At 66.0% G+C, this 56,974-nt stretch carries 52 protein-coding genes (1 of these 52 cut by a window edge); 15 read left to right on the top strand and 37 right to left on the bottom strand.

Translation table 11 applies throughout. The features are described 5' to 3' along the window. Positions 1 to 870, top strand: the 3' portion of a protein-coding gene (locus DXK93_RS28700; RefSeq protein ID WP_119451887.1) for an acyl-CoA dehydrogenase family protein. It extends 282 nt beyond the left edge of the window; the window shows 870 of its 1,152 coding nt (coding positions 283-1,152); its start codon lies off the left edge, out of view; its stop codon occupies positions 868 to 870. An 18-nt stretch (positions 871 to 888) separates the two neighbouring features. On the opposite strand, the gene DXK93_RS28695 is transcribed toward DXK93_RS28700, so the two are convergent. The 4 genes from DXK93_RS28695 to DXK93_RS28680 form a co-directional block, all read right to left on the bottom strand. Continuing rightward, a complete protein-coding gene (locus DXK93_RS28695; RefSeq protein ID WP_199728348.1) occupies positions 889 to 1,827 on the bottom strand; it encodes a VOC family protein in 939 nt (312 codons plus the stop codon). Positions 1,828 to 1,874: 47 nt separating this feature from the next. Next, entirely contained in the window at positions 1,875 to 2,861 is a 987-nt protein-coding gene (locus DXK93_RS28690; RefSeq protein ID WP_082400792.1) for a tripartite tricarboxylate transporter substrate binding protein, read from the bottom strand. Positions 2,862 to 2,930: 69 nt separating this feature from the next. Beyond that, positions 2,931 to 3,917: a tripartite tricarboxylate transporter substrate binding protein gene (locus tag DXK93_RS28685; RefSeq protein ID WP_158598586.1), complete on the bottom strand. Its 987-nt coding sequence runs from the start codon at positions 3,915 to 3,917 to the stop codon at positions 2,931 to 2,933. 115 nt (positions 3,918 to 4,032) lie between these two features. Continuing rightward, positions 4,033 to 4,887 (bottom strand): fumarylacetoacetate hydrolase family protein, encoded by an 855-nt coding sequence (locus DXK93_RS28680; protein WP_054451848.1) that lies wholly within the window; start codon positions 4,885 to 4,887, stop codon positions 4,033 to 4,035. 114 nt (positions 4,888 to 5,001) lie between these two features. Here DXK93_RS28680 and DXK93_RS28675 point away from each other — a divergent pair, with 114 nt between their 5' ends. The 3 genes from DXK93_RS28675 (at position 5,002) to DXK93_RS28665 (ending at position 7,070) form a co-directional block, all read left to right on the top strand. Beyond that, the gene (locus tag DXK93_RS28675; RefSeq protein WP_054451849.1) at positions 5,002 to 5,709 is read left to right on the top strand and encodes a GntR family transcriptional regulator; all 708 of its coding nucleotides are present in this window, start codon (positions 5,002 to 5,004) and stop codon (positions 5,707 to 5,709) included. Positions 5,710 to 5,838: 129 nt separating this feature from the next. Next, positions 5,839 to 6,462, top strand: a complete 624-nt coding sequence (locus tag DXK93_RS28670; RefSeq protein WP_119451884.1) for an NAD(P)H-dependent oxidoreductase — start codon at positions 5,839 to 5,841, stop codon at positions 6,460 to 6,462. Continuing rightward, the gene (locus tag DXK93_RS28665) at positions 6,459 to 7,070 is read left to right on the top strand and encodes a TetR/AcrR family transcriptional regulator (protein WP_054451851.1); all 612 of its coding nucleotides are present in this window, start codon (positions 6,459 to 6,461) and stop codon (positions 7,068 to 7,070) included. Before DXK93_RS28670 ends, DXK93_RS28665 begins: the two co-directional genes overlap by 4 nt. A gap of 1 nt (position 7,071) precedes the next feature. On the opposite strand, the gene DXK93_RS28660 is transcribed toward DXK93_RS28665, so the two are convergent. From DXK93_RS28660 to DXK93_RS28645, 4 genes are all read right to left on the bottom strand, one after another. Next, entirely contained in the window at positions 7,072 to 8,085 is a 1,014-nt protein-coding gene (locus DXK93_RS28660; RefSeq protein WP_119451883.1) for a cyclase family protein, read from the bottom strand. An 85-nt stretch (positions 8,086 to 8,170) separates the two neighbouring features. Further along, the gene (locus tag DXK93_RS28655; RefSeq protein WP_199728347.1) at positions 8,171 to 8,851 is read right to left on the bottom strand and encodes a DsbA family protein; all 681 of its coding nucleotides are present in this window, start codon (positions 8,849 to 8,851) and stop codon (positions 8,171 to 8,173) included. 80 nt (positions 8,852 to 8,931) lie between these two features. Beyond that, positions 8,932 to 9,840 carry a LysR family transcriptional regulator gene (locus tag DXK93_RS28650; RefSeq protein ID WP_119451882.1) on the bottom strand — a complete coding sequence of 303 codons (909 nt, stop codon included), beginning with the start codon at positions 9,838 to 9,840 and terminating at the stop codon, positions 8,932 to 8,934. 6 nt (positions 9,841 to 9,846) lie between these two features. Next, positions 9,847 to 10,311 carry a MarR family winged helix-turn-helix transcriptional regulator gene (locus tag DXK93_RS28645; RefSeq protein ID WP_054451854.1) on the bottom strand — a complete coding sequence of 155 codons (465 nt, stop codon included), beginning with the start codon at positions 10,309 to 10,311 and terminating at the stop codon, positions 9,847 to 9,849. 189 nt (positions 10,312 to 10,500) lie between these two features. On the opposite strand from DXK93_RS28645, the gene DXK93_RS28640 reads away from it, so the two are divergent. The 3 genes from DXK93_RS28640 to DXK93_RS28635 are packed head-to-tail and all read left to right on the top strand — an operon-like array spanning position 10,501 to position 12,849. Continuing rightward, positions 10,501 to 10,953 carry an Ohr family peroxiredoxin gene (locus tag DXK93_RS28640; RefSeq protein ID WP_054451855.1) on the top strand — a complete coding sequence of 151 codons (453 nt, stop codon included), beginning with the start codon at positions 10,501 to 10,503 and terminating at the stop codon, positions 10,951 to 10,953. 12 nt (positions 10,954 to 10,965) lie between these two features. Further along, positions 10,966 to 11,097 carry a hypothetical protein gene (locus tag DXK93_RS32525; RefSeq protein ID WP_255423697.1) on the top strand — a complete coding sequence of 44 codons (132 nt, stop codon included), beginning with the start codon at positions 10,966 to 10,968 and terminating at the stop codon, positions 11,095 to 11,097. Between the two features lie 39 nt (positions 11,098 to 11,136). Then, complete coding sequence (locus DXK93_RS28635; protein WP_119451881.1) at positions 11,137 to 12,849, top strand: redoxin domain-containing protein; 1,713 nt, start codon at positions 11,137 to 11,139, stop codon at positions 12,847 to 12,849. On the opposite strand, the gene DXK93_RS28630 is transcribed toward DXK93_RS28635, so the two are convergent. Continuing rightward, a complete protein-coding gene (locus DXK93_RS28630; protein ID WP_158598585.1) occupies positions 12,836 to 13,756 on the bottom strand; it encodes a LysR family transcriptional regulator in 921 nt (306 codons plus the stop codon). The genes DXK93_RS28635 and DXK93_RS28630 overlap by 14 nt on opposite strands. A gap of 92 nt (positions 13,757 to 13,848) precedes the next feature. Continuing rightward, positions 13,849 to 14,598, bottom strand: coding sequence for an SDR family oxidoreductase (locus DXK93_RS28625; protein WP_054451858.1), 750 nt, complete (start codon positions 14,596 to 14,598; stop codon positions 13,849 to 13,851). A gap of 179 nt (positions 14,599 to 14,777) precedes the next feature. Between DXK93_RS28625 and DXK93_RS28620 the strand changes: the two genes are divergently transcribed. Beyond that, positions 14,778 to 16,385 (top strand): winged helix-turn-helix domain-containing tetratricopeptide repeat protein, encoded by a 1,608-nt coding sequence (locus DXK93_RS28620; protein ID WP_054451859.1) that lies wholly within the window; start codon positions 14,778 to 14,780, stop codon positions 16,383 to 16,385. 24 nt (positions 16,386 to 16,409) lie between these two features. On the opposite strand, the gene DXK93_RS28615 is transcribed toward DXK93_RS28620, so the two are convergent. From DXK93_RS28615 to DXK93_RS28605, 3 genes are read right to left on the bottom strand one after another with little or no spacing between them, the layout of a single operon-like run. Beyond that, positions 16,410 to 17,444, bottom strand: a complete 1,035-nt coding sequence (locus DXK93_RS28615; protein ID WP_119451879.1) for an HlyD family secretion protein — start codon at positions 17,442 to 17,444, stop codon at positions 16,410 to 16,412. 6 nt (positions 17,445 to 17,450) lie between these two features. Continuing rightward, a complete protein-coding gene (locus DXK93_RS28610; RefSeq protein WP_119451878.1) occupies positions 17,451 to 19,013 on the bottom strand; it encodes an MFS transporter in 1,563 nt (520 codons plus the stop codon). Continuing rightward, positions 19,010 to 20,470, bottom strand: coding sequence for an efflux transporter outer membrane subunit (locus tag DXK93_RS28605; RefSeq protein ID WP_054451862.1), 1,461 nt, complete (start codon positions 20,468 to 20,470; stop codon positions 19,010 to 19,012). The genes DXK93_RS28610 and DXK93_RS28605 overlap by 4 nt, the downstream gene beginning before the upstream one ends. Positions 20,471 to 20,838: 368 nt before the next feature. On the opposite strand from DXK93_RS28605, the gene DXK93_RS28600 reads away from it, so the two are divergent. The 4 genes from DXK93_RS28600 to DXK93_RS28585 are packed head-to-tail and all read left to right on the top strand — an operon-like array spanning position 20,839 to position 25,378. Further along, complete coding sequence (locus DXK93_RS28600) at positions 20,839 to 21,360, top strand: spore coat U domain-containing protein (RefSeq protein ID WP_054451863.1); 522 nt, start codon at positions 20,839 to 20,841, stop codon at positions 21,358 to 21,360. A 12-nt stretch (positions 21,361 to 21,372) separates the two neighbouring features. Beyond that, a complete protein-coding gene (locus DXK93_RS28595) occupies positions 21,373 to 22,101 on the top strand; it encodes a molecular chaperone (protein WP_119451876.1) in 729 nt (242 codons plus the stop codon). Positions 22,102 to 22,133: 32 nt separating this feature from the next. Next, positions 22,134 to 24,413, top strand: coding sequence for a fimbria/pilus outer membrane usher protein (locus DXK93_RS28590; protein WP_119451913.1), 2,280 nt, complete (start codon positions 22,134 to 22,136; stop codon positions 24,411 to 24,413). Next, positions 24,410 to 25,378 (top strand): spore coat U domain-containing protein, encoded by a 969-nt coding sequence (locus DXK93_RS28585; RefSeq protein WP_158598584.1) that lies wholly within the window; start codon positions 24,410 to 24,412, stop codon positions 25,376 to 25,378. The genes DXK93_RS28590 and DXK93_RS28585 overlap by 4 nt, the downstream gene beginning before the upstream one ends. A gap of 3 nt (positions 25,379 to 25,381) precedes the next feature. Here DXK93_RS28585 and DXK93_RS28580 read toward each other — a convergent pair whose 3' ends face one another. After that, positions 25,382 to 25,615, bottom strand: coding sequence for a hypothetical protein (locus DXK93_RS28580; protein WP_119451874.1), 234 nt, complete (start codon positions 25,613 to 25,615; stop codon positions 25,382 to 25,384). Positions 25,616 to 25,846: 231 nt separating this feature from the next. Between DXK93_RS28580 and DXK93_RS28575 the strand changes: the two genes are divergently transcribed. Next, positions 25,847 to 28,210, top strand: a complete 2,364-nt coding sequence (locus tag DXK93_RS28575) for a mechanosensitive ion channel domain-containing protein (RefSeq protein WP_119451873.1) — start codon at positions 25,847 to 25,849, stop codon at positions 28,208 to 28,210. A gap of 209 nt (positions 28,211 to 28,419) precedes the next feature. Next, positions 28,420 to 29,064, top strand: a complete 645-nt coding sequence (locus DXK93_RS28570) for a response regulator transcription factor (RefSeq protein WP_054451868.1) — start codon at positions 28,420 to 28,422, stop codon at positions 29,062 to 29,064. An 8-nt stretch (positions 29,065 to 29,072) separates the two neighbouring features. On the opposite strand, the gene tssA is transcribed toward DXK93_RS28570, so the two are convergent. The 22 genes from tssA to DXK93_RS28460 form a co-directional block, all read right to left on the bottom strand. Then, positions 29,073 to 30,233, bottom strand: coding sequence for a type VI secretion system protein TssA (gene tssA, locus DXK93_RS28565; protein ID WP_233564628.1), 1,161 nt, complete (start codon positions 30,231 to 30,233; stop codon positions 29,073 to 29,075). Continuing rightward, positions 30,230 to 34,360 carry a type VI secretion system protein gene (locus tag DXK93_RS28560; RefSeq protein WP_119451872.1) on the bottom strand — a complete coding sequence of 1,377 codons (4,131 nt, stop codon included), beginning with the start codon at positions 34,358 to 34,360 and terminating at the stop codon, positions 30,230 to 30,232. Before DXK93_RS28560 ends, tssA begins: the two co-directional genes overlap by 4 nt. A 42-nt stretch (positions 34,361 to 34,402) precedes the next feature. Next, positions 34,403 to 35,146 carry a DotU family type IV/VI secretion system protein gene (locus DXK93_RS28555; RefSeq protein WP_054452301.1) on the bottom strand — a complete coding sequence of 248 codons (744 nt, stop codon included), beginning with the start codon at positions 35,144 to 35,146 and terminating at the stop codon, positions 34,403 to 34,405. A 22-nt stretch (positions 35,147 to 35,168) separates the two neighbouring features. After that, the gene (gene tssK, locus DXK93_RS28550; RefSeq protein ID WP_119451871.1) at positions 35,169 to 36,500 is read right to left on the bottom strand and encodes a type VI secretion system baseplate subunit TssK; all 1,332 of its coding nucleotides are present in this window, start codon (positions 36,498 to 36,500) and stop codon (positions 35,169 to 35,171) included. Positions 36,501 to 36,558: 58 nt separating this feature from the next. Then, entirely contained in the window at positions 36,559 to 36,999 is a 441-nt protein-coding gene (locus DXK93_RS28545; protein ID WP_119451870.1) for a hypothetical protein, read from the bottom strand. 47 nt (positions 37,000 to 37,046) lie between these two features. Beyond that, the gene (locus tag DXK93_RS28540; RefSeq protein WP_119451869.1) at positions 37,047 to 38,474 is read right to left on the bottom strand and encodes a dicarboxylate/amino acid:cation symporter; all 1,428 of its coding nucleotides are present in this window, start codon (positions 38,472 to 38,474) and stop codon (positions 37,047 to 37,049) included. Next, complete coding sequence (locus tag DXK93_RS28535) at positions 38,471 to 39,169, bottom strand: aspartate/glutamate racemase family protein (protein ID WP_119451868.1); 699 nt, start codon at positions 39,167 to 39,169, stop codon at positions 38,471 to 38,473. Before DXK93_RS28535 ends, DXK93_RS28540 begins: the two co-directional genes overlap by 4 nt. A gap of 9 nt (positions 39,170 to 39,178) precedes the next feature. Further along, the gene (locus DXK93_RS28530; RefSeq protein WP_054451875.1) at positions 39,179 to 40,453 is read right to left on the bottom strand and encodes a dicarboxylate/amino acid:cation symporter; all 1,275 of its coding nucleotides are present in this window, start codon (positions 40,451 to 40,453) and stop codon (positions 39,179 to 39,181) included. A 22-nt stretch (positions 40,454 to 40,475) separates the two neighbouring features. Then, the gene (locus tag DXK93_RS28525) at positions 40,476 to 41,348 is read right to left on the bottom strand and encodes an ABC transporter substrate-binding protein (RefSeq protein WP_225588892.1); all 873 of its coding nucleotides are present in this window, start codon (positions 41,346 to 41,348) and stop codon (positions 40,476 to 40,478) included. Between the two features lie 45 nt (positions 41,349 to 41,393). After that, on the bottom strand, positions 41,394 to 41,594 hold the full coding sequence (locus DXK93_RS28520) for a hypothetical protein (RefSeq protein WP_119451867.1): 201 nt from the start codon (positions 41,592 to 41,594) through the stop codon (positions 41,394 to 41,396). 12 nt (positions 41,595 to 41,606) lie between these two features. Continuing rightward, complete coding sequence (locus tag DXK93_RS28515) at positions 41,607 to 41,993, bottom strand: DUF4280 domain-containing protein (protein WP_119451866.1); 387 nt, start codon at positions 41,991 to 41,993, stop codon at positions 41,607 to 41,609. 2 nt (positions 41,994 to 41,995) lie between these two features. Then, on the bottom strand, positions 41,996 to 42,685 hold the full coding sequence (locus tag DXK93_RS28510) for a toxin-antitoxin system YwqK family antitoxin (protein WP_119451865.1): 690 nt from the start codon (positions 42,683 to 42,685) through the stop codon (positions 41,996 to 41,998). A gap of 8 nt (positions 42,686 to 42,693) precedes the next feature. Continuing rightward, the gene (locus DXK93_RS28505) at positions 42,694 to 44,568 is read right to left on the bottom strand and encodes a type VI secretion system Vgr family protein (RefSeq protein ID WP_054451878.1); all 1,875 of its coding nucleotides are present in this window, start codon (positions 44,566 to 44,568) and stop codon (positions 42,694 to 42,696) included. Between the two features lie 4 nt (positions 44,569 to 44,572). Then, complete coding sequence (tssH, locus tag DXK93_RS28500; RefSeq protein WP_119451864.1) at positions 44,573 to 47,269, bottom strand: type VI secretion system ATPase TssH; 2,697 nt, start codon at positions 47,267 to 47,269, stop codon at positions 44,573 to 44,575. A gap of 12 nt (positions 47,270 to 47,281) precedes the next feature. Further along, positions 47,282 to 48,307, bottom strand: coding sequence for a type VI secretion system baseplate subunit TssG (gene tssG, locus DXK93_RS28495; RefSeq protein WP_233564627.1), 1,026 nt, complete (start codon positions 48,305 to 48,307; stop codon positions 47,282 to 47,284). Continuing rightward, positions 48,304 to 50,067: a type VI secretion system baseplate subunit TssF gene (gene tssF, locus DXK93_RS28490; RefSeq protein WP_225590381.1), complete on the bottom strand. Its 1,764-nt coding sequence runs from the start codon at positions 50,065 to 50,067 to the stop codon at positions 48,304 to 48,306. The genes tssG and tssF overlap by 4 nt, the downstream gene beginning before the upstream one ends. Continuing rightward, a complete protein-coding gene (tssE, locus tag DXK93_RS28485; protein ID WP_054451881.1) occupies positions 50,064 to 50,507 on the bottom strand; it encodes a type VI secretion system baseplate subunit TssE in 444 nt (147 codons plus the stop codon). Before tssE ends, tssF begins: the two co-directional genes overlap by 4 nt. Positions 50,508 to 50,570: 63 nt before the next feature. Then, a complete protein-coding gene (locus tag DXK93_RS28480; RefSeq protein ID WP_054451882.1) occupies positions 50,571 to 51,065 on the bottom strand; it encodes a type VI secretion system tube protein Hcp in 495 nt (164 codons plus the stop codon). Between the two features lie 67 nt (positions 51,066 to 51,132). Next, complete coding sequence (tssC, locus tag DXK93_RS28475) at positions 51,133 to 52,644, bottom strand: type VI secretion system contractile sheath large subunit (RefSeq protein WP_119451863.1); 1,512 nt, start codon at positions 52,642 to 52,644, stop codon at positions 51,133 to 51,135. Between the two features lie 83 nt (positions 52,645 to 52,727). Beyond that, a complete protein-coding gene (gene tssB / locus DXK93_RS28470) occupies positions 52,728 to 53,270 on the bottom strand; it encodes a type VI secretion system contractile sheath small subunit (protein WP_054451884.1) in 543 nt (180 codons plus the stop codon). A gap of 190 nt (positions 53,271 to 53,460) precedes the next feature. Further along, positions 53,461 to 54,090, bottom strand: coding sequence for a hypothetical protein (locus DXK93_RS28465; RefSeq protein ID WP_119451862.1), 630 nt, complete (start codon positions 54,088 to 54,090; stop codon positions 53,461 to 53,463). Between the two features lie 162 nt (positions 54,091 to 54,252). Further along, positions 54,253 to 54,957, bottom strand: a complete 705-nt coding sequence (locus tag DXK93_RS28460; protein WP_054451886.1) for a glutathione S-transferase family protein — start codon at positions 54,955 to 54,957, stop codon at positions 54,253 to 54,255. 104 nt (positions 54,958 to 55,061) lie between these two features. Between DXK93_RS28460 and DXK93_RS28455 the strand changes: the two genes are divergently transcribed. After that, positions 55,062 to 55,391: a helix-turn-helix domain-containing protein gene (locus tag DXK93_RS28455; protein ID WP_054451887.1), complete on the top strand. Its 330-nt coding sequence runs from the start codon at positions 55,062 to 55,064 to the stop codon at positions 55,389 to 55,391. 27 nt (positions 55,392 to 55,418) lie between these two features. Here DXK93_RS28455 and fes read toward each other — a convergent pair. Beyond that, positions 55,419 to 56,974 (bottom strand): enterochelin esterase (gene fes, locus DXK93_RS28450; RefSeq protein WP_119451861.1); only part of this gene is annotated, 1,556 nt, incomplete at its 5' end.

Here is a 56,974-nt window from a genome sequence, read left to right as displayed (position 1 = left end):
ATCAAGCGCCTGGCCGCCCACGGTTCGCCGGCGCAGAAAGAGAAGTACCTCAAGCCGCTCATGGCCGGCCGCCTCAAGGCCTGCACCGGCCTGACGGAGCCGAACACCGGCTCCAACATCGCCGGCATCCAGACGCGGGCCGACCTGGTTGGCGACGAGTGGGTGCTGAACGGCCGCAAGCTGTGGATCACCAACGGCTGCGACGCGGACTTCGCCATGGTGGTGGCGCGCACCTACAGCCCCACCTGCGAAGGCAAGCTGTCGACCTTCATCGTCGAACGTGCGTTGGCCAACTATGACGTGCGCAAGCTCGACACCATGGTGCTGCGCTGCACCGGCACGGCCGAACTGGGCTTCGCCGACGTGCGCATCCCCAAGGAAAACCTGGTCGGCGTGGAAGGCGCGGCGCTCGCCGGCACGCTCAAGGGCCTGGACGCCGCGCGCCTGAACATAGCCATGGGAGCCGTCGGCGCCGCGCAGGCGGCCCTGGACATGTCCATCGACTACGCGAAACAGCGCGAACAGTTCGGCCGCCCCATCGGCAGCTTCCAGCTGGTGCAGAAGCACATCGTCGACATGACGGTCCGCGTCGAAGCGGCGCGCGCGCTGGGCATGCGCGCGGCCCATGCGCTGGAAGCGGGCAAGGACGTGCGCCAGGCCTGCTCCATCGCCAAGCTCTACGCCACCGAGGCCGCCCACGAAGTGGCCAACATGGCGCTGCAAGTGCATGGCGGGCTGGGCTACTCGGAGGAATATCCGATCGAGCGCATCTTCCGGGATACGCGCGGCGGCATGATTCCCGAAGGCACGACGGAGATCCAGACGCTGATCGCGGGGCGGGAGATCCTGGGGATGAACGCGATAGCCTGACGGGCGGAGCGCCAGCCCTCAGCCATCCCGCTCATGATTGGTGATGAAGTCCGGCGGCAACGCCGGGCCCCACACATACAGCGAATCCTCCGGCGGATAATCCCCCGACGGCCACTTCTGCCCTTCGGCGATAAAGTCGATGTCGTACGAATACTCGGCGTAACTGCCCCAGGGATCGCGCACGTAGCGGAAATAGTTTGAACCCAGCACATGCCGGCCCACGCCCCAGCCGTCCGCATACCCCGCCGCGCCCATCTGCTCCATGCCTTGCCCCACCGCATCGATGGACGGCACGCACCAGCTGCTGTGATGCAGGCCCAGGCCATGCGACTTGGCCAATGCGATCAGGTGATGGTCGCTGCCGTGCGGACTGTGGATGAAGGCGATGGCATCGCCCGAGGTATCCGACACGCGCAGTCCAAGCGCATCCACGTAGAAGCGCGTGGCCCGAACCACGTCGGCGCTGAACAACAGGATGTGCGACAGATACAGCGGCCGCACCTGCCGCACCTGGCTGCGCGCGGGCGCGCGGCCGGCGCCGCCGCTGGCCTGTGGCGGCTCTTGCGGCGCGGGGGCCGACGGTGAAGACTTGGCTGCAATCCGCAATTGCAGAGCCAGCCCGTCGGGCGCCTCAATCCAGAGCCCTGCGGGGTCGGCGTCCTGCGGCGCGTCGCGGCGGGCGATACCCAGGCGGTCCAGATTCACGGCGAACCGTTCCAGGTCGTCCGCGTGGACCCCCATGCTCACCCACAGCAGACGCTTGCGTACGCCCTTCAAGATGCGCGCCCAGCGGTGCGGATGGCCATGGGTGTACAACGCCAGGCAGCCGCCTTCATCCCGCACGTCCAGGCCGAAACTCGAATAAAAGCGCCTGGCCTCTTCGAGATCGGGAACGCTGAACACGAACTCGTCCACCGAGTGCACGGCGAGCGGCGCTGTCTGCGCATTGGATTGCATGTCTGTCTCCAAGAATCTTGTTCTGGTTGCGGCAGGCTGCCCTGCGCTCATTGCTCGACGGCGACCTTCTGCGCCAGACCCTGGTACAGCGCCGTCTCCGTCTGGTAAAAGTCCCGCATGTCCGCCACCGAGTTCTGCGCCACCAGCTCCATACCCGTGGAAACAACATACTCGCGAAACGCGGCGTCTTCCATGGCCTGGACGATCGCGCGGTTCAGGCTGGCAACGGTCGCGTCCGGCGTCTTGGCCGGCACCAGAAAGGCGATCCACGTGCCGTACACGAAATCCCGCAACTTTTCGCTGGATGCGGACAAGGGCGGCACTTGGGGCAGCCTGGGACTAGGTGCGGCGCCGGTCGTTGCGTAGGCCCGTATGCGGCCGGACTCGATCAGGTCCAGCGTCGACCCGCCCAGCGGCAGGAAGCTCAGTTCTATCTGACCGCCCATCAGGTCCTGCGTGACGGGCGGAACGCCCCGGTAGACGACGTGGTTGAGCTTGAACTGGCTTTGCCGCGCCCATTGCTCGCCCAATAGGTGGATCATCGAGCCCGGACCGATATGTCCGAAGTTCAGTCCCTTGTCTCCCTGGGCCTGCGCCAGTTGGGTCAGTTCGCCCAGGTTCTTGGCCGCGACCGCGTTGCCGCCGGTCAGGATGTAGGGCAGCCGCGCCACCACCGCCACCGCGCGCAGGTTCTCCGCCCGGTACTTCACATGCTGCATCGTGGCCGGGGTCAGGATGGGTTCGGTCTGGGACGCGATCAACAGCATGCGTCCGTCCGCTGGCGCATTCAGCACCCGTTGCGTGCCGATGGAACCGCCCGCCCCGGGTTGGTTCTCGACGATGATGGTCCTGCCCAGCGCGGCCTGCAGCAGCGGCTGCAGCTTGCGCGCCACGCCGTCGGTGGGATTGCCCACCGGCTGCGGAACGACGATGGAGACGGGCGGCGCGTCGGCCTGGGCTTGCGCGTTCGCGCACGCCAGGATGCCGATCAGGAACTGCAGACTCGCGGCCACGCCGCTACGCAGTGCTTTCATTGCAGGCCTTTCTGGTTGGACTCGTTGGAAAGCCAAAAATGCCGGGGATCTGGAATCCCCGCCACGGCATCACTCAAGTTGCAGGCGCGACACCATGGGGCCGAACTGGACGAACTGACTTTTCAGCAAAGCGCTCATCTGCTCGGGACTGGAACCGCTGGCCTCGGCGCCCAGTTCGGCTAGGCGCTGGCGGATGGCGGGCTGCTGGACGGCCTTGGACACCGCCTGGCCGATACGCGCCACGACGGCGTCGGGCGTCTGCGCCGGGGCGAGCAAGCCGTTCCAGCCCTCGGTATCGATGCCGGTAAAACCCAGTTCGCTGACAGTGGGCGTGTCCGGCAGGGACGGCGAGCGCTGCGGCGAGGTGACCGCCAGCGCGGTCAAGGATCCGGCCCGGATGTCGCTCAGCGACGAAGACAATTGGTCGCCGCCCATCTGGATGCGGCCCGCCAGCATTTCGCCCTTCAAGGGCGCAGCACCCTTGAAGGGCACGTGCGTCATGGACGCGCCCGTCTGTTCCTGGAACCACATGCCGAACACGTGGATGTACGAACCGGGTCCCGTGGAACCGTAGGCGTAGTGGGTCGAAGGATTCTTTTTGAGCAGTTCCGCGAATTCCTTCAGGTTGCGGGCCGGCACCGAAGGCGTGGAAGTGATGACCAGCGGCACGTTGGCCACCACGCTCACGCTGCGCAGGTCGGCCAAGGGATCGAAGTTCAGCCGCTTCGCGCCCTGCGCCACCAGGGCGGCCAACGGATAGGAGATGTTGGCCATCAATACGGTATAGCCGTCAGGCGCCGCCTTGGCGACGGCATCGGCGCCCAGCAGCCCGCCCACGCCCGGACGGTTCTCGACCACCACCGGCTGCCCCAGCTCTTGCGACATGGGCGTTGCGATCAGCCGCGCGATCAGGTCGGTGGTTCCTCCGGCGGCAAACGGCACCACGATCTTCACCGGCCGCGCCGGCCAATCCGCCGCGCTGGCCACGCCCAGGCTGGACGCCAGGCCTGCGGCCAGCAACAGCCTGGCCCAACGACGCCGGGCGGGATTGCTCACGGACGACTTCACAAAAGCAGTTGCGATTCGCATGTCTGGAGTTCCAAGAGTAGATCGTGGCCGTGCGCCCCGGCGCGCGGATGGCGCCGGGGCCGCTGGATGCGTGGTGAGAAACCTAGGCGGACGGCGCCTCGTCGCGGATGCGGTTGCGCAGCGTACCGATGCGCTCGATGTCTACCTCTACCGTGTCGCCGTCCTTCATGTAGAGCTTGGGCGTGCGCCCGAAGCCCACGCCGGCGGGGGTGCCGGAGAAAATGATGTCGCCGGCCTGCAAGGTGATGGCCTCGCTGACGGTCGAGATCACGGTGGCCACGTCGAACAGCATGTCGCTGGTGTTGGACGATTGCATGGTTTCGCCATTGAGGCGGGTCTCGATCCGCAACCCGCTACCGCCGGCCGGCAGTTCGTCAGCCGTGACCACGTATGGCCCCCAGGTGCCCGTGCCGTCGAAGTTCTTGCCCACGGTCCACTGCGGCGACTTGAACTGGTATTCGCGCACCGAGATTTCGTTGCCCACGGCGTAGCCGAACACGTGGTCCAGCGCCTGTTCCTTGGCGATCCGCCGTCCGCCCTTGCCCAGCACCACGACCATTTCGCCCTCGTAGTCCAGCGTATCGCTAATGGCCGGACGCTCCACCACCGCGTCATGCGCGCCCAGGCTGGTCGACACGCGCAGGAACAGCGTCGGGTAATCGGGCTGGTCGTACGGGCTTTCCTTGGTGTGGTCGGCATAGTTCAGGCCGACGCACAGGATCTTGGGAGGTTCGATCGACGGCGACAGAAAGGTCGCGGCAGCCGGATCGATGAACTGCGTGGCCGCGGCTGCCATGCGCTCCAGATCGGCCAGCGTCTTGCCCTGGCGCAGCAGCGTACCCAGATCGACGCCTGGAGCGGACAGCAGCGCCAGGCGGCCCTGCACGAGTGCGGCGGCGCGAGGCGCGCCGTCGATTTGTAGGGTGGCCAGTTTCACGTGATCTCCTGATGGATGAGGGTTGAACGAAGAATATGTAATTCATAAAAATATATATATTCTGGTTTTCCCTGGATAACTTGAGCTTCATAGATAAAAACCTTATCGTTTCGCATGACCTCCGTTTCCACACCTTTCCGGACTGCGGCATCGGCCCTGGCCAATGACATCCGCGCAGACATCATCACGGGCAGCCTGCCCCCGGGGGCACGCCTGCGCATCAAGGATCTCTGCGAACGCTACGACAGCGGCGCGATCCCGCTGCGTGAGGCGCTTTCGCGCCTGGCCACCAGCGGATTCGTGGTCGCGGAAGACCAGCGCGGCTTCCGCGTGGCGGACGTGTCGGCGGAAGAACTGCTGGACATCACCGAAACCCGGATCCACATCGAATGCGAAGCGCTGCGCCGCGCTATCGCGCTCGGCAGTCTGGACTGGGAAGAGCGGCTGGCCGGCGCGCACTACCGTCTGAGCCGCCTGCCCCTGCACGCTACGGACGGCTCCGGCTTGTCGGCTGAATGGGAACAAGCGCATTCCGCTTTCCATTCGGCGCTGATCAGCGGCAGCGATTCAAAGTCGCTCATCGCCATCGCCGAGCTGCTGCGCGACCAGACCGCGCGCTACCGCTACCTGTCGGTGCAGCTGAATTCCGGGACCAAAGCCGCCTCCGGCTCGAAAAAGGGCAAGGAACGCAACGTCGCCGACGAACACCGCAAGCTGCTGGAAGCCGCGCTTGCCCGCGACGCCGATACCGCCGCCAAGTTGCTGGCCCAGCACCTGCGCCAGACCACGCAGCTGGTGCTGGCCCAAATCCCCAGCCATTAGAAAGCTCCGCGCCTTGCGCCGGGCTGTCGGTCTTCCCAGGGAGCCGCCTCGCTACTCACGTCAAAATCACAACCTACCAAAAGTAAGTTACTATCGGTAGGTTAATTATTTTGATGGAGTGTAGACGCCATGCATGCGCTAATCGTTGTTGCACATCCCGATCCCGCGTCGCTGACCCACGCGGTGGCGCGACAGGTCGCTGAAGGAATTTCCGCTGCCGATGCCGGGCATACGTTCGAAGTCGCAGACCTGGCCGCCGAAGGTTTTGACCCTAGGTTCACCCAGCCGGACGTCGCGCTGGCCATGGGCAAGGGGGAGCCCCTGCCGGAAGTCGCCGCGGAACATGCGCGGCTTGAACGCGCCGATGCTCTGGTGCTGGTCTACCCCGTGTACTGGTGGTCCTTCCCGGGCTTGCTCAAGGGCTGGATCGACCGGGTGTTCACCCAAGGCTGGGCCTACGAAGATGCGGACGGCAAGCTGGTCAAGAAGCTGCAACGCCTCAACGTGCATCTGGTCGCTCTGGGCGGCGCCAACCAGCGCACCTATGCGCGGCACGGCTACTTCGGCGCCATGAAGACGCAGATCGACCACGGCATCTTCGGCTACTGCGGCGCCAACGTCGCCACCTCGGAATTGCTGCTGCCCTCCGACGCGGGCTTTCCCGCCGCCCATCTCGACGCCGCCCGGACGATAGGCCAGAAGATTTTCTCCTCGCGTGCTGTAATCCACGAGGAGGAAGTCCAACAATCATGACCGCAAAGATGCCAAGCCCCGCCAGAGCCAACCCGCAGCGCCGCCTGTCGCGCGACGAGCGCCAACGCCAGTTGCTGGACGTCGCCTGGAAGCTGATCAGCGACGAAGGCACGGACGCCCTGACCCTGGGACGGCTGGCCACGGAAGCCGGCATCACCAAGCCCGTGGCCTATGACCACTTCGGCACGCGCAACGGACTGCTGGTGGCGCTGTACCAGGACTTCGACGTCCGCCAGACCGCGCTCATCGACGCCGCGATCGCCGCCAGCAAGCCGGCCTTGAAGGAAAAGGCCCGGGTCATCGCAGCGGGCTACATCGAATGCGTCATGACGCAGGGCCGCGAGATTCCCGGCGTGCTGGCCGCGCTGGGCGGCTCCCCGGAACTGACTGCAGTAAAGCACCAATACCAGCAGGCCTTCATCAAGAAATGCCAATCCATACTTGCGCCTTACGCCGGACCCACGGGAATATCGCCGGCCAGCATGTGGGCGATGCTGGGCGCGGCTGACGGCCTGGCGCACGCGGCCGTGGCTCAGGACATCAGCGTGGATCAGGCGCGCGACGAGTTGATGGATACCATCATGGCGATGGTCAAACGCAGCAAGTGAATCAGCGCAGCGGCATCGCCACCGGACGCAGCGGCGCCGCATCGCCGCCGCGGATCTTCAGCGGCCCGCCGATGAAGGCGAATTCATAGACCTGGTCGCGCGACAGCTCGTCCAGCGCCGCCAGCTCGATGATGGGCACGCCCTTCTGCGCCAGCAGATAGGTATGCAACGGCACATAGTCGTCGGACACCTCTGAAGGGAAGGTCTCGAAACTGAGGTTGTCCGCCCCCAGAATCATGGCGCCGCCCTCCTCGACCAGATAACGCGCCGCGTCCAGGCCCATGCCCGGCGGCTTGGCCATGTAGGCCGCCGGATCGTTGTACAGCTTCATGCGGCCAGTGCGGATCAGGACGATGTCGCCTTCGCGCAGCTCGGTCTTCTGGCGCGCTAGCGCGGCTTTCAGATCCTGCCGGGTAATGCGGTACTGATCGGGAAGCATCTCCACGCCCTTGAGCGCGGCCACGTCGATCAGCACGCCACGCGCCACCAGCGGCGGGAATTTCTCGATGCCCGTGCGCTTCCAGCCGCGGTCGCCCAGATGCTCGTCGGCCCGGAAGCCGTTCCAGATCTTGCCATGGATGCCGAAGTGGTTGAGCGCATCGATATGCGTGCCGGTGTGGCTGTACATCGAGAACGCCGTGCCGGTATAGCTGCGCATGGCGTTCATGTCGCGGCCCACGCCCATGGGATCGTCGACTTCGGTGCCGCGCGGCGTGTGCGTCATCCAGAACTGGTAGTGCGGATCGCCCGCGTCCTGCCAACTGGGCATGCCCACGTAGTATTCCGTGGCCAGGTCATAGACCTTGCCGCCAGCCACGCGCGACATTACCGCGGCGCGCGATTCGGGCGTGATCAGGTTGAGGCGGCCGATCTCATCGTCCGGTCCCCAGGGGCTGATTCCCACCTCCTGTCCGGAGGCCGGCGCCCGGGCGGGCGCGCCGTGCGCGAGCACGTTGAAGCTGAGGGCGGCGCCCAGCGCCAGGCCGAGCAATTTTTGGGTGTAACGGGTAGTCATGATGCACCTTGTGCGTTTGGCTTCCGTCCCGCGGACGGAAAAATGGAAAGAAGGAAGACGTGGGCGACGCGCCGATACCCGGCGATCAGGCCTCGACCGCGGCGGGCATCAGCGCCCGCAGCCTGTCCCGCAGATCGGCCGTGGACATGGTGTGCAGACGGGCCCGGTGCGGCCCCGCTATCAACGTGGGTATGGAGTCGATGGCCAGCCGCGCGGCGGCGGCGCGATCGGCCTGCACGCGTAGCAGGGCTTCGTCGCCCTGCATGAGGGCGGCGAATTCGGCCCGGTCATGGCCCAGCCCTGCTGCGATGTCCAACAGCACGGCGTGATCGCCGACATTACGATGCTCGCTCAGGTGGGCATGCTGAATCGCGTCGAACATGTCCCAATGGCCCGCGTCGCCGGCCAGCAGATGCGCGGCCTGGCAAGCCAGCGCGCCGGCCATCCCGCTGGGGTAATCGAATGATTCGGCGCGCATGCCCTCGACGTCGATGCGGGGCAGGTCTTCATGGCGGGCGCAGGCTTCCCAATGGCCCAGGATCACCTGCTTGGCGCGCGGCATCGAGCCGAACACCTGGCACATCTGTTCAGGCGATTCCTGCAGCACGAAGCTGCGCTGGCGCACGGCAATGCCCAGTTCGGCCGCGACCTGGCGCAGGCGGGGAGACATGACATAGCACCAGCCGCAAACCACGTCATGGAAGAAGTCCACGGTCAGCGGCGCGGCGGGTGCGTAATTGGAGGTCGAAGTCATGATGGCGTCCATCTCGTTTCAATGGACGCCAGCTTAAGGACGGGCCGGCGCGAGAATAAGGGGTCCGCCGGCAGGACTTTATTCGCTGCGCGTCAACAATCGCCGCGCATGGCCGCCGGCAGATGGTCCGCCATGAAATCCACAAAGGCCTTGACCTTGGGCTGCAAGTGGCGGCTGGTCGGATAGACCGCATAGACATGGCGAGGCGCGGCGGGCTGTTGGGGTAAAACGCGCACCAGCCTGCCGCAGGCGATGGCGGGCGCGGCCAGGAACGACGGCAAGGCGCCTATGCCCAGCCCCTCTTCCAGCAGGTCCCGCAGCATCAGGCTGTTGTTGACCTGCACCAGCGCGGGTCCGGCCAACGGATCCGCCTGCTGGCCTGCATCCTCGTCCGCAACCGCGCCAGGGCTTTCGGCCAAGGTATAGCTGAGGATGTCATGCCCGCGCAGCGCGTCCACGCTTTCCGGAGTGCCGCGGCTGTCGAGGTAGGACGGCGCCGCGCACAGCACCTGCGTCAGCGACGCCAGCCGGCGCGCAATCAGCGAAGAATCGTCCAGTTGCGCGCGCAGCCGTATGGACACGTCAAAGCCCTGTCCCACCGCATCGACCAGCCGGTCTTCCATCGCCAGGTCCAGGCGCAGTTCCGGATATTGGCGCAGAAAGCGCGCCAGCAGCGGCGTCAGCACGCTCAAGGCAAACGAGACCGGCGCGTTCACGCGCAGCCGCCCCGACACCAGGCGGGACTCGCGCCTGACGGATTTTTCCAGGGCGTCCAGTTCGTCCAGCAGCCGGCAGCATTCGGCGTAATAGGCCGCGCCCGTGTCGGTCAGGCTCATCTTGCGGGTGGTCCGCTGGATAAGCACGGCCCCCAGGTGGGCTTCCAGCGCCCGCAACTGCTTGCTGAGCCCGGCGGACGACATATCCAGCGCCTCGGCCGCCTTGGCCAGGCTGCCCAGTTCGACGATGCGCCGGAAGGCGCGCATGTAGTTGAAGGTGTCCACCTGCGTTCAACCGCCGTCCGGCCGCGCCGCCTCGACCAGGTTGTCGCGCAGCGCGACAACCTGCTCCCTCAACGCCGCGAACTGATCGCCCGTGAGACCGCAAGCATCGCTCAGGTTGATGCTTGCGGTCTTCTCGCGCAAGCGCCGCCCTTCGTCGGTCACGCGCACCCGGACCAGCCGCTCGTCCACCGAGTCGCGCACGCGTTCCAGATAGCCCATGCCTTCGAGCTTCTTGAGTATCGGCGTGAGGGTGTTGGATTCAAGAAAGAGCTTTTCGCCCAGGCTGCCGACCGTCTGATCGTCCTCTTCGAAAAGGGCAATCATCGTCACGTACTGCGTGTAGGTGAGCCCGAGCGCGTCGAGGATGGGGCGGTACACGCGGCCGAATGCCAGGTTGGTCGAATAAACCGCGAAACAGAGGAATTCCGCCAGCTTTCTCTGGGATGGATCGTTTGGGGTCTTGGGCTTCATGTGCACCTCGGTATCTGGTCTGCCTGATGGCGCCACTTTACATCGCATGCGATGCAGTCGTAAACGATTTGATACGAATTTCCTCGCTTCAGCCTCTTGACGCCGGGACTCGCGCTTCTTACCATGCGCTTCAATCGCATTCGATTTAATCGAATCCGATTTAAATTCCAACTGACAAGGAAGTTCCCCATGCCCGCCCGTATCCAGAAAGTCCTTTTGACCGGCAAGACCCATACGACCCTCTCTCGCAACTATGTCTCGCAGGGCGGCGAGGAACGGCTCGATATCCGTCTTTCGACTCCCAACAACCCGGGCCTGGTCCAGGCTTTCGAAGACATCCAGCCGCATCCGACCGCCGAGCAGCTTTTCGCGGGCGCCTGGTCCGCCTGCTACACCAGTGCGCTGGACGTCATTGCCAAACAGATGAAGGTGCAACTGCCGAACGATCGCGCGGTGGACGTGGAAGTGGATCTGGGCATGGCGGGCAGCGCCTACCTGCTCCAAGCCCGCTTCAACGTGTTCCTGCCCGGACTGGACCAGGCGCTGGCCGAGCAGATTGCCCACGCGGCCGATGAAATCTGCCCGTACTCGAAAGCCACGCGGGGCAACATCGATGTGACCCTCAACGTCCATGCGGCCTGAAGGGGAACCGACATGCGCAAGCTCCTGCTCGTACTCATCCTGTTTGCCGGCGGGCTGGCGCATGAGCTGCGCAACCCGCTGAGCTGCCAGACCATCACGGCGCGCAACGACAGCGGCGCGCGCCGGCAAAAGCGCGAGTCCTGACTCTCGCGCCCCTCTCTCCTTGCGTCGCGGTGCCTACCCATGCTGATCATTCTTGTAGCTTTTCTTGGCGGCGTTTTCACCATCGTGAGCCCCTGCATCCTGCCCATCCTGCCCTTCGTGTTCGCACGCGGATCAGGTTCATTCCGGACCCATGCCTTGCCGCTGCTCGCGAGCATGGCGGTCGCGTTCGCGGCGGTCGCCAGCCTGGCGGCGTTCGGCGGCGCCTGGGTCGTGACGCTCAATGAGGGCGCGCGCTACACCGCGATGGCACTGTTGGCGCTCTTCGGACTTGCGTTGCTGCTGCCCGCCGTGGGCGACTGGATGAGCCGGCCGCTGGTTGCGCTGGGCAATCGCCTGGCAGGAGCGCCTCCCGGCTCGCCGCGCGCGGCCGGGCTGCTTTCCATCGGGCTGGGCCTGGGCACCGGCCTGCTATGGGCGCCGTGCGCCGGCCCCATCCTGGGACTGCTGCTTACCAGCGCGGCGCTCAACGGCGCGAACATCCAGACTTCCTTGCTGCTGCTGTCATTCGCCTGCGGCACGGCGGTGGCGCTGGCCGCGGCGCTCTGGCTCGGACGCGGCATGGCCGCGACGTTGCACCGCTTCCTGCCTGCGGCCCAAGGCCTGCGCAGGGTGGCCGGCGCCGCCGTCATGGCCGCGGTTGCCGTGTCCGCGCTCGGATGGAACCCGGCGCTTCTCTCCAGCGCCTCTGCCTCGGGCGCAGCGCGGCTGGAGCAGCAATTGGTCGAACAGCTACGCCCGAATAATCCGGCCAAGACGTTCGCAGCCGCGAACGGTCCGCTGGCATCCCTGCAGGATGCCAACGGCTGGCTGAATTCGGGACCGTTGGGCGCCGCCGATCTCGATGGCAAGATCGTGCTGGTCGACTTCTGGACCTATTCCTGCATCAACTGCCTGCGCACGCTCCCCTATCTGAAGGCCTGGCACGACAAGTACAAGGATGCCGGGTTGGAAGTGATAGGCGTGCACTCGCCCGAATTCGCTTTCGAGAAGAGCGCCTCCAATGTGCGCCGGGCGGTCGCGGACCTGGGCATTCAGTACCCCGTCGCCCTGGACAACGGGTTCCGGATTTGGCGAGCGTTCCGCAATCAGTCCTGGCCCGCCTTCTATCTGCTCGATGGCCAGGGCCGCGTGCGGTACACGGTCGCGGGCGAGCACGATTACCAGCAGACGGAACGCGTGATCCAGCGCCTGCTTGCGGAAGCGGGCCGGACGCTGCCCGACGCCGATGCCGCCCGGCCCGCGGCGCGCGGCGTGGAAGCGCCGCCGCAGTGGTCGACGCTGCGTTCGGGCGAAAGCTACCTGGGCTATGGCAAGGCCGCGAGCTACGCGCCGGGCGGCACGCCGATCAGGCAGCATAAGGACGCGGTCTACCAGCCCGCGGGCGAACTGGGCGCCAACCAATGGACGCTGGCCGGATCATGGCGGCTGGAGCCGGAACTTGCGGTGGCCACAGGCGCCAACGGCCGCGTCATCCAGCGCTTTCATGCGCGCGACCTGCACATGGTGCTGGGCCCTGCGGCGGACGGCCGGCCGGTGCGATTCCGCGTCACGCTGGACGGCCGGCCGCCGCTGGCGGATCACGGGGCCGACATCAATGAGCAGGGAGAGGGCGTCATCGAGGGGCACAAGCTTTATCAGCTGGTGCGGCAACAGACGCCGGACCGCGACCGCGTCTTCCAGATCGAGTTCCTGGAGCCCGGCGTTGAAGCCTACGCCTTTACTTTCGGCTGATGGCGATCTGGGGTTGCTTCGGAACGCCCTGCAGCAACCCCTTGAATGTGTCCAGGAACGCCTGGGCGCGCGCGGAGACCACGCGCGTCTGAGAGAGCGCATACAGGGTCGTGGGAGGCAGTTCCCACTCCGGCAACACACGCTCCAGCGTGCGCCGCGTCCCCCTGTGGTCCAGCAGCAGATCACACGGCATCCATGCGATGCCCGCGCCTGCCATCGCCAGCTGCACATTGAGCAAGGCGCTCTCGGTCACCACCGTCGATGAAACCGGAATGCGGCAACTCTCGCCGTTTCGGCGCAGTTCCCAGTCCGTCTCGGTCGCGACCACAAGCAACTCATGGTTGTGCAAATCCGCCGGGTCCCTGGGGCGCCCCGCGGCGTTCAGGTAGGCGCGCGATGCGATCAGGACGCGCCTGAGCTCCAGCACCGGACGCTGGATAAGCAAAGAATCGCGCTGAGGACCGCCCCGGATCGACAATTCAAAAGGCATCGGATTGTGGCCCGTTTCCCCTCCCCCCACCACGATGTCGAGCCTGACCTTCGGATAATCCCGGCGCATCGCCGCGACCAGGATAGGCAGCAATGCAGTGAGACTGGAAGGAATCGAAACGCGCAGCGTTCCTTCGGGTCGGCCGACATACGATTGAATGACCTCGTGCGCATTGAGCGCGGCCTCGACGTGGCCGACGCATTCCTCGAAGTAGCGGACACCGGCCGTCGTGGTGGACACCTTGCGCGTCGTGCGTACCAATAGCTGAGCGCCCAGCTGGCTCTCCAGTATCGACAGCCGCCTGGACACCGTGGAAACAGGCATGTCCAGCATCGCAGCGGCGGATGTGAATCCGCCATGCTTGACCACTTCCACGAAGATGAGAATGTCCTGCAGGGATATTCCGCGATTTTCCATGAGCGTCCTCGGCGGCCCTTGATTCGAACAGCCCGACGCGCTTCCCCAGTTCGATCCCGCCTGCCTTGCGCCGCAGCTCTTTGCAGCTGCTGTCATGCTGCGGGGCGAGTGAGCCAATTCTGGAAGCGCGTCGGTCCGATGTGCGCATGCGCGCCCGCGACCAGCGAACGGTCGTCCAGCTCGCTGCCGTAGTAGCGCGCATGCACGTCGGCAACAACGGTGCGGGCATCGCCGCGCGCGGCCAGGAACTTGCGGCCCAGCTCGTCAAGTGGAAAGCGGTCCGGCCCTCCCACTTCGACCGTGCCATTGACCGGAGTCGCGACGGCCAGGTCGGCCAGCACCGCCGATACGTCGTCGGCCGCGATGGGCTGGATCAGGGCGGGAGACAGCCGGATCATGCCATTTTGCGCACCCGCGCTCACGATGCCCTCTACGAACTGGAAGAACTGGGTTGCGCGCAGGATGGTGTAGGGAATCTTCGATTCCCGGATCAGCTTTTCCTGGGCCACCTTGGCGCGCATGTAGCCGCTGTCCGGCAATCGCTCAGCGCCGACCACGGATAGCGCCAGGTAATGTTCCACGCCAGCCCGGGTTGCCGCCGCCAACAGATTGCGCCCAGCGGTTTCGAAGAACGCCATCACTGCCTGATCCTCGAACGACGGAGAATTGGACACGTCCAGCACTGCCTGCGCCCCGGCCAGGGCCTCGGCCAATCCCGCGCCGGTCAAGGTGTCCACGCCCGTCCTGGGCGATGCCGCAACGGTTTCATGACCGTTTGCGCGCAGCCGTTGCACCACATTCGACCCGATCAGGCCGGTACCGCCGATAACCACGATTTTCATGTTCCGCTCCTTGCTTGATTGCCGTCCCGTCGCACATCCCGACCGGGTGCTTGCAGTATGCTTAGCACCCGGGCGGAAGGCTTTGCGGCCGCCTTGTTTTTCCCTTGGATTTGGCTTGCGCATTCGTCCAGCCGACTGACCTGAAGCCAGGCGCACAAGAACGGCACAAGGAGTACGGAATGCAATTCTCTTTTGACAACTGCGTGCTGGACCTGGACCGGCGCGAGCTGCTGCGCGCGTCCAGCGCCGTTGCCACGGCGCCCAAGGTTTTCGACGTACTCGCGTACCTGATGGAGCACCGCGACCGCGTCGTCAGCCGCGACGACCTGGTCAACGCCGTGTGGCAAGGCCGGATCGTGTCGGAGTCGACCTTGGCCACCCACATCAACGCGGTGCGCAAGGCTGTGGGCGACGACGGGCAACAACAGCGCGTGATTCGGACCGTCGCCCGCAAGGGCTTTCGCTTCGTCGCGGCAGTGACAAGCGAACAAGCGCCGCAGGCCGCAAGCCTTCCGACGGCTTCCGCCTCCGCGAGCCAGCCGGTAATGCACGCCACGCCTGCTGAAGTTTCCGCTTCCGCGCCGGCGGTTCTCGCCAAGCCCTCCATCGCCGTGCTGCCGTTCGTCAATCTCAGCGGCGACCCGGAACAGGACTATCTGTCGGACGGCGTGATCGAGGACATCATCTCGGCCTTGTCCCAATACCGCTGGCTTTTCGTCGTCGCCAGGAACTCGAGCTTCGCGTACAAGGGGCACGGCGTGGACGCCAAACAGGTGGGCCGCGAACTGGGGGTGCGCTATGTGCTGGAAGGCAGCTGGCGCAAGTCGGCAAACCGCGTGCGCACCTCGGCGCAACTGATCGACGCGACCACGGGAATACTGCATTGGGCGGGCCGCTTCGAGGGCGTGCTGGGGGACATCTTCGAACTGCAGGACCAGATCACCGAAAGCGTGGTGGGCGCCATCGCGCCGCAGCTGGAGCGGGCCGAGATCGACCGCGCCCAGCGCAAGCCTACCGGCAACCTGGACGCCTACGACTACTATCTGCGCGGCATGACCAAACTGCACCAGGGCACCCGCGAATCCGTCGACCAGGCGCTGCAACTCTTCCATACCGCTATCGCGACCGATCCGGATTACGCGTCGGCGTATGCAATGGCGGCGTGGTGCCACTGCTGGCGCAGGGTCAACAACTGGATGACGGATGTCGGGAAGGAGACCGCGGAGGGTATACGCCTGGGTCGCAAGGCCGTCGACCTGGGGCCGGACGACGCGGTTGCGCTGACTCGGGGCGGCCACGCGCTGGGCCAGCTGGGCGGGGACACCTCGGGCGCCATCGCGCTGCTCGACAAGGCGCTCAGCCTCAATCCGAATCTGGCCGCGGCGTGGTTCCTGGGTGCGTTCCTCAGGCTTTGGCGGGGAGAAGTCGAGGACGCCGTGGAGTTCTTGAAGCATGCGATGCGGCTCAGTCCCCGTGACCCGGAGCTCTACCGCATGCAGGCAGGCATGGCCACCGCGCATCTCTTCCTGAAGGATTTTGACGCGGCGGCGTCATGGGCGGAGAAGGCCTACCAGAACCTGCCGAGCTTCCAGATGGCGGTCGCGATAGGCGCGGCCAGCCACGCGTTGGCCGGACGGACGACGGACGCGCAACGCGGGCTGCAGAACCTGCGGCAGCTCAATCCCAGCCTGCGTCTGTCCACGCTTGCGGAATGGGTGCCCATCTGCGCGCCGCAGCACCTCGCAACGTTGACGGAAGGCCTGCGCGCGGCGGGCCTGCCGCAATAGCGGCGGCCGTCCCCCTCGATTCCATCAGTCATCGACCAGGATTTCTGGCGTGACCGACATGCCCACCTTCAGATTGGCGGCTGCAGGCTGATCCGCATTGATGCGAATCCGCACCGGCAGCCGCTGGACGATCTTGGTGAAGTTGCCGGTGGCATTGTGCGGCGCGACTGCGGAATAGCTCACGCCGCTGGCGGGCCCCAGGCTTTCCACCGTTCCCGCCAGCACCTCGCCCGCCAGCGCATCGACCTCGATAGCCACCGCCTGGCCCGGCCGCACGCGCGCCAGCTGCGTTTCCCGGAAGTTTGCCGACACATAGACAGCGTCCAGCGGGACTATCGCGAGCAAAGGCTTGCCGACGGTGACGAAGGCGCCGACGCGCACCGATTTCTGCCCCACGGTGCCGTCCACGGGCGCGGTGATGCGGGTGTACGACAACTTGAGTTCCTCCGCGGCCTGCACCGCCTGCGCCTGGGCGAAGGCGGCGCGGGCCTTTTCCAGGTCCGCCTGCAGGACATCCACCTGCTGGCGGGCAGCCAGCAGGCTGGCCTGGGCCTTTTCCAGGCTGGCCTGTTGAACGCTGGCCTGCATTTCGGCCTGCTGGCGCGCCTGGACGGTTCCCGAGCCGTCCGTCGCCAGGTTCCGATAGCGCGTCTGGTTGGCACGGGCCAGCTTCAGCGCGGCCTCGTCCACCGCCACCGCCGCCTGCGCCTGGCGGATGGAGGACTCCTGCTGGACCAGCCGGGCTTGCAGGCCGGCGACGCTGGCCTGGGCGCTGGCCGCCTGGGCCCGGGCGGCATTGGCGGCGGCGACGAAATCACGGTCGTCCACGGTGGCGAGCAGTTGCCCCTGCCTGACGGGCTGGTTGTCCTCGACCAGCACCTTGTCGATCCGGCCCGCGACCTGCGGCGCCACCATCGTGAAATCCGCGTGCACGTAGGCGTCGTCGGTGGACTGGGTGGATGCCCGGGATTCGGAACGGTTGAGATACAGGCCGCCGCCGATCAGCAGCATGAGCAGCAGCGCCGTGGTCGTGATCTTTACTTTCTTCGGTAATGCCATGATGGACTATCCCTGAATGGAAGATGGAACTGTGGAAGGACGCGAGACCGGGCGCAGATCGGGAGGGGGGATGTAGTTCAGCCTCAACACGATGGGAATCAGCAGCAACGCCAGGACGCCCAATACGCGGTAGGCATCGGCGATCGACAGCACCAGCGACTGCTGGCTGACGATGCGCATGAGCTGCCCAGGCTCCAGGCTGTCCGGGACGTAGTTGCCGACCAGCGCCGCCTGGCCCAGCAGCATTTCCGCATGGAAGCGGCCGCGCACGGTCAACAGCTGCCCGACCACGGCGGCGCCCAGCACCGAGCCCAGCGCGCGCAGCGTATTGATTGCCCCCGAGACATAAGGCCCTTCGTGCGGTTGCACCACGCTGGTGATCAGGAACAGCATGGACACCACGGCCATGGGCTGCCCCACGGCTTGCAATGCCTGTGCCAGCACGAACTGCTCGCGGTTCCACGTGACCGTCAACTGCGCGCCTGCCAGGCAGGCGAGCGCGATCAGGACCAGCCCCGCCGAAAACACCATCCGCGCATCCACCCATTTCCGATACAGCAGCAACGCCACCGCAAAGCCCAGGACCAACTGCGGCAGCGCCACGATCAGCCCGATGGATGCCATTTGCGCGGGCCTGTAGTCCTGGATCGGCGCCAGATAGCCGGCCGGCAGCAATGAGCCGGACAACAGCACCACCAGCAGGAAAACGAACAGAGTGAAGCCCAACACCAGATTCCGGCGACCCAGAACCTGCAGCTTGATGAACGGCATGGGGTGATACCACTCCGTCAGCAGATAGACGACCAAAAGAATCACGCCCGCTGCCAGCGCAAAGGTGACCAGGGGCGAGTTGAACCAGTCCAGCCGGACGCCCTGGTCCAGCGCGACGGCGATCAATCCGAACGCCGGCACGCCGCAAGCCATGCCGAACCAATTGGCCTGACGAAAGCGCCCTGCGTCCACAGGCTCGCGGTGCAGCCCCCAGCCGACCAGCGCCGCGGCGATCACGGCCAGAGGGATGATCTGCCAATACACCCAACGCCAGTCGAAGAGCGCGTCGGTCCACAGGCCGGCCAGCCAGATGGAGAGATTGGGGGCAAAAGTGGCGGTCATCGCATACAACGCCAGGCCGTACAGCCTGATGGGCGGCGGCAGGAACTTCAGCGCCGCCATCATCAACAGGGGAATCGTGGTGCCGCTGGCGAGACCCTGCAGGAATCGCAGGGCCAGCAGCAGATGCAGGTCCTGGACAGCAGGCAGGACCAAGGCCAGCGTCGTGCACGTGCCCAGCATCCAGAGTTCGAAGCGGCGCACCGACAGCGTGATGGCGAACCACGCCGCGAACGGCATGGCAATCAGTTCTCCCGCACTGTATGCCGTCGTGAGCCAGGAACCCCCGTCAAAGCCGGCGCCCAGCGCGCCGCGCAAGTCCGCCAGCGCCAATACGCCGACACGGTTGTTCAAGCCAGCCATCATGGCCGCGAGAAAGATGCCCAGAAGTCCGGCCATGGCGCGCATCGAAGGCTTGGGCTGGCCGTGCGCCGCTTGAGCGGATGGCGTGGCGCTCATGGCGTGGCCTGCTCTTGCGAATTCCAGCCGCCGCCCAGCGACTTGTACAGATTGACCACCGTAAGCGTGCCGTCGGTGGCGCTGGCGTTCAGACGGGTCTGGCTGGCAAGCAGGTTGCGCTGCGCGGTGAGCACGGTGAGATAGTCGGACGCCCCCTGTTCATAGCCGCGCTCGGCGGCCCGCAGCGCCTGCTGGTTCTGCTCATACGACACCAGCAGTTCATCGTGTTCGCGTTGCTGCTCGGCCCAGGCATCCAGTGCATTGTCCACCTCATGCCAGGCCTGCAGGACCGTCTGCCTGTAGGCCAGCGCCGCCGCCTTCTGCCGCGCTTCGTTGAGCGCCAGGCGCTGCACCAGCCTGCCGCCCTGGAAAATGGGCAGGTAGACCGTCGGGCCGATCGAGAAAAAGCGGGAGTCCCAGCTGGCCAGGTCGCTGCCATCGAACGCTTCCACTCCAAGTTGGCCGACCAGGGCGATGCGCGGATAGAAGTCGGCCTTGGCCACTCCTATCGCCGCCGTGGCGGCATGGAGCCGGGCCTCGGCGCGCTGGATGTCGGGCCGCCTGTGCGCCAGCTGCGAAGACACGCCGACTGGCACGCTGGCGGGCAAGGAGGGCAGCGGCATCGTGCCGCGCAACGTTTCGTCCAATGCGCGCGGCCGCTCACCCAGTAGCAGCGCCAACGCATTCAGCAGCGCGTTGCGGCGCTTGTTCAGCTCAGGCAACAAGGCCCGCACCGTCGCCAGCTGCGCGCGGGCCGTGGCGGTCTCGAAACGGGTGGCCACGCCATTGCGTTCCCGGCTCTGCGTCAAGCCCAGAACCCGCTCGGCGACCGCCAGGTTCTGCCGGGCGATGTCGAGCTGGGCCTGGGTGCCGCGCAGCTGCAGGTATGCGCGGGCCACCTCGGCCGCCAACGCCACCTTTGCGGCCTCGCGGTCGTACACGGTGGCTTCCAGGGAAGCCTCGGCGCCTTCGCGCAGGCGCCGGGCGCGGCCCCACAGGTCTATCTCCCACCTGGCGTTGAACCCCAGCCGCCAGAAGTCGTCGGGGGTGCTGGACGCGCCCAACGCGACGAACTTGCCGTTTTCGCTGAGCGCTTCGCGCGCATAACTGGCGCCCGCGTCCAAGCTGGGCAAGAGTTCCGACGAGGCGATCCCCAACTGCGCCCGGCTTTGTTCGATGCGCGCGGCAGCCATCTGCAGATCGAGGTTGCCGGCGGCGGCCTGGGCCTGAAGCCGGGCAAGCACTGGATCTTCGAACAGCAGCCACCATTGCACCGGCACCTCGGCGTCGGACAGCCGCGCGTGGCCGGCAGGCTCCTGCCTCGGCGCGAGATCCACCTCGGCCAGTCCATCGGCCGGCCGGACGAAGTCGGGCCCAACCGCGCAGCCCGCCAGCATCGCGGCACACAACGCCGCGCTGGCGCAACGCCATAGCGGCGAACGGATCGGTGTCAACATCACGGCAGTTCCTTGTAGGTGAGCAACGCATTCGTCGGGACAAGCGACGAGGCCAGTATGCTCAGCCCCTTACGGGAACGCTTCGCGTACACCTTGGATTTCCATTGAGTTTGGCTTGGGGATTCGTCCAATCCGCCCGCAATCCTGCACAACCGCTGTCAGCCCGAAGTTGTGTCTTTTCATTTCGGTTTTGGCTAGAGAACGGAACAAAGATCCGCTATGTCTCAGCAACGGCCCAAACCGGCTTGAGCTGGCGCCGAAAATTCGCGCCTGGGACAGCAACCGAAGAAGTTAGAAATAATGCGAAATAAATTGCACTGCCCCCTCCGCTAAGGTCGAGCTAGCCATTGACTTGGAGGAGAGCGAGCATGAAGGCCATCGGTTCTGCTGCGATTCTGTCCGCGACTATCGGCTTATCCCTGCCCGCCGCGGCCCCCGCTCAGGTCTACCAGAACGGGACCGCGACGGCGACTTTCAATGTTTCCCTGACGGTGCAGGCAAACTGCACGATTGCGGCCGATCCGCTGGTCTTTCCCTCTACCGGCCTCTTGAGCGCCGCGGTGAATCAGGAAACTACAGTCAGGGTCACCTGCACCAACACCACGCCCTACAACGTAGGCCTGGACGCCGGCACGGCGGCGGGCTCGACGATCGCGAATCGCCTGCTCGTGGGCACCGCGCCAGGCAACACCACCACCAGCGTGGGTTATCAGCTCTACCAGAATGCAGGCCGCACGACGATCTGGGGCAACACGCAAGGCACGGACACGGTGGGCGGCACCGGCACGGGCGCGGCCCAGACGCTGACCGTCTACGGCAGGGTGCCGCCCCAGGCCGCCCCCAAGCCGGATACGTACCAGTCGACGGTCACGGCCACCGTCTACTTCTGACCGCGGATCGACATGACGACGCTTGGGATCGTACGCCAGGCGGCGGGGGCCTGTTTGTTCGGCATGGCGCTGCAAGCGCATGCCGCCAGCCTGCAGATCTCGCCGGTAATCCTGAACCTGGACGGCGCGGAACGCGCCGCCAGCATGACCTTGCGCAACGAAGGCGCCGAACCCATCTATGGCCAGGTCCGCGTGTACGCATGGAGCCAGACCACGACCGAAGACGTGCTGCAGGAGACCTCGGACCTGGTGGCCAGCCCCCCGATGATCCAGATCGCGCCGGGCGGCACGCAAGTCGTGCGCCTCTTGCAGCCCGAGGCCGCCAAGCGGCCCGGCGAAGCGTCGTACCGCCTGATCATCGACGAAATCGCGCCACCCGATCCTTTGCGCGCAACGGGCGTGCAAGTGCGGCTGCGCTATTCGGTGCCTGTGTTCGTGGGCGCGGCCCCGCAAACTCCCGCGCAGCGGCACCTGGCCTGGACCCTGGTGCGCAACGGTCCCGACTGGGCCCTGCGCGTCGACAACAGCGGCACGCACCGCGCGCAGCTCAGCGACGTGGCACTGGTATTCAACGGCCAGCGCCGCAGCCTGCGGGACGGCCTGCTCGGCTACGTCCTGGGCGGCAGCGCGCGCCAGTGGCCCCTGCCCTTCCAGCCCGCCGTGCACGGGGCGGTCACGGTCAACGCGCGGGTGAACAGCGTTCCCGTCCAGGCCGACGTGCAAGCCGATACAGGGAAGTGAAACATTGCACGCGCGCCATGCAGCTGACTCTGATGCTCGCCGCCGCAGCGGTCCATGGCGGTGCGCGCGCGCAATCCGCCCCTGAGACGGCCGTGGGACTGGCGGCCATCGACGTCTATCTGAACGTCAGCATCGGCGGCCAGCCCAGCCATCGGATCGCGCGATTCGAAGACGAGCATGGCCGCCTGTCGGCTCGCGGCGCGGACTTGCGCAGCCTGGGGATCGATACCCATGCCTTGGGAATAGCAGACGATGCACGGATTCCCCTGGAAGAGATCCCCGGCCTGAAGTACCGCTACGACGCGGCCGCGCAAGACGTCGATCTCGACCTGCCAGACCGGTACCGCATCGCGAACCGTATCGATGCGCGGGGCTTGAATCCCGTCGCAGCGGCCACGGCGGATCGCGGCCTGCTCATCAATTACGATCTTTATGCACGCACCGACCGCGACAATCCGCTGGCGATCTGGAGCGAACAACGCTATTTCGACCAATATGGGGTCTTCAGCAATACAGGCACGGCTTACCTGTATCGCGACCTGCGGCGCTATGTCCGCTTCGACTCCAGCTGGACCCACTCCGACCCCGCCACATTGACGGCCACCCAGGTGGGCGACACGATTTCCGGATCGCTGGCCTGGTCGCGCTCCATACGCATGGGCGGCCTGCAATGGCGGCGCAATTTCTCGTTGCGGCCCGACCTGGTCACGTTCCCCATGCCGGACTTCGCCGGCAGCGCCGTGGTGCCGTCCTCCGTCGATGTCTATATCAACAACATCCGCCGCTATTCGGGCGACGTCCCCAGCGGCCCCTTCGTGGTCGACAACGTCGCGGGCATCACGGGTTTCGGGCAGGCAAACGTCATCACGCGCGACGCCCTGGGCCGGCCCGTGTCGCAGTCGGTGCCCATCTACATCGATACGCGGCTGCTGGCGCAAGGCATGTCCAGCTATTCGGTCGAAGCGGGCTTTCTGCGCCGCGCGTATGGCTGGCGCTCGTTCGACTACAAGGACGATCCCGCCCTCAGCGGCACCTGGCAATACGGCGTCTCGAACGCACTGACCGTTGAAGCGCATGGCGAAGCCAGCGCCGGCCTGTACAACGCGGGGGCCGGCATGCTGGCCAAGCTGGGCATGGCGGGCGTCGTCAACGCGTCGCTGGCCGGCAGCCTGGGCAGGAACAGCGGCCTGCAGGTGGGCCTGGGCTATCAGTACGTGGACGAGCGCTACTCCATCGACATACAGAGCCTGCGCGCGATTTCCGACTACGCCGATCTGGCGGCCAACGACGGCATCCCCGTATCGCGCGCCAGCGACAGGGCGACGCTGGCCGTGCCCCTGGGCGGCGGGCAGACCGTATCGCTGAGCTATATCGGCCAACGCTATCCGGGCGTCGACGCCGCCCACATCGGTTCAGTGGCCTACACCACGCGGCTGGGCAACCGCGCCACGTTGAGCGTGAGCGCCTACCAGGACTTCAACGACAGCGACAGCCGCGGCGCGTTCCTCAGCCTGGGCATCACCCTGGGCGAAACCTCGTTCAATGCCATGGCCGGACGCCAGGACGGCGGCTCATACACCAACGCCAGCGCAATCCGCAGCCCCGATTACGGCGGCGGATTCGGCTGGGGCGTGCAGGCCGGCACCTACGAGGCGGGCCGCTACGAGCAAGGCTGGGGCCGCTACCTGGGACGCTACGGCGAGATCACGCTGGGCGCGCAGCGCTACGACGGACGCACCACGGGAGAGCTCGACGTGAATGGCGCCTTCGTGTTCATGGATGGCGCGGCGCAAGCGTCCCGGCGCATCGACGACGGCTTCGCGCTGGTCTCCACCGGCGAACCCGGCCTGCCCATCCTGCATCAGAACCGGGTCATCGGCCATACGGGCTCGAACGGCCGCCTGGTGGTGCCGGACCTGAACAGCTACCAGACCAACACGCTGGAACTCGACGGCATGGACCTGCCACCCAACGCGCAGGTGTCGGCCTATGCGCTCGACGTCGTGCCCCAGTCCCGATCCGGCGTGCTGGCGGAGTTCGGCATCACCCACGAGGCCGCGGCCACCGTCGATCTCGTGGACGGCAACGGCAAGCCGCTGCCGGTGGGCGCGCGGGTCGTGCACAGGGAGAGCGGGTCCGAGGGCGTGGTGGGCTACGGCAGCCAGACCTTCGTGCGCAACCTGGGCAAGCGCAATCATCTGGACGTCCAAGGTCCGGATCTTGCCTGCACGGCGCGGTTCGACTTCCAGGCCCCCGCCGACGGCAGCCTGCCGCGCCTGGGGCCGGTGGCATGCGTGGAGGCCCGGCCATGAAAACACTGATGGCCGCATTGCTGCTGGCGGCCCTGTGGCTGGGCGGGAACGGCGCGCATGCGCAAACTTGCACCGTGTCCATGACACCCATCACGTTTCCGAACTTCAATCCGGTGCTCGGCGCATCGGTAACGCAGACCGGCACGCTGACGGCGACCTGCACCTGGGGCCTGCTTACCCCGGGATATGCCCGCGTGTGCGTGAATCTGGGCATCGGCGGCGGATCGACCGTGCAAGACCCGCGGCAGATGGCCAATGGAGTCAATCGCCTGCAATACCGGCTATCGCCGAACTCCTCCATGAGCCCGCTGTGGGGCTCGGCCGCCAACGGATCCACGCCCGTCATCATCGACCTCACCCAGCCCCTGCTGGGCAGCCAGGCCACCGTCAACCAGCCCATTACCGGGCAGATCCTGTCAGGCCAATACACGGTACCCACAGCCAACAACGCCACGACCGCGTACTCGGAAACTTTCACCGGCGTGGCAACCTTCGACTACGGATTCTCCATCCTGGTCCGGCCCGCCTGCTCGTCGCTGACCACTCGCGGCAGCTATAACTTCACGGTACGCGCCAACGTGACCAACAACTGCACCATTTCCGCCTCCCCGTTGAATTTCGGGTCGATGGCTGACTTTCGCTCGGCGCGCCTGGCCAATACGACGCTGGCGGTGCGCTGCACGAACAACGACGCCTACCGAATACGCCTGAATGGCGGCCAGAACGGCACCGTAAGCCAGCGCTACCTGCGAGACGCCACCGGCACGCGGCTGGTAAGGTATGACCTGCACACGTCGGCGGACCGCACGATCCCCTGGGGCGACGGCACCGCGGGCACCGCCTTCGTCACCGGCACGGGAACCGGCAACATCCAGCAGGTGCAAGTCTATGGACGGGTGCCCGCGCAGACGGCGCCACCCCCCGGGCAATACAGCGACGTGGTGACCGCGACCATCGAATTCTGAGGGTCAGAACACCACTGTCCAGTATTGGTCGCCCCCCGCGCGCTGCGCATGCCAGGGCGTTCCCTGGGAACATCGCACCGCGGGACGAGCCGGTCCCTGGCTGACCGTGCAGAGGCTGGGAACCGTGAAGCGCACGAGCATCGGCGCAAGCGGCGCGGACTTTGCCTGCTGGGCCGCCAGCCCGATGCTCCCTGCAAGCAAGAGTCCCAACGCCGGGAAGACAAATTTGGAGGTCATGAAAAAGCTCCAGACCAGAGTTGAGCCATCTGCACTAACGGCGACGCGCCGGATTTCTTAAGCGCGGCACGACTTCGCCCCCAAATTTTTTGCCCAGATCGCACAGGAGATTCACTAGTGGTTAGATCCGCAACGACAGCATCGGTTCATTTCTCGCCTGCCGTCCTGGCAGCCCCATTGCGGCGGCGCCGACGGCCCAGGCCCTGGCTGGCGGCCCTGCTGCTGGCGACAATGCTGTGTTGCCTTGCCCTTTCCTGGCAAGCCCAGGCCGCGGGGCTGCTACAGCCGCAAGCCGCGGCGGCGTCTTCCTCGGCGCTGACTCCGGCGGCCCTGGCGGACTTGCTGGAGAATCCCGAAGCGCGCAAGGCGCTGGTGGATGAGTTGCGCGCGCAGGCCACCGGCGCAAAGCCTGCCGCTTCCCGTCCCGCAGGCGCGGCCCCTGCGTCCGCGCAGCCCGCCGAACCCGGGTTGCAGGAACGCATGGCCGACAACGTCCAGCGCTTCCTGACCGGCCTTGCGACCGACATGGGCCAGGGCGTGGAAGACATGCGCGCACTGGCCTCGGGCAGCAGCCTGCGCATGGACGGCGACGCCGCGGGCCATGCCCTGAAGCCTCTCGCCCTGGCCGCGGCCGCCACCATCCTCGCCTTCATCCTGCTACGGATGATCGCCATGTACGTCTACGGACGCATCGACCGCTGGGTCGCCGAACAGCGCCACACTCCCGAAGCGCCGCCCAAACGCGGCGCGCCTGCCTCCATGCGGGTGCTGTACCGGCGCGCCGGAGCCATCGTGGGCGCGCTGACCATCGATGCCGGCGTGGTGGTGCTTGCCGCCATGGCAGGCGGCGCCGCAGCCCTTTGGAGCACGCCTGGCCGCGGCACGCTGGACACGCTGGCCGCGGTATTCCTGCGCGCCTTCGTCTCGGTGGAAATCGTCAAGGTGCTGGTCCGCACGGTGTTCGCCGTCAAGCATCCGCACCTGCGCCTCTTGCCCATGACGGATGACAACGCCAGGTACTGGAATGCGTGGCTGCTGCGCATCGCCACCGCGGCCGGCTACGGCACGCTGCTGATCGATCCCGTGGTCTCGGCCTCGCTGTCGCCCGCGCTGGGGCGGCTGGCCAACCTGCTGATCATGCTGGCCGTGTACGTGTATGCGGTGCGCGTCATCTGGCGCAACCGCCAGACCGTGCGCGGGCACCTCGACCGGCGCGCCGCCAGCGCGACGACGTTCATGGGCTCGCGGCTGCACATTCTGGCGCGCGTGTGGCATGTGCTGGGCATAGGGTACTTCACCATCCTGCTGGTCGTCAGCCAGGTAGACCCGACCAACGCCCTGCCCTTCATGGCCCGCGCCACCGCGCAGACCCTGCTGGTCATCGGCGTGGGCAGCCTGCTGATCCTGCTGCTGAACACCGTGCTGGCCAAGCCCATCAGGCTGCCGGACGACCTGCGCAAGCGCCTGCCGCTGCTGGAGGCGCGCGTCAACGCCTATGTGCCCGCCACCTTGAAGCTGGTCGGCCTGATCATTCGCATCGTGCTGGTGCTGCTGGTCCTGGACGCGTGGCGCGCTTTCGACCTGTCCCGCTGGCTGGCCTCGGATGCCGGCGGCGCCGCCATCCGGATGACGGTGAACATCGTCATCGTGCTGCTGATCGCGGCGCTGGCCTGGACCGTGATCGCCAGCATCATCGAGCATCGCCTCAGCCAGAGCGAAGGTCGCGGCATGCCCAGCGCGCGCGAGCGCACCCTGCTGGCGCTGTTCCGCAACGCGGCGCTGATCGTCATCGTGACGATGACGTTGATGGTGCTGCTGTCGCAGATCGGCATCGACGTCGGACCGCTGATCGCCGGCGCCGGCGTGGTCGGCCTGGCCATCGGTTTCGGCGCGCAGAAGCTGGTCCAGGACATCATCACGGGCGTCTTCATCCAGCTTGAAAACGGCATGAACGAGAACGACGTGGTGCAGGTCGCGGGCGTATTCGGCACGGTGGAGAAGATGACGATACGCTCGGTGGGCATCCGCACGCTGGACGGGGGCTACCATCTGGTGCCGTTCTCGTCCGTGGACGTCGTCGCCAACCACATGCGGGACTTCTCGTACCACCTGGGCGAATACACCATCGCGCATCGCGAGAGCGTGGACGACGCCATCGTGCATCTGCGCGCGGCCTTCGCCGAGCTGATGACCGACACGGTGCTTGGGCCCGAGATCCTGGAAGACATCACGGTCGCCGGGGTCACCGCGGTCAACGAGAAGGGCGTGACCATCCGGATCCTGATCAAGACCACGCCGGGCATGCAGTGGGCCGTGCAGCGCGGCTACAACCGCCTGCTGAAGAAGCACTTCGACGCCGCCGGCATCGAACTGCCCTACCCGCACACCGTGGTGTACTTCGGCCAGGACAAGCGGGGCTATGCGCCGCCGGCGAATGTCTTCGTGCAAGCCGAGCGGCCCGACGAAGGCGAGGACGCCCGCGCCGCCGGCCACACCCGGCGCCCGCTGGAACCCGCGCCGCGTGGCGAGGACTCGGCCGAGGTGCTGGGCAACGAGCTGGAGGCGCGCGAGGAAGGCGAAGCGCCGCGCACGTAGCCATACGCCAAGAGCATCCATGGGCCCGGCCAGGCAAGGAGCGTCCGCCCCTTGTCGCGGGCGCGCTTACGCATTGACCGCGACGTCATATTTTGATAATTTCTTAACAAATTATGTCATCGCCGAATTGCCCTGCGCAGGGTGCTCCGCGGCGCTCCGGAGCCAGCACCGCCCCCGCCGGCAGCTGGCCACCCTACCCGGAGATTCCCATGACGGCTGTGCTGATGGTCGACGACCACGCAATGTTTCGCGAGGGTCTGCAACTGACCATTGCACGGCTGGCGCCCTCCCTTGAAATCTGCCTGGCATCGAACGGCAACGAGGCCATCTCGATGCTTGCAGCCCGTGCGGATATCAGTTGCGTGATCATGGATTACTACCTGCCGGACATCGGCGGCAGCGCGCTGCTCAAGCGCCTGCGCCAATTGCGCCCCGGCATACGCATCCTGGTGATGTCCGCCTCCGAAGACCAGAACGACCGCGACCGCGCGCTGATGGCAGGCGCGCGCGGCTTCCTGCACAAGTCCGCAAGCAGCCAGATGCTGCTCGCAGCGCTGGAGGAAATGCAATCGCCGCAAGGAACAGGCGCGCAGCCGCCCACCGCCGCGGCCATACCGTGCGCGGCCATGACCGATGAAATTGCCTTGCTCAGCGAATTGACTCCCAGGCAAAGCGACGTGCTGCGCCTGATATGCGCCGGCATAGGCAACCGCGAGATTGCGCTGCAACTGGACGTGGCCGAGAAAACGGTCAAAACTCACATCACCGCCATCCTGTCTGCGCTCGGCGTGCAAAACCGCACGCAGGCCACACTATTGGCGCGCCGGGGCGGCTTGCTGGGCAAACCCAAGTAACCGTTCCGCTATTCGTTCAACAGCGACAGGTACCGCGCCATTCCCCCCTCTTCCTGCGCGACTTCCTGCATCAGGTCCGCCAATGACATGCCGCCCCAGGCCACTGCCTTTCGCAACAGGTAGGGCGTGGGGCTGTGCGGTTCGATCGCCGCCAGGTAATCGGCGATGCGCGATAGCTGGCGGTAGGCTTGCGCGCGATTGGTCAGCGGACCCAACGACGCCACGACACCGGCGTCCACAGGATCATGAATGGCCGCGGCCTCCTGATCCGCATGCGCCCGGCCGGGCATTGTCAGCGCCGGCGCTTTCCTGGCATCGCCGGCGATGGTTTCGCCCTTTCCCCCTGACCGGATGCTGTGTTCGGCCAGCAGGCCGCCGGCCACGCGCGCCAGCCGGGCCAATACATCGGGAGTACGGCGCAGCCCCGGCGCGTCGCGCCCCAGCCGTTCGTCCAATCTGCGTTCCAGCCCTTCCCATGCGGCTGCGGCCGCGTCGACGAACCTCACCATGGACTGAAGTCCCGCACGGTTGGCCGGTAGCGCCGCATACGGCATCAAGGCATCCCGGCTGAGCGCAGGCTCGGCAGATTCAGATTCAAATTCAGATTCCGCATCCGTTTCGATGCCGGAAATCGCACGGGACGTATTGCAGGCGCGCTCCCAATCGTAGAGATTGATCTCGGGCGGCTCCCTGTCTTCGGCGCGCAGCAACGGCAGATGCAGCGTGCAGGCCAGCGACAGGGTGGTGTCCAGCCAGATGAACGGCGCACAACGCGCGTCGGCCGCGTCTTCGTCTTCCATCCGCGGCCAGGCGGTTTCCCAATAACGCTGCAGCAGGCCGTCCAGCACACGGATCCCCGCCGCCAGGCCTTCCAGGCCATGCAAGCGCGTCCAGGCTTCGCATAACCATGCCGCCACCTGCAGGTCCTTGCCCTGCGTTGCCAGAGCCTCCTGGCACAACGCGGCAACCAGCGGCCAATCCGCTTTTTGCAACGGACGGTCCCAGTCGCCCATCGGCAGACTGGCGTCGTCATGCCGGCGCGCATCCTGGATCTGCTGGTACACGGGTACATAGCGCAGCGCGGCACCCGCGCCGCCTTCCAGCGGCAACGGCGCCAGCAGGGCTTCCAGTACCGCCCCCTCCAGCGGCATTGCTTCGTGCTTGCTCATTGCGCGCTCCATTCCGGCGCGCGCGCCGGAAAACTGTTCGGCCATTGCAGCGGTGTCTTCCTGCCTGCCGGCATCAGGGCGATGCGCAGGAACACCCGCCCCTCTTCCAGGTCCGGCACCCGCGCCATTCCAGCCGCGTTGGCCATTCCCAATGGAAAATCGAAGCGCAGCAGCGGGCCTGCTCCGCGTGGCCCGGCGTCGGCGGCCTGGTGGCGCTGCATCATGGAGATCAAGGCCCAAGGATCGCTGAATTGCCACGTCAGGATTCGCCCGTCGGTCGTCAGGGCGGGCTGCCGCGGGTCCGCCATCGCGATCAGCGGCGAATCCTTGGCGAACCGCAGCGTCAGCGTGACCGGCGTGCCGTAATTCCAGTGCAGGGTCCTGGACGCGTCGCCCAGAGCCAGGCTCTGCCCCCCTATGTTCAGCGTCCAGTCGATCAATTGGTTGGCGGCCAATTCATCGCTGCGGTTGGCCCGGAACTCCACATTCAGGTCATAGCCGGCCACCCCGGCATCCTCGGACGGGTACAAGGGCGCGAACAGGGCGCGGACCTGCGCGAAATTGTCGATGAACCTCATGACCGATCCGGATGGAGTCGCGCCCCTGGCTTCGCCGTCCGCATCCCGGTATGTTCCGGCCACTCCGTCATAACGCTTCAAGGTCTGGCCAAGTTGCCCGTAATCCGCCGACGCCAGCCCCGCGGAGCCTTGTGCGGCAATGGCTCCCACGCTGGCATACCGCGCAACCGCACCCACCGCGCCCGGATTGAACGGCGCGCGGCCCGCCACCAGCACGTTGAAGGTCGCGGAGAAATCCTCCCACTGCTGGCGCAGGTCGGACACATACCGTTGATTGCAACGTCCCTGCAGCGCGCTGTACAGACGTGCATACACGGCGCCGAAGTAATCGTCGCCGCCGGCCGGCGGCGGACCCGCGGGGCGCGCCCTGCAGCCGCCCGAAGCCGGGTCCGCCACTGCCTGCACGAACTGTTCCAGGCGCAGCAAGCTGCTGTTTGGATTGCGCAACCGATACCGCTCCAGATCCTGATTGATGGCGCGCCACCGTTGAGCCAGCGGCGAGGCCGCGCTGATGGGATCCAGCGCCGCCAGGTACACCCCGGCCTCGGCGCCCAAGGTCAGGGCGCGCGCCGACTGATGGTCCAGATAGGGTCCGAGGCCGGCGGCGTCAGCGACGCCGAACATCGCCAGCACGGAAGTGCGCACGGCCGGCGCGGCGGCTTCCGCATCGAACCGGGTCGCGTACAGCTCCGAACGCTGCAGGCGCCGATCCACCTGGCGCAAATGCTCCATCGCGTCGCGGGACACCAGGGCATCCAGCGTGTCCGACTGCCGCGTCGCGCCCAACTCGGCCAACAAGGCGCGGATCCGCAGCAAGCGATTGCGCGCCGCCGTGAAAGCAGCGCTGTCTTCTCCCGCATCGGCCTGCGCCGGCGTGGCCGCTGCCATGGTCTGGTCGAACACCAGCCTGCCGAACTGCACGTCCAGCGTCCGTTCCACCACCGGTGACAAGGTGGGCGGCACGCTCTTCATCCCGTCCGCGAGAAAGCGCTTGCGCACCTCGCCCAACGCCAGGGCCTGATCCAGCTGCACGCGGTTCCAGACGATGACCGCGCCGCCGTCCAGAACGGGCGGCTGCAGGTCGCGTGGCGGGGCCATGAAAGGCTGCGCCAGCAGGCCCGCGAACGCGTCGCGCAACGCCAACCGGGAAGGAGACAACACATAGCGCGCCTCCTTGTCCTGCCACAGCAGGCCGCTGTCCGGCCCGTCCAGACGCAGTGCTCTTTCGCTCTTGAATCCCTCGAAGTCCGCGCGGTCGCGCTCGCGCGCCGCGGCTGCGGCCTCCGGCCCCAGCAGACGGTTCTGGGCAGCGCGAGCCATCGCGCGGTCATAGGCGGCGCCTGGCGTGAACGCGGCCTGACGCATCCATCCTCCCTTGCCGGCCGCCAGCAGATCCTGTTGAGCGGTGATCGCGGTAACCAGCCTGCGATAGCTGCCGCTCACCTGCGCCGCGTCTTCCGCGTTCATGGCGGCGTCCGTGATCTGGCGCGTGGACTGCGCCACGGCGCGCTCCGTGAGCAGCAGCGGATTATTCGCAAACAGGCGCCGGTTCAGCTGCGCCGACGCCTTCTCGAACGCGCAGCCGAATGCCTGCTGCAAGCTGGCCAAGCCCTGCTCTGCCGTCGGCGTCATGCCGTAGAGCACGTTTCGATCGTGGCCGCGGCTGAAGTACGGAAGCACGTTACCCAGATCGCCTTGCAGATCGGCGCCTAGCGCGTAGCGGACCACCTGCCGCAGCGCGTCGGCGTTGCCGCCGCCCGGCTGGCGCAGATGCTGAAAAGCCCGCAGCGCCGCATCGAACTGGTCGGCGCCCGCCACGTACCGTTGCAATGCTCGCAGTTCGGGCTGTTCATCGATGCTCAGACTGCCGGCGCTGCTTTCATCGCCCTCCAGACTGGCGGACGGAGCGCATATGCCGTCCGACGCCAGCAAGCCGCTCACCGGGTCCAGTCCTACCCCCGTCAGCTGCGACGCGCGCGCGGCCAGCTCACGCTGGATAGCCGTCACGGCAATTTCGCCGAACTCTCGGGCAAAGCGTGCACGCACGCGGGGAGTCAGATCGTCGATGCGCGACCAGGATCCCGGCATGAAGACGGTCCACCCGGAATCCACCTGCAGCCCCTGATCCAGCGTCAGCAAGGCCAGGGCGCGCCGCCGGTACCATTCCGCCGGCAGCTCCTGGCCCTGTTGCAACGCCACGGCGCGCTCGCGCGCATCGCGCCGGGTATCTTCCAGCGCTGCGACCAGAGGCGCGTTGTGCCGTCCCAGTTCTACCGTGGCGATGATCAATCCCCCGCCCCACACCCCGAGCAAGGCGATGCCGCCCCAACGTACCGCCCGGTGCAGCACGGGCCGGGTCAGATGTTGCGAGCGCGAAGGCCGGGTCAGTCCGTACTCCTGGAAGATCTTGCGTTCGAAAAGGTCCCGCAGGAAGGCCGGTTGGCGCAACAGGTCCGCCAGCGCCGGATTCGCGGCCTCACGGCCGTCGCCCAGGTACGGTTCGGCGTCACCGGCATCCACTCGCGGCCCCGACTCGGCTTGCCGCCCGATCGTGCGCGCCGCCAGCTCTCCGCTGTCTCCGGTCAGATAAATGCCGCGAAAGAAAAAAGGCTCGTGATAAGCGCTGGGCCGCAACAGCTCGTCCACGTATAGCTGCAGCTGCGCCTGCATAGCCTGGATGCGCGCCGGCAGCAGCAGGAAGCCGCGCGCGTCCGCGACGCCCGCGTCGACCGCGAACAGTTCCGCGCTGGCGTCCGACACGGCGCCAGTGATGGAGCGCATCGCCGTCTCCACCCAATCCGATTGATATGTGGTGGACAGGTCGTAGGGGGAAGACCAGCCCAGCATGCTGGCCCGCAGCGGTTCCGGCAAAGCTCCCGCGAACTCGCTGAAGCCCTCCAGGGCTTCGCAGTCCGTCACCACCACATAAACGGCAAACCGCATGGCGAACCGGTTCTGCGCCAACCACAGCCGCCGATGCGCCAGCTTGGCCCGCCGGGCAAGTTCCAGCTGGGAGTCCGTGTCGGCGGTCAGCAGCATGCCAGCAGGCACCGTGATCACCACCGAATCAAAGGGCCGCTGCGGACGATAATTCCGGCACAAACCCAGGAATTCGTCCCAGGGCTTTTCGTTGCTGTCCTGCCCCGGCGCGTCCAGATAGGCCGCCTTGATATCGATGACAATGCCGCGGTCGAAGAAATTCCACGAAATCCCCTGCGTCGACGTCGGCCCCGCGGCTTCCGAGCCCAGCACGCTGGGTACGCCCGCCTGGGCTATCGGCAGTCCGCCGCTGCCGTCGCCCTCGTTGAGCACCATGATCCACGGTATGCGGTAGCGTTCACCGCGCGCGGCGATGTTGGCCTCGATCAGCTCGACCGCCTGGCGGAAGGCATTGCGCAAGGAATCGGAGCGCAGCCGCACGACCTTGCGGTCCTGCTCGGGTTTCTTATGGGCGCCATGCCTGGCGAAGTACAGGACTATGCCCAGCACGGCAAACACAACCAGGGTCAGCACGACGACCGACAACAGGAACAGATTGCTCGTCAGCATGGCAAGGCTCCCTGGATCACGTCACGGATGATCTGCATGGCGTCAGTCCCGGGCAACATCGGCGTGCAGCGCCTGACGCACCGGCCATGACTGCCAAAGCCAGGCGATCTCCGACACGGCCAGCAGCGACGCCATGCCCAGCAGAAAGATGAAGGTCCATCGGCTGACCGTCGGCAGCTTGCGCGGCGCGACGTGCGACAGGATGTTGGAGTACGCCGCCGGCGCCAGGACCCGGTCCCGGCCTCCCAGGTCCGCCCGCCGCTGATAGACGAATTCGTACAATTCCTCGCGATAGCCGCGCAGCCGTTGCGCCGCATCCGCACCGCGATAGCGGCCCTGAAACCCCACCGCCAGCGCAAACAGGTACAGGCGGGCGATGCTGCGGCGCGATGGCTCGCGCCCCGACAACAATTGTTCGATGCGCTGGAAAACCAGATCGCCCGCCACGTTGGTGCGGAACAAGTTGGATTCGAGCAGATAGGCGGTCCAGCGGTCACGCCCCGCCCACTCGGCATTCAACAGGATCTCATCGGCCAGGACCGCCTTCAGGTAGCGCGCGTCGGCCAGGTTCTCGGCGTCGAACCGGGTGCTGTCACGGCGTGCCTGCAATGTCTGGATCTCAAGCAGGCTCAGCATGTGCCGGCTGAGCTCCTGCGCCGCAGCCTCGGCCGATGGCGCCTCGCCTGCCGACACCCGCATCCGCACTCTCTCCAGTTCGTCCAGAAACCCGCGGAACTGGCTGGTCACCAGGTCGTCTTCGTCCCCATCGGGCCGATTGCGTGTCAGATTCGCCATGATCTCCCTTCCCTCAGCCCTTCACGAACAACAGCATTTCCTGGGGCCGCTGCGCACTTTCGCCCTCGTTGGAATTGGCGATCAGCAATGGCTCATCGCCCTGCACCAGGCCCGAGGCGGCCTGGATCTCGAACAACAGGTATCCCGAGCCCGAACGCAGGCCCAGTTCTTCGGCGTACTCGACATTGCGCCGTACAGCCCCCAGCACGCGACGGCTGCGCAACGATGGATAGACAGGCTGGGACCCGATGACCGCCCCTGCCATCCAAGCCAGCAGGTCGCGGTCCGATTGGCCCCGCACGCCGATCACGAGCCGCTCCCCTATCCATTCCGGGCGCAGCTTCAGCGCGAAGGCGCCGTGGTCGAAGTCGAACTTGTACTGGCGGAAATCCTCGTTGATCTCGGAGCTTGCTTCCCGCAGAAAGCGCAGCATGGGCGTAAAGACGGAAAGCGGATCCGCATGGTCGTAGTCGGGTGGCGGCGGCGATATCGCGCCAGGCTTGAGCAGGCATAGCGATCCCGCCAGGGACGCCAGCGCCAGATACAAGGTCCAGGGGTGCAGATGCGGCGTGCGCAGGACGGCCTCGGCCATGGGCAAGCCTGCGAGCAGGCTGCGCAACCTGTCCCTGAGCTCCAATTGGGTCAGCCGGTCATCCACCCGGGACGATGGATTGGCCGTCTGCCGGGCGATGAAGGCAGCCTTGCCGCGCAACTGGCCCAGCAACGCCGAGGCCGCGACCCAGAGCGGGTTGTCGTGTTGCACTTCCAGCAGCGGCGGCAGGCGTTCGCCAACCCTGACGACCTCATTGTCCTTGTAGAGCGATCCCAGGCGCAGCGCCACGAACTGCGCGGCAGGCACGTCCCCGGCGGACAACGCCAGGTTGGGCAGCAGGCGCGAGATATCCGCCGCAGGGGCGTCGGACACCTGGTCCTCTACCGGCGCCCCGGCCACGGAACGGAATCGGCGGACTTGCCCTTCGCGTCGGGCCAGGGTCGCGACGGGCAAGGTCACGTAAAAGTCGATCGGACCGTCGGCCAATTGCGCCGCATGGGAATCCAGCGCCAGTTCCAGTCTTTCCGCCGTGTCCGTTCGCGCGGCATAGGCAATGGCAGTGCCGTCCGGCATGATCGCTTCCAGCTCCAGAACCCGCACGATGCCGGCGGGCAACAGTCCGCTGTCCAGCACCAGCCGGCGCACGCCCCAGCTGAAGGGCGCCGCCGCCAGCGTCTGCCACGCCACCAGCGTGTCGACGCGCGAGGCCAGCAACTGGAAGTGCTGGGGCGCCAGCAGCATGCCTTCATGCCATTCCACGGCATCCGTCACCACAGTTTGAAGGCGGGTCATGCGGCGGCCCTCCTGGCATGCGCACCGGGCGCGCCGGGCAAGAATCGAAACCTATTCATCATTGGCCCGCCGTCACGGTAAATCCCTTGTTCTCCAGGCGGATCAGCAGCCGGCCGCTGAACGCGTCCACCCGCGCCCGATGAGCGCCCGGCGCCGCATAGCGCGCAAACACGAATGCCCCCGCCACGCGCGGGCCTTCGAGTTTGTCTCCGGGTACGCTCAGATGCTGGCCCGGAACCACCTCCCAACCTTCATATCGCAATCCCTGCGGATAGGTGTTGAGCAGGTCGTCCTTCCCGGCGAACCACTTGGCTGCCGTCAGTTCGGCAAAGCGCGCCAAGAGGGTTTCGTCCCTGATCAGCACCAGATCGACCGCCACCGGACTATCGCCATTCGCGTCCGTGGCCGCGGATACCACCACCTGCTTCCACGCCGGCTTTTCGCCCTTGAAATAGTCCAACCCCAACGCGGAACATCCCGTCAGGGCCGCCATCAGCATCAATACCCCGCCTCGCGCAGCGCGCCATGCCCACCCCGTCGCTCTCATCACCTGGCTCCCAACCCGATACCCAACAATACGATCAGCAATCCCGCCAGCACCATGCAACTTCCCATCAGCATCAGCTGCATGCCGGAAAAGGCCAGTTGCAAAGGAGCGCGCCCCGCCGTCCCGTCGCGCCCGGCCGCCCGCTCGGACGAAAGGCCGTCCGACACCCAGGCCACGACCACGCACACGCATAGCAGGCTGAGCACCGTCCGCAATCCGTCGCACAACAGGTCAATGGCCACGAACAACACGCCTGCGGCTTCCACCGGCAGCTCGAGCAGCCCCAGCGTCAAGCCCGCGAACGCCACGTTCGCCGCTCCGCCATGTCCTGCCGACACGAAGGCCGCCGCCATCGAACCCGCCGCGACCAGCACGAGTTCCGCGCCGCCCAAAGGCCTGCCGTAAAGATTCGCGACGAATAGCGTCACCAGCGCGAAATACAGCGCCGCCCCGCCCCTCAGGAATACCGCACCGAAGGGCAAGGCAAGCTCAGCCACGCCGCGGCTGAATCCCAGGCGCGCGCTCATGACTTCGATGGCGTGCGGAACTGGCGCTGTCGCGCTGCCGGAGGCCAGCCCGACCAGCAGCGGTCCTTTCATCTCCGCCAACACGGACAGGAACGGCAGGCCTGCGCGGGCCGATATGACGGCCATCGCCGCGATCGACAGCACGATCGCCGACAACATGAAGCACAACAGGAAGCCGCCCATGGCGCCCAGCGTGGCCGCCTGCGCGCTCGACGTCAGATACGCGCTGGCGCCAAACGCCAGGACCGGAATCAGCAGATTTGCCCGGTCGATGATGATCCCCAACGCCCGGTACGAGCTTTCAAAGATTCCATCGAGCAACGCGGTACGCTCGCGCGACAACGAAGCGAAGGCCAACCCGAACAACAGCGTCGCCACCAGAATTCCCAGCGTGTTCCCCTGCGCCAGCACGCGAAAGAAGTTGTCGGGCAGCAGCCCACGCATCACGCTCTCCCGCCGCGATGCGCCATCGCCCATTGCCGCGCCGGCATCCGGCGATTCCATCAGGCTGACGCTGTTCTCGGACAGCGCATTGCCCTCGCTCCAGACCAGCTCGCCCAACTGGGCATGTTCCTGCGGGCTCAGGTGCTTGCCCGGCATGACGGCCGCGCCCAGCAGGGTGCCGCTCACGGCGCACGCGCCCACCAGCGCCACCGCCAGGGCCGCGGTCAGCGCAATCCGCCTGCCCGGGCGCGGCATATCCAGCACCTGGCGCAAACCGAAGAAGATCGCCACCACCAGCAAGGGCATGGCGGCCATGTTCACCACCACCAGATAAAGCTTGCCGACCAGGTAGGCGGCGTGCCCCAACGGCTGCGCCATGACGCCCGCCAACGCCCCGGTCGCCATGCAGAAGGCCAGCAATACGGTGCTGCCGGAGAGGCGGTTCAAGGCACTCATGCGGACACGTTCCAACCGCGCGTCAACGCATAGCGGACGGTTGCCGCCGCCAGCTCCTGCGTGCTGTCGATCAGCGGCATGGGCGCGTGCGCGATCGCCCCCGCAGCCAAGGGAATCTCGGTGCACCCCATCACGGCCGCCGTCGCCCCGCCGGCTTCGAGCTGCCGCAACGCCAGTTCCAGCAGGCTTGCAGCCGCCGCCAGGTCTCCCGCCTTGACCTGCGCGATGCAGGCGGTGATCCGCGCCTGCTCCACGGCGCCCGGCACCAGGAAATCGATACCTCGTTCGCGCAGGCTCGCCTGGTAGAAGCCCGACACCAGCGTGCCGCGCGTGGCCAGCACCGCGACCTTGCCGCCTTGCGGCACGGCGTCGGCGCAAACCTCGCCGATATGCAACATGGGCGCCGCGCTGCGCCGCTGCATTTGCTGGTACCAGTGGTGTGCCGAGTTGCACGGCACCACCAGCAATCCGACGCCGCTGCGATTGAGCAGGTCCACGCCCGCGTACAACGCCGGCAACGGATCCAGGCCATCCCCCAGGATCGCGGAAGAACGGTCTGGCGTATGCGGCAGGTTCGCCACCACCATGGGCAGATGATCCTGGTCGCGCGCGCCCTGTGTCAGGCGAACAATGCGTCCCATGAAGTCCACCGTCGCCAATGGCCCCATGCCCCCAAGCACTCCGATCATCGTCATCGCGGCCTCCTATACCCGCAGAGGCCGCGGGCAAATAACCGACACCGCCGCCGAGTTGCCGATCACCAGGATCAGGGTGCGCAACATGTCGCATAGCGGATCGATGGCCAGGAAGAGAATGAAGGCGGCCTCGAACGGCAACCCCAGATAGGCGCAGGTGATCCCGATGAGCGACACGGTCACCAAGCCCGTCATGCCGGCCGACGCAAAGCCGGCCAGCACCGACACCAGCAACACCGTGGCCACCTCGCCCACGCCCAGCGGGCGTCCATACAGCTGCGCAATGAACAGCGTGGCGCATACGTAATAGACCATCGGCCCGACCCGCAGCAACGACACGGCCAGAGGCACAAGCAGTTCCACCCGCGCCCGGGCGAATCCGAGCTTGTCGGCCAGGCTTTCGATCATGCTCGGCATGCAGGCCGCGCTGTTGCGCGTCGCCAGCGCCAGCGCGAACGGCGCGCGCAGGGCTTCCAGCGTCACGGACAGCGGCTGGTTCGAACGCTTCCAGATGACTACCACCGCCAGCGACAACAGCAGCACGGCCACCGCAAAAAAGGCCAGAACGAACTGTGTCATCGCCTGCAGCGGCTCGATGCCAGACTTGGCCATCTGCGAGGCGCTCATGCAGAACAGGATCAGAGGCAGGGGCAGGCTGAGCCAGTGCATCAGCTTCTGGCAAGCGCAATACACGGTCTCGAGCACCTGGCTCAAGCCTACCGAAATGCGCTCAGGCACATAGCCCACCGCGATCCCGAACAGCAACGCGAACACCAGCGACTTCAAGGCGTCGCCGCTGGCCAGCGCGGCGAAGATATTGGTCGGCACCAGGCTGCCGAGCAGGTCGGCCAGGGTCAGGGTCTTGGCGGGCACATCGGCGCCGTACAGATTCATCACAGTGACGCTGGAGGCGGAATCGCTGCCGACGATGAGGCCGAATGCCTGCAATGTCGCGCTGGACAGGTCGGCGCCGGGGTTCAGGATGAGCAGCACGGCCGCCCCGACCAAGGCCACCAGCGCGGCGGTGCCGGCGAAGACCGCCAGCACGCGCAGAAAAAGACGCGATGCGCCGCCGTCGCGAAACAGGCGCTGCAGGCTGAATATCACCGCCGAGATCATGAACGGCAAGGTCGTCATCTTCAGGAAATCGACGTACACCTCGCCGATCAGCGACAGGCTGCGGGAAAATGCCGGCAGGTAAAGCCCGGCAAGGCCGCCCAGCACCAGGCTGCCCAGCACCAGCCAGGGATTGAGGACGATCGCGTAGAGTCGTTTCAGAGTCATGATGGTCCAGCTTGCGCCTGCCTCAGTGATTGGTGGCCTGCAAGACCACGTTGACGTCGAACCGCTCGCTGCGGTCCGCCAGGTACAGGTTGATAAAGCCCAGCAGCGCCTGGTCCGATGCATTGACGGCCATGCCGAGCGTGTCCTCCAGATCCTGCAGCGTCACGACCCGCAACCGCAGCGAAGCCGTGGGATCGATCTTCAGCACGCGCTTGACCTCGAATTCGTCACGATAGGCGGCGGTGACCTCTCCGCTGTCCAGCGCGGCCAGCACGGCCTGCCAGGTGGGGTATTGCCGCACATCGGCCTGCGGAAAGTTGGCCGTCACGTAATCGGCATAAGAGGATTTGGCCACCACGCCGATCGTGCCGGTATAGGCGCGTATCACCTCCGGCACCGAGCGGCCCCGCGCCAGTTGCGCGAACTTGACGCGATTGAGCAGCAGGGCGCGCTTGAGCGACAGGTATGGCGCGCTGAAGCTGACGACCCGCGCCCGCGATAGCGTGCGCGACAGCTTGCTGATGGCAAGGTCCGCCTGGCCTTCGGCCAGCAGGGTCACCACGCCGTCGAAGGTCTGGGCCTGGCGGTTGAAGCGCACCCGCACTCCCAGCTTCTGCGCGATCTCCCGCGCGAAATCCACGTCAAAGCCACTCAGCTTTCCATTCCGTTCTTCGAAGAACGGCGGCTGGTCCACGCCCAGCAATGCGACCACCAGTTCCCCCCGGTTGATGATCCGGGCAAACTCAGGCGCCAGCAGGGCGCCGTTGTCCATCCGCACCACGCCGGTCTGCGCCTGAGCGGCCGCGCCCCAGGACATGGCCGATGCCGCGCAGAAGAACGTCGCCAGCACGGCGAGACGAACGGACCGGAACAGGGTTTTCAATAGGTGCAACATGCAAGGCTCCGGCCTGTCAGTAGCCAAAAGGAAGAAGCGGGGAACTCAGTCATGGCGGTCCGCCTTGGGCGCCGCGGCCTCTACGGTGGCGGGCGCGGCGGCGGCGATACCCGGCGGCGCGGCTGGCGGTTCCGACAGGCGGGCTCCGATCTGGAAGCCCAGCAGGAACAGCAGCACGCAGAGCAGGACGGCGCAGGCCAGCGTGACGGTCAACATGCGGGGAGTCAGGGAGAATACGTAAGACATGCGTTCACATCCTCAGGGAACCAAAGTCGTGACCTGCGCGGGCGCCGTGATCCGGATCAGTCCGCCCCAGGTGCAGAGCAGCATCGACGCGTCCTGCAAGGCGGGCTTGCCGCCGATCAGCACGGTGGGTGAACCGGGCAGCCAGGGGCCGGGCGTAGCGGGCATGCAGGGCATGGGCGTCAAGGCGCCCAAGGCCGCGGCGGTGGCCGCGGCAACCGCCGGATTGCCCAGGCAACTGCACATGCCGAAAGGCGCCACATTGGCGACTGGCGCATGGTCCATGATCGTGGCAGCGGGCAACGCCCCCGCCAGCACGCCCGCAGGCATTACATTCAGCACGGACGGCGCCGCGCCAAAGCTGCACATCAGGGCCGAACCCGCGGTCACTTGCAGGGCCATGGCTATCCTCTGATCCACTTTTCCAGGCGCGCGCCGAAAGTGGGAGATGACGGTTCGGAGTCTGCCGGCTCCAAGCGGCGCCAAGGCTGCTCCGGCGCACCATTCACGTAACGGCGCTCGGCCAGCGCAGCGCCATCAGGCGCGTAACGGCGGGCGATGCCGTGCAATACCCCCGCGCGGTACGGAGACGCTGCCAACAGCGTGCCGTCCGCAGCGTAGTCACGCGTTTCGCCATCCAGGAGGCCCAGGCGATAGCTTTCGCGGCGGACCACGACACCATCTTGCAGGTATTCGGCCATGCCATCGAGCCTGCCCATCAGGTAGGTCTGCCGCAACGTCTCCAGGCCCGACTGCGCATATGCCACGCAGGGCCCGTGCAATAGCCCGAGCTCATACTGCTGGCGCGACGCCAGCTTGCCATCGCGATAGGACAGCGCTTCGCCATGCAACCTGCCCTCGGCGTAAGACGCTACACGCAGCAACGCGCCAAATTCGTCGTGTATCCGCAGCGAGCCGGACAGGCGGCCCTGCCGGAACTCCGCCTGCAGCAACACTTCTCCGTCAGCGCCATATCGCGTCATCGGGCCTTGCGCCACGCCGGCCTGCCAGGAACTGCGCGCCGAGAGGCGGCCGGCCTCGTCCAGCTCTTCCATGATCTGGATCTCGGGCAAGGAGGTATCGGAGCTATGCATGGCGCGCCTCAGTTGATCTTGACCAGGCCGCCCTTGAGCGCCAGCAGGCCGCCGCCATCGACGGTCTGCGTCGCCGTCGCCTTGTGTTCGATCGTCAGCGCCTTGTTGCTCAGCGTGGTTGCGGCTTGCGCGGTCAGCGTCGACGCGCTTTTGATGCTGATGGAGCCTGTGACGTCGATGACAAGATTGCCGCTGACTTTCAGCGTGTAATTGCCGGCCACGTCCTGAGTAAATGCCGCCCGGTTGGCGTGCGTTTCCTCGCCATGGACCTCGACGCTGCGCACACCCTGCACCACATGCGATTCCTTACCCTTCTGTACCTCGATGCGGCGGTCTCCCCGCTTGACGATGCGGCTTTCATTACCGCCAACCTCCGTCTCAAGCGCGTCCTCGATGACGACCCGCATGTCCTTCTGCGCATGCAAGTACAGTTCTTCCGCATCGAGTTTGTCCTCCATGCGGATCTCATTGCCCGCCACGCCCCGCTTGGACGAGCGCGACCGCATGACGCTCTGCGTTTGCTCCGCCGGCAGCTGCACGGGCAAGGTCTGCTGCTTGTTGTAGACCGTACCCGTCACCAGCGGCCGGTCGGGGTCGCCGTCGACGTAACTCACCACCACCTCCTGGCCGACTCGGGGCAGGAACCAATGCCCCCACCCCTGCCCCGCCACACTCTGCGATACCCGTACCCAGCAGGAGCTGTCCTGGTCGCGCGCGGGGCCGTCATCCCAATGGAACTTCAGCTTCACCCGCCCATGCGCGTCGGTCCATATCTCTTCACCCGCCAGCCCTACCACCTGGGCGGTATGCGTCCCGGTGACCATGGGCCGGGGCGTCACAGGCCTGGGACGGAACGGCACGGCCTCCGGCAGCACGTCAAAGCGGTTCCGGTATCCCTCCTGGGTCGCGTCGTGCGTGACGGCCCGCAGAACGTAGGACACATTCAGAGCGCTGTCCGGGTGACCGGCCAGTTCAAAGCGGGAACCGGCCGACAGGCCATGGCATCCGCTGACGCCGCTGCCCACCTGCCCGTCGGCCTGTTGCGCGGCCAGCCTGATGGCGGCCTTGCGGTCGCCGTCCGCGGCGTCGGCGTACTTGCCGGGATAGACATAGTGCCGGGCGTCGGGCAACAGCGCCGGCTTGCGCGATGCGGCAAGGGAAGTGCTCGCCGTGAGATAGTCATAGTCCGCCAGCACATGCCCCGGCGCCACGATGCCGTGCGCCATCTCGAACGCATGCACGCGGTCCGGGTCCGCCCCATCGTCCTTGTCCAGCGCGCACTGCAGGCGGGCGGCATGCGCATTCACGGAATGCGCGGCGGGGCTGTCGGCCAGCACCAGCGTATGCCTGCCATCGGCGCCGTCGAAGAAATAGAAGATTCCCTCTTCTTCCATCAGGCGGGAAATAAAGTCGAATGGGCTTTCGTCGTACTGCACGCAATAGGGACGCCGCGGATAGGCGCCCGCTCCCAGCCGGGTCTCGAATGCCACCTCGTAGCGTCCCAGCGTTTCCTTGACGATGTCCAACGCGGTCTTGTTCTGGTGTATGGCACGGTCCCGCCCCAGCGTCAGCAGCCACAGGCGCGGCTGCAGTTCTGCCAGGTAGTAGGCATGCCCGCGGTCCGCGCCCAGGTGCACGAAGCGCGTGACGATTCCGTTGAAGTGCCGAGGCCGCTGACGCGGGCGCTGCAATGTCACCGTGACGGCCTTGCCGACGATCGCTCTCGCATCCAGCGCCTTGTTGGCCGACCTCATTCTGAGATCGAACCGGAACAGCTCCGACATCGCCTCGCGCCCGCTGAAGGATTCCAGCAACAGGACGTCCTTGCCGAACGGCGTGGATACCGAGGCAAACCAGTGGGCTTGGGTCTGATCGGCGGCCATGGGCTTATCCGGTCTCCGCGTCGCGGAATCGGAAATCGATCGCACCCGCGGGCGTCAGGCCCAGATGGACGCCGCCGAACGGCGCGGCCACGGAAATGCGTTCCAGCACCTGGCGCGCCAGCTCCGGCAACACCGCCTGCGTCAGGATATGGTCCACATTGCGCGCCCCGCTGTCCACTTCCTTGCAACGCGCCGCGATCGACTGCGCCACGGCGTCGTCCCAGCTCAGGTTCGCGTGGTGGTTGCGCGCGAAACGCCGGGCCAGGCGTTCCAGCTTCAGATTGACAATGGCATTGATCTGGCTATCCCCCAACGGGTAGTAGGGAACCATCACCAGGCGGCCCAGGAACGCCGGGCTGAACTGCCGCAACAACGGGGCGCGCAAACGCTCGGTCAGGGCCTCTGGGGAGGGCCGCGCCCCGTCCCGGCAGGCATCGGTGATGACGTCCTGCGACGCATTCGACGTCAACAGGATCAGGGTGTTCTTGAAGTCGATGGAAACGCCCTCGCCGTCCTCCATGGTCCCTTTGTCGAACACCTGGAAAAAGAGCTCGAGCACGTCGGGATGCGCCTTCTCCATTTCGTCCAACAGCACGACGCTGTAGGGACGGCGCCGCACCGCTTCGGTCAGCACGCCCCCGCGGCCGTATCCCACATATCCTGGCGGCGCGCCTTTCAGGCCGGAAACGCTATGCGCTTCCTGGAACTCCGACATATTGATGGTGATCATGTTGCGCTCGCCGCCGTACAAGGTATCGGCCAGCGCGCACGCGGTCTCGGTCTTGCCGACGCCGCTGGGACCCAGCAGCAGGAACACGCCCACCGGTTTGCCAGGATCGTCCAGGTCCGCGCGGAAAGTACGGATGCGCCGGGCGATGGCGTCCAGGGCTTCGTCCTGTCCCACGATGCGTCCGGACAGTTTCTCCTGCAGATACAGCACGGTGTGCAGCTCATCGGCCAGCATCCGGCCCACCGGAATGCCGGTCCAGCCGGAAATCACTTTCGCCACGACCGAAGAGTCCACGCACACCGGCACGATGGGCTCGTCGTTCTGCACTGCCTCAAGGCCTTTTTCCAGGCGGGTCAGATTGGCGGTCAACGCGTCCAGGTCCTCTTCGTCCGCCGCCTTGTCGCTGCCGGCCACGACGCGGTCGGCGATACGGCGGCGCCAAGTCAGGATTTCAGCCACCGCGCTGCGTTCGGCTGCCAACTTCTCTCCCAGTCGGCGGTGCTGTTCGCGTTGATCCTCTATCTGACGCTGCGTCGCCGCGATCGCGTCATGACGGTCCGTGCCCGTGGCGGCCTCGTGGCGCAGTATGCGCAGCTGGTTCTCGGCCGCCTCTATAGCGCGCCCAAGGGCCTCGATTTCTTCCGGCTCCGCGCTCTGGCCGATCGCCACCCTGGCGCAAGCCGTATCCAGCACGCTGATCGCCTTGTCCGGCAACTGCCGGCCGGAGATATAGCGGTGCGACAGCTTCACGGCGTCCCTGACCGCAGCATCCAGGATCTCGACGCCATGATGGGCCTCCAGCCGTTGCACCATGCCGCGCAGCATTTCGACGGCCGCCGCCTCGGTGGGTTCTTCCACCTTGACGACCTGAAAGCGCCTTGCCAACGCCGGATCCCGCTCGACGTAACGCTTGTATTCGGCCCAGGTCGTGGCGGCGATGGTGCGCAATTCGCCGCGCGCCAAGGCCGGCTTGAGCAGATTGGCGGCGTCGCCCTGCCCTTCGCTGCCGCCCGCGCCTATCAACTGGTGGGCCTCGTCGATGAACAGGATGACCGGCGTCGCCGACGCCTTCACTTCACTGATCACCGATTTCAGCCGGTTCTCGAATTCGCCGCGCACGCCCGCCCCGGCCTGCAGCAGCGCCAGGTCCAGGGAGCGGACCGATACATTGCACAAGGCCGGAGGCACGTCGCCTTGCACGATGCGCTGCGCAAAGCCCTCAACCACGGCGGTCTTGCCCACGCCGGCCTCGCCTGTAAGAATGGGATTGTTCTGCCGGCGGCGCAGCAGCACGTCGACCAACTGCCGGATTTCCGCATCCCTGCCACGCACCGGGTCGATCGCCCCTTCGCGCGCCAGGGCCGTCAGGTCGATCGTATACAGCTCCAGCGCCGATTGGCGCGTCCCGCCCTCGCCCGGCGTCGGCATGACAGGCGCGCCGCCGGCGGGCAAGCCCGCGGCTCCCGGCCCGGACGTCGGAGACGAGGTTCCCGCGTCTTCCGCGCTGCCCGCCAGGATGGACGGCAATGCCGCTCGCAAGTCGGCCCGGGAGATGTTCAGCAATCCCGGCGCCGACTCCAGCAGCAATCCGCGCAGGCTGTCGACCTCCAGCAACGCCAGCAGCAGGGTGCCGGACCGGATCTGCTGCTGCCCCAGCAGCATCGAGCTGAGCAGCCATGCCTCCTGGAACATGGGAGGGAAATTCGGCGACAAGGACGGAGTGCGGCCGTTGCCCCGCTTGAATTGCTCCTGCGCGCGCTGCAATTGCGCCGACACGTCTTCCGCCCGGATCTGGTAATGATCCAGCACCGCTTTCAGATCGGGAGCGGCGGTTTCCAGCAGCGTCAGCAGCAGGGGCTCGACATCCACGTTGTAATGGGTCTGGCGCACGCACTGCTGCGCCGCCAGTTCCATCGCGTGCTTGCAGACCGGGTTGAGCCGGGCCAGCAGCGTGCGGATGTCGATATCCATGCCGGATTTGCCTTATGTACGGTTGGCCAATGGGGAAGCGGACGCCATGCGCGCCGTCAGGCGCACCGGCGCCGGAGCGAGGGTCTGCCGCTTAGCGGTGGCCCAGCTGGTCCACCCCAGCCGGGCTGCTGCCGCGCCGCCCAGCACGCACGCACCGGCGCGCGGCTGCGCGTGCAGCACGAAATCCACATTCAGGTCTCTCCGGAGGTGACTGCGGATCAGCCACAGCGCCAGTTCGTGGTCCGCGCCCCCGGGTAACAGGCGCTCGAACCGGGCGGGACTCAGGTCCAGGAATTCAATACGGATCCCGGCCCCCTGGTCCCATACCCGGCGGCCCAGCGCCCGCGACGCATTCAACGCCAACCCCTTTCCGCCCAGGCGCGAATGATCCTTCGCGTCCAGCGTCCGCCATTGCCCGATGAATTGCCGGCCCAGCACCTTCAAGCCCAGACGGTCCGCCAGCAACGCCAGCAGCCCGGTCATCGATCGCGTCGCCACGCCCAGCAGACCGGCGTGCCTGACCCACAGGCGCTGGCCTTGCGGACCGGCCTCGTCGCGGGCATAGCCCAGGTCGCTCAGCGCATCCAGGCAGCCCACCAGCGCCGACGCATGCGGCGCGGACGCGTTAAGGCCCAGCGCGTGCTTCTTGCGGCTTCGGTAGAAGAAGGACAGGAAGCGGTGGTTGAAGATATCCAGGAAATCTGCGGTGGCGTGATCCCGCGACGCCCGGCGCTGCAGCACCAGTTCGGTGTACGCCAAGGGCAGCGGACTGCTGGCGCCGGCAAGTGTCATCACCGGCGTAGTCAAGGCGTAGCGTGTCTGCATGGCCTCGCCCCAACGCCCCGCATCCTGCTTCCGGGCGATGGCACGCACGTCGCTGGCCTCGAACGCGACCGACACATGCCCGTGCAGGCGCACAGCCTCGCCGTCGCCATTTCCGCGGCCCAGCGGCGCGGCCGCTGGCGTCGCGCGCTCCAGCAGGGCGATCGCCTGGAACAGGTTGTAGCGTTGCGGGCGGGAGAGCAGCCGGGCGATCATAGCGATTGCTGGTAGCCCGTCATGGGCTGCCACTGCTTCCATATTTCGTCGCCCCGGCGCACCGCCAGCCGCACGAACGAATTGACCGATGTATACATCGCAAAGAACCGCGCCAGCACTGCGCCCAGCAGCAGCGGCGATCCTCCCACGAACGCATCGGCGTCGAACTCCACCGTGACTTCCATGCCGTGGCAGAAGCCGCGCCAGGCCTCCTTGCCCACATGCGCCGTGACTGGGCGCGCACTGACGCCCTTGAGGCCGCGGATCAGATCCTGCTCACGCGTGCTGCCGGACGCGAACAACTGCAGGATCTGCTGCAGGCGTTTGTGTCCGGTCGATGACTCCACCAGCGACTGCTGATTCAACGTCAGCAGCGACACCAGGCGCCACAGCGCGTCGCCGCCCAAGGGCGGGTTGCGCTGCGCGGTGGGCTCGTACAGGCATTGCACCGATACGTTCTGCGCCACACGTTCGAACACCATGCGGGCGCCCACTGGCACCTGCTCGGCAAGGCGCCGGTTGGTGCAAAGCAGATTGGCGTAGACCACGGGTTCAACGGGCCGGCGAATCTCGTTGCGGGCATCCACGAAGCTCAGGAACATGTCGGTGCCGCTTACGCGGTCACGCAGACTGTGTTCCCTTCGGGCAGACCAGAACAACGTACCGCGAGCGGCGTCCGCGTGCTCGACCTCCGCATAGCTGGGCACGGGAATCGAGCGCTCGGCCGCCGGATCAGACAGGATCACGGACAGCACCGAATGCACTTCCGTCGTCTCGTCACGGCGCTTGTCGGCCACCAGGCGATATTCGTAATGGCTATCGTCGATCGTGACCGGTTCGCTGGTCTGCGCGTACAGGTTGATCACCGGCGTGCAACCCAGGCGGAAATGCTGGGCGCCTATCGCGCCCAGGCCGCGAGCCTGCCTGTCCAGGTGCAGCGCGATCTGGCAACGGCGCCCCTTGAACGGCAGCCCCCGCGGCAAATCCAGGTCAAAGAAATGGAACTTGCGCGGAAATGCGAAGTACTCCTGCATCAGGCCGTGCGCCGGCAATCCATTCGGCGGCTGCGGCAATACGCTCTCTTCCGGCGCATATCCCACTTCCCGCCAGGCCGTCAACGGCAGCGGCACAACGCCGCCCCCTTCGGCATAGAGCGATATGCCGGCCACGCCCGCCGCCAGCAACTCGTACAGCGGCATCGTCACCATCCAGTCGCCCTGCAGGTGGATGCGCAGTGTGCGGATTTCCAGCTCCGACAGTTCCACGCCGGAATCGCTTTCCAGCTCCAGGCGCAAAGCCTGGTCTTCAGAGAAGCCGGCGCTTCCTATCCTCAAGGGCCACAGCGTGGCATCCCAGGCGGTGCGGAACCGGCAAAGTTCGCCGGCCTCGGTCCGCGCCGCCAGGCCGCTATGCCGCGGCACGGGCAGTCCGGCCGTCACTTTTCCCTGGCTGCCGTCCAGAGCCAGCTGCACCACGGTCATCGACGGGATGGGCTGCACCAGCGTCGGACAGACGTTGTCCAGCATCGCGGCGGCGATCTGGGGAAACTCCTGATCCAGGTCGCGGTGCACCCGGGCCGCCAGGAACGCAGTGGCTTCTATCAGGCGTTCGGTATGCGGATCTGGCGATTCCGTGCCGTGCAGCGCCAGCCGGGATGCCACCTTGGGATAGCGCAGCGCGAAGTCCGCCCCCTGATTGCGCAGATAGGACAGCTCGCGCTTGTAGTACTGCAGGATGCCATCGGACGCCAGATCGGTCATGACCCGCCCCCCGTCCCGCTCTGCGCGCCTGCCAGCAGTTCGAATGCCACGTGGTTCACCGCGCCGCCGATCCGCATGTCGGCCCGGATCTCCAGCCGGCATGGGCCTATCCCGTTCGCGGCGGGCGCCATGTCCACCGACACATTGGACAGGCGGGGTTCATAAAGGGCGATGGCCTGCTTGACTACAGCAGCGACGGCCTCGCGATCCGACGCCGACACCGGCGACCGCGCCGAGTAGTCGGGCACGCCGTAGTCGACCACCGTTGCCGCCGAGCGTGAAAAGGCCTCGAAATCCAGGCGCGAACGCGTGTTCAGCAGGCGCTCCAGGTCCCTGGCCACCGCCAGTCTCTGCGCGTCGGCCCCCGCCAGTTGCGACTCCGCATCAGCCGCCAGGCGGTCAAACAAGGGCACGGGCGAATAAAGGGTATCGGTCGGCATGTTGCGGGCGTTCCTGTACGTGCACCGGCGCCGCTCCCGCCCATGCGGGAGCGGCGTCCGGCATTACTTCTTGGGCGCGGCGGTGGACTTGTTCGTCGCCAGGTCCCAGCCGAACGATGCCGTGCCAGCCTTGTTGCCGGCGGTGGCCTGCTGGGTGTATTCGATGGAGAGCTTGCTGAAGCACAACGTGAAGCTGTCGCTGCCGCCGCCCTCGCCCAGCGCGGAGTTGATGGACGAGACCATCGCATTGCCCAGTACGTACTTCACGTGCAACAGGAACGACCCGCTCTCGTTGCGGCCGATGAGTATGGTCGCGTCGTTCAGCTTGGCGCCGGACGCGCACGCGTTGTATAGCGCGGGCGTGGACTGGTCCATTACCTTGGTAAACGCCATTTCCGAGAAGCTGGGCCGGCCCAGGGCGCGCTCGGTGTTGGCCATGTCCATCGACATCGGCAACATCACGCCATGCGAGGCGCCCAAGAGGATGATCGCGTCGGCATGGCCGTCCAGAGTGGAGTTGCCTTTGATGTTGTTGATCTTGAGCAGGATGGTATCCATGGAATTCCGTGTTCGAAGAGGATTCGGTTGGCGTGCGCCGCCGGCTGGCGGCGCGCGGTTCGAAAGTTCAGGCAGCCGCGGCCGGCAGGTCTGCCACCAGGCGGATGGACGCGGTCAGCTCTTCCATCTGGAAATGAGGCTTGATGAAGCAGGTGGCGCGGTACGCGCCGGGCTTTCCGGGCACCTCCGTGACGTCGACGCGCGCCTCGCCCAGCGGATAGCTGGCCTTCTGTTCCTGCGAGGCCGAGGGGTTGATCAGCACGTAGTCCGCAATCCAGTTGTTCAGATAGTTCTCGACGTCCGTACGCGACTGGAAGCTGCCCACCTTGTCGCGCATCATCACCTTGATGTAATGCGCAAACCGCGACGCGGCAAGCACGAACGGCAGGCGTGATGACAGCTGCGCATTGGCATTGGCGGCATCCTTGTTGTAGACCTTGGGCTTGTTTGCCGTCTGGCTGCCGAAGAACGTGGCCTGGTTCGAGCCCTTGGCGTTCACGAACGCAATGAACCCCAGGTCGCTGAGTTCCTTTTCGCGGCGGTCCGTGATCGTCACTTCCGTCGGGCACTTGAGCGCGATGTCGCCTTCATCGGTCTTGTAGGCATGCGCGGCGATGCTCTCCACCTTGCCGCCGCCTTCCACCCCGCGGATCGCGGTCGACCAGCTGTACTTGGCGAACGCGTCGGTGATGCGCAGACCCAGCTGGTAGGCGGAATTCGCCCACAGATACTTGCTGTGATCCGAGCCGTCGACGTCCTCTTCGAAGTTGAACGTATCGACCGGCTTGGTCTTGGCGCCGTAGGGCAGGCGCGCCGCATAGGACGGCAGCACCAGCGCCACGTAGCGGGAATCCTCCGACTCGCGGAAGCTGCGCCACATGGCGAGCTCGGCGCTTTCGAAGACCTTGGAGAGATCGCGCGTGACGCCGAGGTCCGTGTACGATTTCAGGTCGAAAAGGCTGGGCGCGGCAGAGGCGATGAACGGCGCGTGCGCGGCGGCCGCGACCTTGGAGATGCGTTCCAGTAGCGCCAGATCCTGCGGATGCCGGCCAAATGCGTAATCGCCTATCAGCACGGAATACGGACTGCCGCCGAACGTGCCGTACTCGTCTTCATAGACCTTTTTGAAGAGCAGGCTCATGTCGTGATCGACGGCCGACTCCAGGTCTTTCAGCAATTCCTTCTTCTTGACGTTCAACAGCCGCAGCTTCAGCCGCGAGCTCGTCTCGGTGCCATGGACCATATCGTGCAAGCCGGTCCACGATGCTTCGAGCGCCTGGAAGTCCGGCGCATGCATGATGGCGTTCAGCTGATCCGTCAGCAGACGGTCGATTTCCGCCACGCGCTCATTGATCATCGCCACCACCGACTTGTCCGGGCTGGTGCGCATGCCTTCGTCCAGGATCTGGGACGCCAGCTGCCCGAGCAGTTTCTTCGCGTAGGAATTCTGCGACGGCTCCACCGCCATATTGCCTTCCTGCACGATGCGGTCCAGCAGGCTGAGTTTGCCCGCCTGCGCCGCTTCCTGCGTTGCGTTGCCTCCAACCGCCGCCGTATCGGCCGTCTGTTTGCTTGCCATGTTCGTCACCCTGAGAATTGAAATTGCCCGCGCGCGGCTTCGGCGCAAGGCCTGCCCTGCGCGCGCTGACGTTGCTGTCCGCGTTAGGCCGACGGCGCCGTTGCGGCCGGTTCGGCCACATCGCCGGCCGTCCCGCCAGCCTGCGCTTCGCTCTTGACGGCCTTGAGCTCCTCGGTGCTGCGCACGATGCGCTCAAGGATGGAGTCCAGCTCGTCATTGCCATCCAGCTTGGCCAGCAGGTCGCGCAGTTGATGCCGCGCCTCCAGCAGCTTGGACAACCGCGGCACCTGCTCGACCAGGGATTCGGGATGGAAGTCGGCGAACTTCTCGAAGTTCAGCTCAATGCGCAGATTGCCTTCGCCCTTGGCGGTGTCGGGCACGGACAGGTCCAGGCGCGGGCGGATCTTGCCCAGGATTTCGTCGAAATTGTCGCGGTCGATCTCGACGAAGCGGCGCTCTTTCAGCTTGGGCAGCGGCGTGGCCGGCTGACCCGAAAGATCCGCCAGCACGCCCACCACCATCGGCAATTCACGCTTCTCGATCGCGTCGCCGGTTTCAACGTCATACGTGATCTGAACCCGCGGCGGGCGGTTGCGGCCCACCCATTTCTGCAAGCTATTGGACATGACCCTCTCCGAAGAAACCACTCGTACCGCACAGCGAGCGCTGCGCTTTGCTGGTGCGAACAATAGCGCCGGCCTTCGGGGGCTACATCGGACTTTAGTCGTAGTATTTTGAAATTATCAGAAATTTCCATCCTGCTTTTGGATGAGAAATGGCTTAGGCGCAACCTTGAAACTGCGGGCCCGACCCGCGTCAGCCCGGCTTCGCGGGGGAGCGTGTTCTTGCCAGAAAATTTCCCGAGGGCTGTGCTGACATCCACTGGATTTTCTCGACAATTTCCTTCGGGTTGCCCGTGGTGGAAACGAATTCATTGGCCTCTGGAGTGGCGGCTGCGGCATTGGCAACAGGTTCCCGCTTCGTCACGAGCAGGCAGGAGCGCGCCATGCCCATGTCCCTCGCAGGTCGTGCCTCGCGCAGAGCTCTCAAGTGGCTGGCCGGCAGAAACTCCCCACGGTGCACCAACTGGCGGCATTCGGCCACAAGCAGCCCGACGCTGGCGGCATAGCAGACTTTCGCCACGTTCTTCGCGCCATGCAGGGTCGCGTTCTCGGGCGCGCGCCGGTACTCGAAAAAGGTCGAAACGTAACGCTCTGTGCCCGGAACGGACCCCAGACTGCCGGGACCGGCACTATCCATCCAGACCATCAAGCCCTGGAGGTTGTACGACCAGAGCAAGAGAGACTGGCCTGGCCTCAGCTTGCCTATGCGCCAACCTACCGGCGGGGCGGGTTTGGAAAAGAACTGCCCCAGCGTCTCCGGCTTGCTCCGCACCCGATTTGTCTCCACCTTGTCCAGTATTGTCCTACCCAGAATCAGACTCATGAGCCACCCCTTCCTGTGCTCTGCCCTTGGCAGCAAGCCCGCAGGATAGCTACCGTCCGCGGGCCGCGCATGGGACTTTGGTCTTACTGGGGCAAAGACCCGAGGACGGCGCACGGACAGCGGCGGGGCATTGCCGCCCGTGCGCCGGATGCGGCCGGCCGTCTACTTTCCATACGTCGCGATCAGCGTTTCCAGCGGCACATGGCCCTGGCACAGTCCCGGATAACCGGGGCTTGCTCCCTCTTCCAACGAGATCGCATATTTGACCGCCGGGTCGCTTTCCAGCCGCTGCCGCAGCGCCGCCAGCCTGGGCCAGCGGGACTGGGCAGCGACCTCATGGAAATCCAGCCAGCGCGCAACGCCCACCAGCACGGCGTCCGCCAGAGTCGGACGATCGCCCATCAGGAACGGAGTCTCGCCCAGCATCGCTTCGAGCTTGTCATGGCGTTCTATGACGCGTTGCGCCCCCCACTCCCGCAGCGTTTTCTGCAAGGCCGGATCAGGCGGATCCATTTCCAGGGCGACCCAATGCGGGGTGAAGGCGGCGGTGAAACCAGTGTTCAGAAAAGCCATGAACTGGTGCATGCGGTCGGATTCCGGCGACAGCGGGTCAAAGCTGATCCTGCGCTCGTCATCACGGTTTTCGATCCAGCGCGCAATCGCCATGGTTTCCGTGAAAACCGCGCCCTGTTCGCTGACGAATGCAGGCGTCTCGTGGCGCGCGTTGATCCGCGCATAGGAGGGCAGACGCATTTCGCTCAGCATGTCCACGCGGCACAGGCGATAGGGTTTGCCCAGCCACTCCAGCGCAGCGACGAGCCCCATGGAACTTCCCAGCGGAAAGCCATAAACAAGAATGGGTTCCAAGATTTCTTTCTCCGTAGATGAGGGTCACGCTGCGCAGCGGATTGAATTCTACGGATCTGCTAGGCTAAGTAAATTACGCACATTTTTGTCACCATGACCCGCCCATGAAAGACCTGGTTTCGCGTTGCCCCATCGAGGAAGTCATGCAGATACTGAGCGGCAGATGGCCGACGCTGCTGGTCTATTACCTCAAGGAAGGCACCAAGCGTTTCAGCGATCTGCGCCGCGACAATCCGACCATCTCGCATCGGATGCTGACGCTGGAGCTGCGCAAGCTGGAGTTGGCCGGGATCGTCCAGCGCACTGATTTCGATGGCTATCCGCGGCGCGTGGAGTACGCGCTCACGCCATCGGGAAAGACGCTGGTGCCGCTGCTGGATGCGCTGGGCGACTGGTGGGATGAGCACGGCGAGGCGTCCGAAGACGCCTCCTGAGCAGGCCTGCCAGCTTTCAAGCCGGGCTTATCCGCCCCCCTGCCTGCCAGTGCCGATCAGATCCAGCAGGCCATCCGACAAGGTCCCGCGCCAGACCAGGTAATCATGTCCGCCCGCCACCTCGCGGTGCGTAACCAGATAGCCCTTGGCACGCAGCACATCCCGCAGATGCCGGTTGGTCTCCAGGATGCCCGGCTGGCCGCCGCGTCCGGACTCGAACAGGCCGGCGCCAAGGAAGAAGCGCACCGGCAGCTTGCGCACCGCGACGAATTGCCGCGTCAGCCACTGGTCCTCCTCGCCCGCCGGCGACCACCAATAGGAACCTGATTGGCTGAGCACGTTGCCGAACACTTCGGGGTGGCGCAACGCCGCATAGGCCGATGCCAATCCGCCGTAGCTGGAACCGCCGATGACCGTGCGCGCGGCAGGCGCGCTGATGCCTTGCTTGCGCGCCCACGGCATCAGCTCTTTCGCCAGGAAGTCCGCAAAGTCCGGGTTGGGCGGCAACTCCTGGCTGCGGGATTCCGCCGTAGGGTTGTCGATGAGCAGCGCCGCCGTCGGAGGAATGACGCCTGCGGCGATCATGTTGTCCAGAATGGTGGGCGTGGGCACGCGGCCCAGATAGGCGCCGGCGTCGAACAGCACCAGCACGTGATTGTCCGCTGCGCCAGACTGCCAGCCAGCAGGACGGTACAGGTGGATCTTGCGCGTGTTGCGCATGAGATCGCTGCGCAGCTCCATGGTCTCCACCGTTCCCTGCCGCACACCCGCGCGGGGTTCGACCCAGGGCTGCTGCGGCGCTTCCGCCAGTTCCAGCATGGAATAGGTCTGGTACGCGTCGACGCCGCGCGCCGGGTATGCCTTGGGATTGTGCGGATCGGCCTGCGCCGTGGCCAGGATCGCGCGGCGCCGCGCCATGCCGGAGCCTGGAAGCTCGGGCACATCGGGCGCCAGGCGATATGACAGGCGCGTGGACCTGGGGACGACGAAGCTGGCATGCCAGACATCGGAGTTGCCCAGCCGCGCCAACTGAGCATGGTCCGACGACGGCCCGCCGAACAGGCGCACATTGCGTTCGGCGCCGCGCCACAGGAATGTGACGCGGTCATGCCCGGCGTCCACGGCCTCGACCAGCGGCGTGCCTTGCTGCGCCACCTCATCCCAAAAGGCATCCGTCGTGCCGCCCGCGGCCAGCGTCGCCGCCAGCGCGGTCAGGCGCGGGCTGTCGAGCGCCGCCGCGGGCGCACGTTGTTCCGCAAGGGGCAGGCGTTCCGTCACGGCCCAGCGGAACAGGCCCTGGCCCTGCGCGCGAACGGTGTAGAGGCCATCTTCCGGCGCCACCAGCATCAGGGCTCCGGCCGGCTTTTCGCCGTCGCTCAGCCGGCGTACGTGCTGCCCGGCGCTGTCCAGAAGATCCAGGGTCACGCCGGATTCGGCGGCCCAGGTGCCCGCGAGGAACTCTCCCTTCTGTAGCGAAATTCGTTCGTCCACATGGGCCTCGGGTGTGACGGCGCCCTGCCTGGACTGCGCCGCGGCCATGCCCGGCGCCACGCCTATCATCGACCTGTCTCTTATACACATCT

It is taken from the genome of Achromobacter sp. K91, from assembly GCF_003576205.1.
GTDB lineage: Bacteria > Pseudomonadota > Gammaproteobacteria > Burkholderiales > Burkholderiaceae_B > Achromobacter > Achromobacter aegrifaciens.
This window is presented reverse-complemented; position numbering and strand designations above follow the sequence as displayed.

Bases quoted from the DNA above. Each gene is read 5' to 3' on its own strand.
- DXK93_RS28695 (WP_199728348.1), bottom strand. From the start codon at position 1,827: ATGCAATCCAATGCGCAGACAGCGCCGCTCGCCGTGCACTCGGTGGAC.
- DXK93_RS28690 (WP_082400792.1), bottom strand. From the start codon at position 2,861: ATGAAAGCACTGCGTAGCGGCGTGGCCGCGAGTCTGCAGTTCCTGATC.
- DXK93_RS28675 (WP_054451849.1), top strand. From the start codon at position 5,002: ATGACCTCCGTTTCCACACCTTTCCGGACTGCGGCATCGGCCCTGGCC.
- DXK93_RS28670 (WP_119451884.1), top strand. From the start codon at position 5,839: ATGCATGCGCTAATCGTTGTTGCACATCCCGATCCCGCGTCGCTGACC.
- DXK93_RS28665 (WP_054451851.1), top strand. From the start codon at position 6,459: ATGACCGCAAAGATGCCAAGCCCCGCCAGAGCCAACCCGCAGCGCCGC.
- DXK93_RS28660 (WP_119451883.1), bottom strand. From the start codon at position 8,085: ATGACTACCCGTTACACCCAAAAATTGCTCGGCCTGGCGCTGGGCGCC.
- DXK93_RS28655 (WP_199728347.1), bottom strand. From the start codon at position 8,851: ATGGACGCCATCATGACTTCGACCTCCAATTACGCACCCGCCGCGCCG.
- DXK93_RS28645 (WP_054451854.1), bottom strand. From the start codon at position 10,311: ATGAAGCCCAAGACCCCAAACGATCCATCCCAGAGAAAGCTGGCGGAA.
- DXK93_RS28640 (WP_054451855.1), top strand. From the start codon at position 10,501: ATGCCCGCCCGTATCCAGAAAGTCCTTTTGACCGGCAAGACCCATACG.
- DXK93_RS32525 (WP_255423697.1), top strand. From the start codon at position 10,966: ATGCGCAAGCTCCTGCTCGTACTCATCCTGTTTGCCGGCGGGCTGGCG.
- DXK93_RS28635 (WP_119451881.1), top strand. From the start codon at position 11,137: ATGCTGATCATTCTTGTAGCTTTTCTTGGCGGCGTTTTCACCATCGTG.
- DXK93_RS28630 (WP_158598585.1), bottom strand. From the start codon at position 13,756: ATGGAAAATCGCGGAATATCCCTGCAGGACATTCTCATCTTCGTGGAA.
- DXK93_RS28625 (WP_054451858.1), bottom strand. From the start codon at position 14,598: ATGAAAATCGTGGTTATCGGCGGTACCGGCCTGATCGGGTCGAATGTG.
- DXK93_RS28620 (WP_054451859.1), top strand. From the start codon at position 14,778: ATGCAATTCTCTTTTGACAACTGCGTGCTGGACCTGGACCGGCGCGAG.
- DXK93_RS28615 (WP_119451879.1), bottom strand. From the start codon at position 17,444: ATGGCATTACCGAAGAAAGTAAAGATCACGACCACGGCGCTGCTGCTC.
- DXK93_RS28610 (WP_119451878.1), bottom strand. From the start codon at position 19,013: ATGAGCGCCACGCCATCCGCTCAAGCGGCGCACGGCCAGCCCAAGCCT.
- DXK93_RS28605 (WP_054451862.1), bottom strand. From the start codon at position 20,470: ATGTTGACACCGATCCGTTCGCCGCTATGGCGTTGCGCCAGCGCGGCG.
- DXK93_RS28600 (WP_054451863.1), top strand. From the start codon at position 20,839: ATGAAGGCCATCGGTTCTGCTGCGATTCTGTCCGCGACTATCGGCTTA.
- DXK93_RS28595 (WP_119451876.1), top strand. From the start codon at position 21,373: ATGACGACGCTTGGGATCGTACGCCAGGCGGCGGGGGCCTGTTTGTTC.
- DXK93_RS28590 (WP_119451913.1), top strand. From the start codon at position 22,134: ATGCTCGCCGCCGCAGCGGTCCATGGCGGTGCGCGCGCGCAATCCGCC.
- DXK93_RS28585 (WP_158598584.1), top strand. From the start codon at position 24,410: ATGAAAACACTGATGGCCGCATTGCTGCTGGCGGCCCTGTGGCTGGGC.
- DXK93_RS28580 (WP_119451874.1), bottom strand. From the start codon at position 25,615: ATGACCTCCAAATTTGTCTTCCCGGCGTTGGGACTCTTGCTTGCAGGG.
- DXK93_RS28575 (WP_119451873.1), top strand. From the start codon at position 25,847: ATGCTGTGTTGCCTTGCCCTTTCCTGGCAAGCCCAGGCCGCGGGGCTG.
- DXK93_RS28570 (WP_054451868.1), top strand. From the start codon at position 28,420: ATGACGGCTGTGCTGATGGTCGACGACCACGCAATGTTTCGCGAGGGT.
- tssA (WP_233564628.1), bottom strand. From the start codon at position 30,233: ATGAGCAAGCACGAAGCAATGCCGCTGGAGGGGGCGGTACTGGAAGCC.
- DXK93_RS28560 (WP_119451872.1), bottom strand. From the start codon at position 34,360: ATGCTGACGAGCAATCTGTTCCTGTTGTCGGTCGTCGTGCTGACCCTG.
- tssK (WP_119451871.1), bottom strand. From the start codon at position 36,500: ATGACCCGCCTTCAAACTGTGGTGACGGATGCCGTGGAATGGCATGAA.
- DXK93_RS28545 (WP_119451870.1), bottom strand. From the start codon at position 36,999: ATGCTGATGGCGGCCCTGACGGGATGTTCCGCGTTGGGGTTGGACTAT.
- DXK93_RS28540 (WP_119451869.1), bottom strand. From the start codon at position 38,474: ATGAGTGCCTTGAACCGCCTCTCCGGCAGCACCGTATTGCTGGCCTTC.
- DXK93_RS28535 (WP_119451868.1), bottom strand. From the start codon at position 39,169: ATGACGATGATCGGAGTGCTTGGGGGCATGGGGCCATTGGCGACGGTG.
- DXK93_RS28530 (WP_054451875.1), bottom strand. From the start codon at position 40,453: ATGACTCTGAAACGACTCTACGCGATCGTCCTCAATCCCTGGCTGGTG.
- DXK93_RS28525 (WP_225588892.1), bottom strand. From the start codon at position 41,348: ATGTTGCACCTATTGAAAACCCTGTTCCGGTCCGTTCGTCTCGCCGTG.
- DXK93_RS28520 (WP_119451867.1), bottom strand. From the start codon at position 41,594: ATGTCTTACGTATTCTCCCTGACTCCCCGCATGTTGACCGTCACGCTG.
- DXK93_RS28515 (WP_119451866.1), bottom strand. From the start codon at position 41,993: ATGGCCCTGCAAGTGACCGCGGGTTCGGCCCTGATGTGCAGCTTTGGC.
- DXK93_RS28510 (WP_119451865.1), bottom strand. From the start codon at position 42,685: ATGCATAGCTCCGATACCTCCTTGCCCGAGATCCAGATCATGGAAGAG.
- DXK93_RS28505 (WP_054451878.1), bottom strand. From the start codon at position 44,568: ATGGCCGCCGATCAGACCCAAGCCCACTGGTTTGCCTCGGTATCCACG.
- tssH (WP_119451864.1), bottom strand. From the start codon at position 47,269: ATGGATATCGACATCCGCACGCTGCTGGCCCGGCTCAACCCGGTCTGC.
- tssG (WP_233564627.1), bottom strand. From the start codon at position 48,307: ATGATCGCCCGGCTGCTCTCCCGCCCGCAACGCTACAACCTGTTCCAG.
- tssF (WP_225590381.1), bottom strand. From the start codon at position 50,067: ATGACCGATCTGGCGTCCGATGGCATCCTGCAGTACTACAAGCGCGAG.
- tssE (WP_054451881.1), bottom strand. From the start codon at position 50,507: ATGCCGACCGATACCCTTTATTCGCCCGTGCCCTTGTTTGACCGCCTG.
- DXK93_RS28480 (WP_054451882.1), bottom strand. From the start codon at position 51,065: ATGGATACCATCCTGCTCAAGATCAACAACATCAAAGGCAACTCCACT.
- tssC (WP_119451863.1), bottom strand. From the start codon at position 52,644: ATGGCAAGCAAACAGACGGCCGATACGGCGGCGGTTGGAGGCAACGCA.
- tssB (WP_054451884.1), bottom strand. From the start codon at position 53,270: ATGTCCAATAGCTTGCAGAAATGGGTGGGCCGCAACCGCCCGCCGCGG.
- DXK93_RS28465 (WP_119451862.1), bottom strand. From the start codon at position 54,090: ATGAGTCTGATTCTGGGTAGGACAATACTGGACAAGGTGGAGACAAAT.
- DXK93_RS28455 (WP_054451887.1), top strand. From the start codon at position 55,062: ATGAAAGACCTGGTTTCGCGTTGCCCCATCGAGGAAGTCATGCAGATA.